The 57,671-nt window shown below is 37.4% G+C and carries 48 protein-coding genes and 1 pseudogene; 29 read left to right on the top strand and 20 right to left on the bottom strand.

Going from position 1 to position 57,671, the window contains the following annotated elements; genetic code table 11:
- Positions 1 to 472: 472 nt before the first annotated feature.
- The 4 genes from glyS to PVV68_RS04610 form a co-directional block, all read right to left on the bottom strand.
- Positions 473 to 2,698 carry a glycine--tRNA ligase subunit beta gene (gene glyS, locus PVV68_RS04625; RefSeq protein ID WP_273720775.1) on the bottom strand — a complete coding sequence of 742 codons (2,226 nt, stop codon included), beginning with the start codon at positions 2,696 to 2,698 and terminating at the stop codon, positions 473 to 475.
- A complete protein-coding gene (locus PVV68_RS04620) occupies positions 2,698 to 3,642 on the bottom strand; it encodes a glycine--tRNA ligase subunit alpha (RefSeq protein WP_273782684.1) in 945 nt (314 codons plus the stop codon). Before PVV68_RS04620 ends, glyS begins: the two co-directional genes overlap by 1 nt.
- Positions 3,643 to 3,745: 103 nt before the next feature.
- Positions 3,746 to 5,443, bottom strand: coding sequence for a tetratricopeptide repeat protein (locus PVV68_RS04615; protein WP_273720773.1), 1,698 nt, complete (start codon positions 5,441 to 5,443; stop codon positions 3,746 to 3,748).
- 94 nt (positions 5,444 to 5,537) lie between these two features.
- Positions 5,538 to 6,554: a polyprenyl synthetase family protein gene (locus PVV68_RS04610; protein ID WP_273720772.1), complete on the bottom strand. Its 1,017-nt coding sequence runs from the start codon at positions 6,552 to 6,554 to the stop codon at positions 5,538 to 5,540.
- 230 nt (positions 6,555 to 6,784) lie between these two features.
- Here PVV68_RS04610 and PVV68_RS04605 point away from each other — a divergent pair, with 230 nt between their 5' ends.
- The 7 genes from PVV68_RS04605 (at position 6,785) to PVV68_RS04575 (ending at position 13,687) form a co-directional block, all read left to right on the top strand.
- Complete coding sequence (locus tag PVV68_RS04605; RefSeq protein WP_273720771.1) at positions 6,785 to 7,576, top strand: tRNA1(Val) (adenine(37)-N6)-methyltransferase; 792 nt, start codon at positions 6,785 to 6,787, stop codon at positions 7,574 to 7,576.
- Between the two features lie 192 nt (positions 7,577 to 7,768).
- Positions 7,769 to 8,617 (top strand): S49 family peptidase, encoded by an 849-nt coding sequence (locus tag PVV68_RS04600; RefSeq protein ID WP_273720794.1) that lies wholly within the window; start codon positions 7,769 to 7,771, stop codon positions 8,615 to 8,617.
- A 255-nt stretch (positions 8,618 to 8,872) separates the two neighbouring features.
- Positions 8,873 to 9,781 carry a 4-(cytidine 5'-diphospho)-2-C-methyl-D-erythritol kinase gene (locus PVV68_RS04595; protein WP_273720770.1) on the top strand — a complete coding sequence of 303 codons (909 nt, stop codon included), beginning with the start codon at positions 8,873 to 8,875 and terminating at the stop codon, positions 9,779 to 9,781.
- A gap of 215 nt (positions 9,782 to 9,996) precedes the next feature.
- On the top strand, positions 9,997 to 10,638 hold the full coding sequence (locus PVV68_RS04590) for a ribonuclease HII (protein ID WP_273720769.1): 642 nt from the start codon (positions 9,997 to 9,999) through the stop codon (positions 10,636 to 10,638).
- Positions 10,635 to 11,597, top strand: a complete 963-nt coding sequence (locus tag PVV68_RS04585) for an L-threonylcarbamoyladenylate synthase (protein WP_273720768.1) — start codon at positions 10,635 to 10,637, stop codon at positions 11,595 to 11,597. The genes PVV68_RS04590 and PVV68_RS04585 overlap by 4 nt, the downstream gene beginning before the upstream one ends.
- 2 nt (positions 11,598 to 11,599) lie before the next feature.
- Positions 11,600 to 13,009, top strand: coding sequence for an FAD-binding oxidoreductase (locus tag PVV68_RS04580; protein ID WP_273720767.1), 1,410 nt, complete (start codon positions 11,600 to 11,602; stop codon positions 13,007 to 13,009).
- Between the two features lie 150 nt (positions 13,010 to 13,159).
- Entirely contained in the window at positions 13,160 to 13,687 is a 528-nt protein-coding gene (locus PVV68_RS04575) for a DUF6101 family protein (protein ID WP_273720766.1), read from the top strand.
- Between the two features lie 137 nt (positions 13,688 to 13,824).
- On the opposite strand, the pseudogene PVV68_RS04570 reads toward PVV68_RS04575, so the two are convergent.
- Positions 13,825 to 14,481, bottom strand: a pseudogene (locus tag PVV68_RS04570) (tyrosine-type recombinase/integrase); the annotation flags it as partial.
- Positions 14,482 to 14,715: 234 nt separating this feature from the next.
- Here PVV68_RS04570 and PVV68_RS04565 point away from each other — a divergent pair.
- Both PVV68_RS04565 and PVV68_RS04560 read left to right on the top strand, forming a co-directional pair.
- A complete protein-coding gene (locus PVV68_RS04565) occupies positions 14,716 to 14,928 on the top strand; it encodes a hypothetical protein (RefSeq protein ID WP_273720765.1) in 213 nt (70 codons plus the stop codon).
- Positions 14,929 to 14,962: 34 nt separating this feature from the next.
- Positions 14,963 to 15,160 carry a hypothetical protein gene (locus PVV68_RS04560; RefSeq protein ID WP_273720764.1) on the top strand — a complete coding sequence of 66 codons (198 nt, stop codon included), beginning with the start codon at positions 14,963 to 14,965 and terminating at the stop codon, positions 15,158 to 15,160.
- A 122-nt stretch (positions 15,161 to 15,282) separates the two neighbouring features.
- Here PVV68_RS04560 and purD read toward each other — a convergent pair whose 3' ends face one another.
- A complete protein-coding gene (gene purD / locus PVV68_RS04555) occupies positions 15,283 to 16,557 on the bottom strand; it encodes a phosphoribosylamine--glycine ligase (RefSeq protein ID WP_273720793.1) in 1,275 nt (424 codons plus the stop codon).
- A gap of 89 nt (positions 16,558 to 16,646) precedes the next feature.
- Here purD and ubiA point away from each other — a divergent pair, with 89 nt between their 5' ends.
- Positions 16,647 to 17,651, top strand: coding sequence for a 4-hydroxybenzoate octaprenyltransferase (gene ubiA / locus PVV68_RS04550; protein WP_273720763.1), 1,005 nt, complete (start codon positions 16,647 to 16,649; stop codon positions 17,649 to 17,651).
- A gap of 1,008 nt (positions 17,652 to 18,659) precedes the next feature.
- Here ubiA and pdxH read toward each other — a convergent pair.
- Positions 18,660 to 19,283 (bottom strand): pyridoxamine 5'-phosphate oxidase, encoded by a 624-nt coding sequence (gene pdxH, locus PVV68_RS04545; RefSeq protein ID WP_273720762.1) that lies wholly within the window; start codon positions 19,281 to 19,283, stop codon positions 18,660 to 18,662.
- Positions 19,284 to 19,604: 321 nt separating this feature from the next.
- On the opposite strand from pdxH, the gene PVV68_RS04540 reads away from it, so the two are divergent.
- From PVV68_RS04540 to PVV68_RS04505, 8 genes are all read left to right on the top strand, one after another.
- Positions 19,605 to 20,507: a J domain-containing protein gene (locus tag PVV68_RS04540; protein WP_273720761.1), complete on the top strand. Its 903-nt coding sequence runs from the start codon at positions 19,605 to 19,607 to the stop codon at positions 20,505 to 20,507.
- Positions 20,508 to 20,629: 122 nt separating this feature from the next.
- Positions 20,630 to 21,448, top strand: coding sequence for an enoyl-ACP reductase FabI (gene fabI / locus PVV68_RS04535; protein WP_273720760.1), 819 nt, complete (start codon positions 20,630 to 20,632; stop codon positions 21,446 to 21,448).
- Positions 21,449 to 21,595: 147 nt separating this feature from the next.
- Positions 21,596 to 22,696, top strand: a complete 1,101-nt coding sequence (aroC, locus tag PVV68_RS04530; protein WP_273720759.1) for a chorismate synthase — start codon at positions 21,596 to 21,598, stop codon at positions 22,694 to 22,696.
- Between the two features lie 3 nt (positions 22,697 to 22,699).
- The gene (gene ribB / locus PVV68_RS04525; protein WP_273720792.1) at positions 22,700 to 23,806 is read left to right on the top strand and encodes a 3,4-dihydroxy-2-butanone-4-phosphate synthase; all 1,107 of its coding nucleotides are present in this window, start codon (positions 22,700 to 22,702) and stop codon (positions 23,804 to 23,806) included.
- 7 nt (positions 23,807 to 23,813) lie between these two features.
- Positions 23,814 to 24,068: an exodeoxyribonuclease VII small subunit gene (locus PVV68_RS04520; protein ID WP_273720758.1), complete on the top strand. Its 255-nt coding sequence runs from the start codon at positions 23,814 to 23,816 to the stop codon at positions 24,066 to 24,068.
- 243 nt (positions 24,069 to 24,311) lie between these two features.
- Positions 24,312 to 26,234: a 1-deoxy-D-xylulose-5-phosphate synthase gene (gene dxs / locus PVV68_RS04515; RefSeq protein ID WP_273720757.1), complete on the top strand. Its 1,923-nt coding sequence runs from the start codon at positions 24,312 to 24,314 to the stop codon at positions 26,232 to 26,234.
- A 1-nt stretch (position 26,235) separates the two neighbouring features.
- Positions 26,236 to 26,982 carry a TlyA family RNA methyltransferase gene (locus tag PVV68_RS04510; RefSeq protein ID WP_273720756.1) on the top strand — a complete coding sequence of 249 codons (747 nt, stop codon included), beginning with the start codon at positions 26,236 to 26,238 and terminating at the stop codon, positions 26,980 to 26,982.
- Positions 26,979 to 28,232: an RNA methyltransferase gene (locus tag PVV68_RS04505; RefSeq protein WP_273720755.1), complete on the top strand. Its 1,254-nt coding sequence runs from the start codon at positions 26,979 to 26,981 to the stop codon at positions 28,230 to 28,232. Before PVV68_RS04510 ends, PVV68_RS04505 begins: the two co-directional genes overlap by 4 nt.
- A 329-nt stretch (positions 28,233 to 28,561) precedes the next feature.
- On the opposite strand, the gene tldD is transcribed toward PVV68_RS04505, so the two are convergent.
- Both tldD and PVV68_RS04495 read right to left on the bottom strand, forming a co-directional pair.
- Complete coding sequence (tldD, locus tag PVV68_RS04500; protein ID WP_273720754.1) at positions 28,562 to 29,983, bottom strand: metalloprotease TldD; 1,422 nt, start codon at positions 29,981 to 29,983, stop codon at positions 28,562 to 28,564.
- Positions 29,984 to 30,090: 107 nt separating this feature from the next.
- Complete coding sequence (locus tag PVV68_RS04495) at positions 30,091 to 30,630, bottom strand: invasion associated locus B family protein (protein ID WP_273720753.1); 540 nt, start codon at positions 30,628 to 30,630, stop codon at positions 30,091 to 30,093.
- A 415-nt stretch (positions 30,631 to 31,045) separates the two neighbouring features.
- Between PVV68_RS04495 and cyoE the strand changes: the two genes are divergently transcribed.
- From cyoE to rnhA, 4 genes are all read left to right on the top strand, one after another.
- Positions 31,046 to 31,981: a heme o synthase gene (gene cyoE / locus PVV68_RS04490; RefSeq protein WP_273720752.1), complete on the top strand. Its 936-nt coding sequence runs from the start codon at positions 31,046 to 31,048 to the stop codon at positions 31,979 to 31,981.
- 190 nt (positions 31,982 to 32,171) lie between these two features.
- Entirely contained in the window at positions 32,172 to 33,227 is a 1,056-nt protein-coding gene (gene ispH / locus PVV68_RS04485) for a 4-hydroxy-3-methylbut-2-enyl diphosphate reductase (RefSeq protein ID WP_273720751.1), read from the top strand.
- Complete coding sequence (locus tag PVV68_RS04480) at positions 33,227 to 34,186, top strand: homoserine kinase (protein WP_273782683.1); 960 nt, start codon at positions 33,227 to 33,229, stop codon at positions 34,184 to 34,186. Before ispH ends, PVV68_RS04480 begins: the two co-directional genes overlap by 1 nt.
- Before the next feature lie 5 nt (positions 34,187 to 34,191).
- Positions 34,192 to 34,659, top strand: coding sequence for a ribonuclease HI (gene rnhA / locus PVV68_RS04475; protein WP_273720749.1), 468 nt, complete (start codon positions 34,192 to 34,194; stop codon positions 34,657 to 34,659).
- Between the two features lie 396 nt (positions 34,660 to 35,055).
- Here the strand turns inward: rnhA and PVV68_RS04470 are convergent, their stop codons facing one another.
- Entirely contained in the window at positions 35,056 to 35,907 is an 852-nt protein-coding gene (locus PVV68_RS04470) for a protein-disulfide reductase DsbD domain-containing protein (RefSeq protein WP_273720748.1), read from the bottom strand.
- Between the two features lie 71 nt (positions 35,908 to 35,978).
- On the opposite strand from PVV68_RS04470, the gene PVV68_RS04465 reads away from it, so the two are divergent.
- Positions 35,979 to 36,563, top strand: coding sequence for a YqgE/AlgH family protein (locus PVV68_RS04465; RefSeq protein WP_273720747.1), 585 nt, complete (start codon positions 35,979 to 35,981; stop codon positions 36,561 to 36,563).
- A gap of 39 nt (positions 36,564 to 36,602) precedes the next feature.
- On the opposite strand, the gene PVV68_RS04460 is transcribed toward PVV68_RS04465, so the two are convergent.
- From PVV68_RS04460 to PVV68_RS04430, 7 genes are all read right to left on the bottom strand, one after another.
- The gene (locus PVV68_RS04460) at positions 36,603 to 39,494 is read right to left on the bottom strand and encodes an EAL domain-containing protein (RefSeq protein WP_273720746.1); all 2,892 of its coding nucleotides are present in this window, start codon (positions 39,492 to 39,494) and stop codon (positions 36,603 to 36,605) included.
- Positions 39,495 to 39,941: 447 nt separating this feature from the next.
- A complete protein-coding gene (locus tag PVV68_RS04455; RefSeq protein ID WP_273720745.1) occupies positions 39,942 to 41,216 on the bottom strand; it encodes a pitrilysin family protein in 1,275 nt (424 codons plus the stop codon).
- Between the two features lie 83 nt (positions 41,217 to 41,299).
- Positions 41,300 to 42,697: a threonine synthase gene (gene thrC, locus PVV68_RS04450; protein ID WP_273720744.1), complete on the bottom strand. Its 1,398-nt coding sequence runs from the start codon at positions 42,695 to 42,697 to the stop codon at positions 41,300 to 41,302.
- A 631-nt stretch (positions 42,698 to 43,328) separates the two neighbouring features.
- Positions 43,329 to 43,700, bottom strand: a complete 372-nt coding sequence (locus PVV68_RS04445; protein ID WP_273782682.1) for a hypothetical protein — start codon at positions 43,698 to 43,700, stop codon at positions 43,329 to 43,331.
- Between the two features lie 169 nt (positions 43,701 to 43,869).
- On the bottom strand, positions 43,870 to 44,229 hold the full coding sequence (locus PVV68_RS04440) for a hypothetical protein (RefSeq protein WP_273720742.1): 360 nt from the start codon (positions 44,227 to 44,229) through the stop codon (positions 43,870 to 43,872).
- A 192-nt stretch (positions 44,230 to 44,421) separates the two neighbouring features.
- On the bottom strand, positions 44,422 to 44,763 hold the full coding sequence (locus tag PVV68_RS04435; protein WP_273720741.1) for a hypothetical protein: 342 nt from the start codon (positions 44,761 to 44,763) through the stop codon (positions 44,422 to 44,424).
- A 981-nt stretch (positions 44,764 to 45,744) separates the two neighbouring features.
- Positions 45,745 to 46,440 (bottom strand): HAD family phosphatase, encoded by a 696-nt coding sequence (locus tag PVV68_RS04430; protein WP_273720740.1) that lies wholly within the window; start codon positions 46,438 to 46,440, stop codon positions 45,745 to 45,747.
- Positions 46,441 to 46,816: 376 nt separating this feature from the next.
- Here PVV68_RS04430 and PVV68_RS04425 point away from each other — a divergent pair, with 376 nt between their 5' ends.
- The gene (locus PVV68_RS04425; protein ID WP_404978434.1) at positions 46,817 to 47,905 is read left to right on the top strand and encodes a site-specific DNA-methyltransferase; all 1,089 of its coding nucleotides are present in this window, start codon (positions 46,817 to 46,819) and stop codon (positions 47,903 to 47,905) included.
- 403 nt (positions 47,906 to 48,308) lie between these two features.
- Here the strand turns inward: PVV68_RS04425 and mutY are convergent, their stop codons facing one another.
- Positions 48,309 to 49,367 (bottom strand): A/G-specific adenine glycosylase, encoded by a 1,059-nt coding sequence (gene mutY / locus PVV68_RS04420; RefSeq protein WP_273782681.1) that lies wholly within the window; start codon positions 49,365 to 49,367, stop codon positions 48,309 to 48,311.
- 211 nt (positions 49,368 to 49,578) lie between these two features.
- Between mutY and PVV68_RS04415 the strand changes: the two genes are divergently transcribed.
- The 3 genes from PVV68_RS04415 to ppdK all read left to right on the top strand — a co-directional run bounded on the left by PVV68_RS04415 (position 49,579) and on the right by ppdK (position 53,665).
- Positions 49,579 to 50,076, top strand: coding sequence for a DUF721 domain-containing protein (locus PVV68_RS04415; RefSeq protein ID WP_273720737.1), 498 nt, complete (start codon positions 49,579 to 49,581; stop codon positions 50,074 to 50,076).
- An 83-nt stretch (positions 50,077 to 50,159) separates the two neighbouring features.
- A complete protein-coding gene (locus tag PVV68_RS04410; RefSeq protein ID WP_273720736.1) occupies positions 50,160 to 50,816 on the top strand; it encodes a DsbA family protein in 657 nt (218 codons plus the stop codon).
- A gap of 182 nt (positions 50,817 to 50,998) precedes the next feature.
- Positions 50,999 to 53,665: a pyruvate, phosphate dikinase gene (ppdK, locus tag PVV68_RS04405; RefSeq protein WP_273720735.1), complete on the top strand. Its 2,667-nt coding sequence runs from the start codon at positions 50,999 to 51,001 to the stop codon at positions 53,663 to 53,665.
- 429 nt (positions 53,666 to 54,094) lie between these two features.
- Here ppdK and PVV68_RS04400 read toward each other — a convergent pair whose 3' ends face one another.
- Positions 54,095 to 54,931, bottom strand: a complete 837-nt coding sequence (locus PVV68_RS04400; protein ID WP_273782680.1) for a peptidoglycan-binding protein — start codon at positions 54,929 to 54,931, stop codon at positions 54,095 to 54,097.
- Positions 54,932 to 55,871: 940 nt separating this feature from the next.
- Between PVV68_RS04400 and PVV68_RS04395 the strand changes: the two genes are divergently transcribed.
- Positions 55,872 to 56,249: a DUF5330 domain-containing protein gene (locus tag PVV68_RS04395; RefSeq protein ID WP_273720733.1), complete on the top strand. Its 378-nt coding sequence runs from the start codon at positions 55,872 to 55,874 to the stop codon at positions 56,247 to 56,249.
- Between the two features lie 117 nt (positions 56,250 to 56,366).
- Complete coding sequence (locus tag PVV68_RS04390; RefSeq protein WP_273720732.1) at positions 56,367 to 56,777, top strand: SufE family protein; 411 nt, start codon at positions 56,367 to 56,369, stop codon at positions 56,775 to 56,777.
- Positions 56,778 to 56,865: 88 nt separating this feature from the next.
- Here PVV68_RS04390 and PVV68_RS04385 read toward each other — a convergent pair whose 3' ends face one another.
- A complete protein-coding gene (locus PVV68_RS04385) occupies positions 56,866 to 57,315 on the bottom strand; it encodes a MucR family transcriptional regulator (RefSeq protein ID WP_273720731.1) in 450 nt (149 codons plus the stop codon).
- Between the last annotated feature and the right edge of the window lie 356 nt (positions 57,316 to 57,671).

Raw genomic sequence — 57,671 nt, 5'->3', positions numbered from 1 at the left:
GATATTCTTACTTATTTTATGTTTTCTTTTAGATATCTAAAACGGTAAATTATCATTATCAATTCATGCGCTATTTTTTGAGGATGCACAAAATTTTTCACGAGCTATTATACTATCAAACACCATCATTTAAGGCTGTCATATAAGGTGTATAAAATTTTACAGATGAGATATGGAGATGAGTATTCAGTGTATAGAGTGTCTTGCAGAACTTATGAGTAAACGGCATAGAATGATCAGCTAAGTAAAGTTTGTCAAGAAAAGTTGGACTGTTTACAGAGAGGCACTGATAGAATCCTTGGTTATTTAAAGCAGGGAAAAAGTCAGAAGTATTATTTACAATTATAAATTTTACAATGAATGAAATTTCTCTCAAGTTTTATAATGATATTTTCTATATTTAGTGCTCAAAATACTCAAATAGAATTCTCTTCTTTTTTAATATTTTTTCAGTTGAGAAGATGTTTAAATTTTAAATTACAAGTTTTGAAAAATCCGCTATTGCTTCTGTACTGGTATGAATACGTCTAAGAAGAGCAAGACGATTAGTACGAATATTAGGATCTTTATCATTTACCAATACTTTTTCGAAAAATCTATCGATCAATTTTCCCAGTGGGGTTAGTATATTGAGTGCATTTGATAAGTTTGTTGCACGGATGTCGTTACAAATCTTATCTTCTATCTCAATAATTGCTTGATAGAGTTGTATTTCTTCTATCTCAATAAAGAGCTCAGGATTAATTTCATTTATTATTGTTGCTGTATCTTTTTGAAATTCGTTCTCAAGAATATTTACGGTACGTTTCACGGCGGCTAAAAAATTACTTCCATCACTTGTATTGATAAAAACGATGAGTGCTTCGACGTGACGTGCAACGAGCAAAAAATCATCAGCATTTTTATTTAAGACTGCTTCAATAGCATCATAACGTGCACCTTCCTCTTTGAGATAAATTTTTAAACGTTCATGAAAAAAAACTAATAGATCTGATAAAATATATTCTACTTTTTCCAGAAAGTAAGTTGGCGATTGTGTATTTTCTCTTTGAGATGTCTCATATTCTTTTTTTTGTTGTAAAAAAAGATTTGCTGCCAAATGAAACAATGGCATAAGATTAATTTTCCAGTCACGCAAAAGCACAAGCCTAATAATTCCCAATGCTGCTCGTCTTAATGCATAGGGATCTTTTGAGCCGGTTGGTTTTTCATTAATCAGCCAAAAACCGACAAGCATGTCAATTTTATCAGCTAGCGCAATTGTTATAGCAAGAGGCTCTTGCGGAATGCGATCTGTTGGGCCAAGAGGTTTATAGTGGTCTTCAATTGCTTCAGCTACGCGAGGATCTTCTCCCTGAAGAAGAGCATATTTTCTTCCCATGAGTCCTTGCAATTCAGGAAATTCTCCGACAACTTCTGTTTGCAAATCAGCTTTTGCAAGTACTGCTGCACGTTTTGCTAACAAAGGATCAGCTTGCACCAAAGGAGCAATTTTTTGTGCGAGTGCAGCGATGCGTTCTATTCTTGCACTTTGCGTACCTAATTTTGCATGGAAAGTTACATTTAAATGATCAAGTCGTGCCATTCTTTGATCGAGAGGCTTTTTAAAATCAAGATCAAATTTTTTTATAGAAGATTCTAAGTTTTTGATATCAGGCAGATCATGCTGGTCTGTTTGCCAAAAATAGAGTGCATCCGAAAGACGAGCACAGATAACTCTGCTATTCCCCTTAGAAATTTCCTTGCCCTCGTCACTTGCAAGGATATTAGAAACAAGAATAAAATAAGGAGAAAGCTTGACTTTTTCACCTTGTTTTCTTGTTACAAAACATTTTTGATTGGCTCGAATGGTTAAGCGAATAATTTCTGGAGGAATATCAAGGAAGGATTTATCAAAATTTCCCATAAGCACCACAGGCCACTCAACGAGTCCTGCGACTTCTTCTAAGAGGACACTATCTTGAACCAGCTCTAAGCCATTTGCAAAGCAAAGATTTTGGGCATCTGCCAAAATAATATTCTTTCGCTTTTCCGCATCAAGGATAACTTTATGGGCTTCAAGTTTGGTAATATAATCTTCAAAGCGACGAACTTGGATTGGTTTTCCGTCACTTAAAAAACGGTGACCATAGGTCAGATTATTGCTTTTAAGGGAACCAATAGTAAAGGGAACGACATGCGTTTCACCAATTTCTGGTCCAAAGATGCAGAGAATATTTTGTAAAGAGCGAATCCATTTCAGTGCTCCACTTTGTTCTGAATCTTTTCCCCAGCGCATAGATTTTGGCCATGGAAAATTGCGAATAATATCCGGTACAATATCAGCGATAATTTCTTCTGCATTCCGGCCTTTTTTTATGATTTTAGCGATATAAAATTCACCTTTTTTACTATCATGCGCAATATGTGCTTCAGAAATATCCCTTAGACCTGTTGAGCGTAGAAAGCCATCAATCACATGCTGGGGTGATTTTGTACTGGGACCTTTACGTTCTTCATGGATATCTTTTGAACGCAGTGAAAGGCCACGGATGTCTAATGTTAATCGACGAGGTGTCCAATATTCACAGGCAGCTTTATAGGTTAAACCTGCATTGACAAGTTGATCTGTTACACATTTTTTGAGATCAGCGGCAGCTTTTCGTTGCATGCGTGCTGGGATTTCCTCGCTAAAAAGTTCAAGAAGAAGATCAGACATCAGGCTTCTCCTTTAGTCTGTATTTGTCCTGCCTCTGTGTGTAAGAAGGCTTCTCCACAGCGGCGTGCGAGATCGCGAACGCGCAATATATAACTCTGTCGCTCAGTTACAGAAATAACACCTCGTGCCTGTAAAAGATTAAAGATATGGCTAGCTTTAATACATTGATCATAAGCCGGTAAAACACACAAGTGCATGCCATTTTCATGATTTGGTTTCCCCGCCTCAAGAAGTGCAATGCACTCGCGTTCTGCGTCAATAAAATGTTGATGGAGAAGACTAGTATCAGCAAATTCAAAATTATAGTATGAATATTCTTGTTCTGCTTGTAAAAAAATATCTCTATAAGTTATTTTGTCTTTTCCCTCTAAACCATTAAAGTTGAGATCATAGACGTTATTAACACCTTGGATATACATTGCTAGACGTTCAAGCCCATAGGTGAGTTCTCCTGAAACTGGAGCACATTCAATGCCACAAACCTGTTGAAAATAAGTAAATTGAGAAATTTCCATTCCATCACACCAACACTCCCATCCCAGTCCCCAAGCTCCAAGCGTTGGACTTTCCCAATCGTCTTCAACAAAACGGATATCATGAAGTTTTGTATCAAGACCAATCGCTTGTAGCGATTTAATATAAAGCTCTTGTAAATTGAAGGGCGAGGGTTTGAGAAGGACTTGAAATTGATAATAGTGCTGTAAGCGATTTGGATTTTTACCATATCGCCCATCTGTTGGGCGTCGAGAAGGTTGGACGTAAGCCACTTTCCAAGGGCGTGGTCCCAGAGAGCGCAGTGTGGTGGAGGGATGAAAAGTTCCAGCTCCAACCTCCATATCATAAGGTTGCAAAATTGCACACCCATAATGAGCCCAATAATTTTGCAAAGTTAAGATAAGTCCCTGAAAAGAACGTTTGGGATTAAGATGTTCAGGCAGTTTCACACTTTATACTCTTTTTAATATTTAACCAACAGACAGCAACCAAAGGAGTTTCAGCCTCTATCATTGTCTATTATTTCATGTGCTTGTGGTCAAGCATCGTTGTTTATTGCAAGCCAAATTTCAATTTTTTTTCGATTTTTTTGGAGTCTTTTGCTTCATTATCAATGGCATGATTCCATTGAAAGATTGCTTCATGTTTGCGTCCGACTTGCCAATAGGCATCGCCTAAATGATCATTTAATGTTGGATCTTCAGGTTGCAATTTAACAGCATTTTCTAATATCTGCACAGCTTTGTTATATTGTTTAAGCTTGTAATAGGCCCATCCTAGAGAGTCGAGGATATAACTGTTTTGCGGCTGTAATGCAGAAGCTTTCTGGAGCATGTTGAGCGATTCCTCAAGTTTTTGATCACGATCAACAAGTGAATAGCCTAGATAATTAAGAACTTGCGGTTGATTGGGAACAAATTCAAGAGCTTTTCGCAGGTCGCTTTCAGCTTTTGACCATTGATCTAGACGTTCGAAAGCAATACCACGTTGATAAAAGAGTTTCCAATCATCTCGTTGAAAATTTTTTATCTGCGCAATAGCACGATCTAGGACTTTTGTAGCTTCTACAAATTTATGATCTTGCATATAAAAGGCAGCCAGCGTTATCAACATAGCGCGGTCATTGGGAAATTTTTTATTTAATGCGTTAAGTAATTTGATAGCTTCATTGTAATTATTGTGATTGGCAAGAAGAAATGCCAGCTGAAGCTGTCCATCTTTATAATAAGGCGACTTAGGTGGTAAAGCGCGATAAAGTTTAATGGCTTGATCAGGATTATCTAATTTAGCAGAAATAAGCGCGAGTTGGAACAGCGTTGCATCACTTTGAGGATAAAGGGCAAAAGATAATTGTTTGAAAATACGTGCAATTTGTCCTGAGTTTTTATAATTGAGTGCTGTTCCAAAGTTGTATAACACCTCACCAGCTCCCTGTTGAGGTGTCTTAACTAATCTTTCTAAGGAAGCACCTTTTTCAATTTTTTTCAGGATATTTTTAAGAACCTCTCGGCCTGACAACATTTGTTCGCCATGCTTCATAGTTTGAAGAGCCTGATTGCGCATGTTATGGCGCAATTGGAATGAGGCGTAGGCTATAATAATACGCTCATAGGTATTAGGAGCTATAAGATTCCCTTGTTTGTTATTAAGCGCCTGTATGAAATGTTTTTTTGCGTCTTGTGTTTGCTCTGCAAGGTCGTTCATAAGTGCAAGATGATAATGTATAAAAAGGCTATACCAAGCAGGTCCTTTGATCTTTTCAAGATCAGCAATTGCTTGAGCTTTTTGTCCAGAACCGAATGTGATCCATGCACCGATGAGTTCAGGTATTGGATTATTATGACGTGTAGGAGGTCCTTTTAATTGCAAAAGAAGTTGAGCATTCTTGTAATCTCTTTTGATGAGGCTTTCTATCGACAATGTCAAGGACACAAAAGGAGTTATAACATTTTGTTCTTTAAGTTTTTTTGCTTGCTGAACAGCTTCTTTAAAGTTTCCCACAGAAAGCATAGCTTCAAGGAGCTCTTTTTGTGTTTCAATGTTATCAGGTTTGTAAGAGAGTGCTTGTTTAAAATAATGAATGGCAAGATCTATTTTATTTTCATGATTTGCCACTCTTCCAGCTAAATAGGCACCCGTAAATGATGTTGGATTTATAGTGGTGTTTATTTTGCTAGAGGTTGCTGATGGCATCAGCATGATACCCACGATAAAGAATGTCAAAAAGCGGGATACCGTTGCATTGCACATAGGGCTAATCCTTTTCAAGATAATCAATCGATTGTATAGTTTATAGATCATGTCCGATTACTTTGTTGAAAAATATTGTGTTTCCTGCCAAGTATCAGTTTATGCGTGCAATACAAAAATCAACAGTCTCAATAAGAGCATTGTAGGCAAGATTTTTGTTGAGGTGGGCAAGAGCGTCAATTGCACGCTTTCCATAAAGGCGAGCTTGTTCTATGGTATCTATGAGGCTATCATATTTTTCTATTAAGTGCCGTGCATATGCAAAGGCTTCATTATTGTTATGACCGTCTTCAAGAGCTTGTTTCCAGAATGCTTTTTCTACCGTATCACTACGTGCATATGCGAGAATAACAGGCATTGTGATTTTTCCTTCTCTAAAATCATCCCCTATATTTTTTCCCAAATTTTGAGCAGAACCACCATAATCAAGTGCGTCATCAATCAATTGAAAAGCTAGTCCTAGCAATGTTCCATATTCACGCAATGCAGAACGCTCTTTATCTCCATAGTCCGCAATAATTGGTCCGACTTCAGCGGCAGCTGAAAAAAGTGCTGCCGTTTTTGCATTGATAACTTTGAGATAGTCTGAAGCGCTGGTTTCAATGTTTTTTGCAACAGAAAGCTGCATCACCTCTCCCTCAGCAATAATTGCCGCAGCATTTGCAAGAACAGAGAGCGCTTCTATAGAACCAACATCAACCATCATTTTAAAAGCTTGTCCCAACAGAAAATCACCAACAAGTACGCTTGCTTGATTTCCCCAAATCATTCGTGCAGTAGATTTTCCTCGTCGTAACTCACTCTCATCAATCACATCATCGTGTAATAAGGTTGCTGTATGCATAAATTCAACAGCTGTTGCAAGCCTTATATGCCCTTCATTTTGATAACCAAACAGATGAGCGGAAGCTAGTGTGATCATTGGACGTAAGCGTTTTCCACCTGATGAAATAAGATGGTTAGAAATTTCAGGGATCATTTCAACCTCTGATTTTGCCATAGAGAGGATCAATTGGTTGACGCGCTCCATATCATTTTTGGTAAGATTAATGAGGGATTGAAGGGATATTTGATTGTTTTTTGTTTGATCTAGTTTTGTAGCTACGCGCAATATGTTTACTCCCAGAGTATTGCAATGGACTTATGTAATTTCTATTTTGTCCCTAACATAAAGGGGGTTTTGTTTTGACACAAGCTTTGGATGATATTTGCAAGAAATGTTTTTAAATTTGTGGAATGTTGCTGTGATAAAATTTCAAGAGTAAAAGTTTGAAATAGCTTTTTTTGAGCAGCACTGAATAAGAAAAAAGACAGTTTATAATAAACATTAGGTTTTCATAAATGGATAAAACAACGAATCAGACTGATGAAACAATAGACAGTTTTCATCGCGGGAAGTTTTATTTGGTTCAACCACGCACCTATGGTCATCGCTCTGGAATGGATGCTATGTTGTTAGCCAGTTTGGTTCCCAGTAATTTAAAGGGCAAGGTTGTTGATTTAGGAGCGGGTACTGGTGCAGCAGGTTTGGCGGTTGCTGCGCGTTGCCCACAAGTTTATGTTACATTGGTTGAACGCTCAGTTTTTATGGTATCTTACGCACAAAAAACGCTTATGCTCAAACAGAATGAAAAATTAGCTGAGCGAATTTGTTTGTTAGAAGCAGATGTTACTTTGAAAGGGAAGAAGCGTTTAGAAGTAGGATTGGTGGATAATTCTTTTGATTTTGCGATTATGAATCCACCTTTTAATAATCCTGCCGATCGCAAAACACCTGATAAACAAAAATCTGAGGCACATGTTATGCCTGAAGCCATGTTTGATCATTGGTTACGAAGTGCAGCAGCAATTGTTAAGCCAGGTGGATATTTAGGATTAATTGCACGTCCGCAATCATTAAATGATATTCTCTACGCTTTTAAAGGGCGTTTTGGTGGTATCTGTATCATTCCCGTTCATGCACGTGCAACAACGGCGGCAATTCGTATTTTATTTTATGCAAAACGAGGAAGTAGAGCGGCCTTGTCTATATTACCGGCATTGATTATGCATGAGGGCAGTAGCCATGCTTTTTCACCGCGGATTGACGCAATCAATAATGGATGTATAAGTTTGTGGGAACTTTTAAAATGATATCTTGTATTTTTCAAGTTATTATTTAAATTCAAACTTAGATCTTTAACCCTCTAAAGGAGATTTAGATTTTGAGTGAAGTGGGATGTGATACTATATTTTGGCTTTGTTTAGGCAATTTTGTGTTTAGTTATGTTGTTCCCTTTTTATTAGTTTATCTTTTCTCCTAGCTTATAAGGAAGTTTTATTTTGATGGAAGTTATCAAAAATCTTATTCCGCATCGTTTTTATTCGAGTAAACTTGAAATCCCTGTGGTGCGTCTTCATGGGGCGATTATGGATTCAACGACACTAATGTCACGTACGCTTTCCTTGGGGAGGTGTGCGAGTCTTTTAGACAAAGCTTTTGCATACAAAAAGGCACCGGCTGTTGCACTTATTCTTAATTCTCCTGGTGGTTCGCCGGTGCAATCGCGTCTTATTTTTAAACGCATCCGTGATTTGGCAGAGGAAAAAAAGAAACAGGTTCTTGTCTTTATTGAAGATGTAGCTGCATCGGGTGGTTATATGATTGCTTGTGCGGGAGATGAGATTTTTGCTGATCCTTCTTCGATTGTTGGCTCTATAGGAGTTGTGTCAGCTTCCTTTGGTTTTCCTGAGCTTTTGAAGAAAATTGGTGTTGAGCGGCGTGTTTACACGGCAGGAAAAAACAAGGTTACCTTAGATCCATTTCAGCCTGAAAAGAAGGCAGATATTGAGCATTTGAAATCTCTACAACTCGAAGTTCATCAGACTTTTATTGATTTGGTTAAAGAACGGCGTGCAGCGAAGCTATCAAATGATCCGGATATTTTTACAGGAATGTTTTGGAGTGGGAAGAAAGGCATTGAACTTGGCCTTGTTGATGGATTGAATGATGTACGTTCTGTTATTAAAGAACGTTTTGGGGATGATACAAAACTTCGATTAATTACGCCTCCAAAAAGTCTTTTAGGACCTAAAACGCCTGCAGGAGTTACGGCTCATGTGGTTTCTACAGCAGTTGACAGTGTATTTATAACCGCACAAGAGCGTGCACTGTGGCAACGTTATGGTTTGTGATGAGGGCGACAATTTAAGAGCTACGCGGGAGAGCTAGTAATTTTACCTAAAAATACTTGTAAGAAAGAACGAACTTGAAATGGTGCGAATGATTGCATTCAGTTTATTGTGTATAGCAGCTTTTCATATTTATTATTTAATAAGGAAACGGTTGCAGAAGATGTTCTGGGGAGGAGGGGTAGAAGAAGCTAAACCGAGTACAAAAAAACGGGGTAGGTTGGTAAAGGATCCCTATACAGGTGAATATTACGTCAGATGATCTCGGATGTACGAACTTCATTCAAAGGTTATTCTTATAGATTCACCCCCATTAAGCTGAATTTGGCTTTGCATGTTGTTGGACAGCGCGCTGATGGTTATCATTTAATAGAAAGTTTGGTCTATTTTAGTCTCAGTGGTGATTGTTTAAGCTATGCTCCGTGTAAAAATGATCACTTTGTTCTAACAGGTCCATTTGCACAAGGGCTTATTGCTGATTCAGATAATTTGGTTATCCGCGCACGTGATTTTATGCGCAAGACCTTTCCTGAAAGTGCTAAACCAGCTTTTTTAAAACTTGTTAAAACATTGCCTATTGCTTCAGGTATTGGTGGTGGCTCTGGTGATGCAGCGGCTGTTGTGAGTATATTGCATCAACAGTGGAATCTTAATGATTCTTGTGAAAAATTAGCAGAAATGAGCGTCATTCTTGGTGCCGATGTACCAATGTGTCTTTTGGCATTGGAATATCAGCAGCCGCTTTTTGTCAAAGGAATTGGCCAAGATATTACACGAATAAAGGAAGCTTGTTCTCTTGCAATGGTGTTAGTAAATCATGGACAACAGATTGCAACGGAAGCTGTTTTTAAAGCTGTAGAAAAGCACAACCATTCGCCTCTAAAGATTGATCCAGAAGCTCTGAAGACAGTTGATGCATTGGTTGAGGCGTTACAAGAAACGCGCAATGATCTTTTTGCTCCTGCTTTGAAAGTTGCGCCTCAATTAAAGGAAGTGTTATCCATATTAGATGGGTGTGGCTCTCTTTTTTCTCGCATGTCTGGAACGGGAGCAACTTGTTTTGGTATTTTTAAGAATCAACAAGCAGCACAAAAGGCAGCTCTTTTTATTAAATCAATGCATCCAAGTTGGTTTGTGCAACCGATTATGACTTTAGGAAAGATTTAAGAGAGAAAGATTTTTGTTATGTGCAATGGAGAGATTAGATACTAGAATAAGTATTTTTGGTTTCTAGATCAGATGGGCACATGCTAAGATAATGTTTAGTGGAAGAATCAGAGAGTGGTGCGAAGACTCTATATTTAAGCTCTTTTATTTCTATGCTTGCAGAAAAAAGCAGGCTGTGAAATGGTGTATTTCTTTGTATGTGTGATTTATAAAAGATGTCTAATCTACCACTACAGCCGAATTTTTCATATGAATTAGATTTGCAAAGCCAAGGTTTTTTTCATATAGCAGGTATTGATGAAGTAGGACGTGGGCCTCTTGCTGGGCCTGTAGTAACCGCGGCAGTCATTTTGGATAAAGATCATATTCCTGATGGGTTAAATGATTCAAAGAAGCTGTCTTTTCTACAACGCGAGAAATTCTATAATGAAATTTTACAAAATGCATTAGCAATTTCAATTACGAGTCTTTGCGCCCATACGATTGATCAGTCTAATATTAGAAAAGCAACTTTAGAAGCAATGCGTCGCTGTCTTACAGGATTAGCAGTTCCAGTTCACTATGCACTCATTGATGGACGTGATATTCCTTCTGAATTACCATGCCCAGCAACTGCTTTGATTAAAGGCGATCAACGTTCGGTTTCAATCGCAGCAGCATCTATTATTGCTAAAGTAACGCGGGATCGGATGATGGAATATGCAGGGCAAATTTATAAAGGCTATGGTTTAGAGAAGCATGTAGGATATGCAACGCGAGCACATCGTGTTGCTCTTGATAAATATGGGCCAATTGTGGGATTACATCGTTATAGTTTTGCTCCTCTCAAATGGCGCTATAGGAATGATGTTTTATGACAATTCTCCCTCTCAATAGCGCTTCGATAAAGCAAGCCGTTGCACTTCTTGAACAGGGGAAGTTAGTCGCTCTACCAACAGAAACGGTCTACGGATTGGCTGGTGATGCAACCAATGGGAGGGCAGTAGCTTCTATTTTTTCGACAAAGAGGCGTCCACAATTTAATCCTCTTATTGCTCATGTCAGTAGCATTGATATGGCGCAGCGCTACGTTGAAATTGATTTTCTTTCGCGTCGATTAATGGAGGTATTTTGGCCAGGACCTTTAACATTTGTTCTTCCTTTAAAGGTACAGCATAATATCCACCCTTTAACCACTTCTGGTCTGAATACACTGGCTGTTCGTTTTCCCAATAGTCGTTTTGCAGAAATTGTGGAATATTTTGGTCGACCTCTTGCTGCTCCTAGTGCCAATCAGTCAGGGCGTCTTAGTCCTACTTCGGCTGAAGCTGTTTTTGCATCTTTAGGGAGATCTGTTCCTTTGATACTTGATGGAGGAGTTTGCACAATAGGGATTGAATCAACAATTATTAAGGTTTGTAATGAAGATATTTACCTTTTGCGTTCTGGAGGGCTTGTGGTGCAAAAGATTGAAGAAGTTGCGGGAAGATCGTTAAAACGGATAGATCAGCGGGTTACGATTGAAGCACCAGGTATGTTAAAATCGCATTACGCACCAAATGCTGCGATTCGTTTGAATGTGGATAAGGTTGAAAATGATGAGGCCCTTTTAGCATTTGGTAGACAACGCATTATGGGGGCTGAAAATGCTATTTCTGTTTTAAATCTGAGCGAGAGTGGACAGCTGGAAGAGGCCGCCTCTCATTTATTTCAATATTTGAGAGAATTGGATTCATTAAAGGTGAGATCTATTGCCGTAGGACCTATTCCAACATATGGATTAGGTGAGGCTATTAATGATCGTCTTATACGTGCAGCGGCTCCAAGAGAGGATTGAAGATGGAGCAGGAGTTAATTGAAAAATTTACAAAACTTGTTGGAGTTGGGAATGCTATAACAGATCAGGCATTGATTGCACCCTATTTGCTTGAAGAACGCGGACGATTTCATGGGAAAACATCATTGCTTTTACGACCATCGTCTTCTGCAGAAGTGTCGTCAATTATGCAACTCGCTAGCCAATCGCGCACACCGGTTGTACCGCAGGGGGGAAATACGGGGCTGGTAGGAGGTCAACAACCAGATGAAAGTGGGAACAGCGTTCTTTTATCTATGGAACGACTTAATAAGATAAGATGTATAAATCTTGAAGGTAATTTTGCTGTGGTGGAGGCTGGAGTTATTTTACAAGACTTACAGAAAAAAGCAGATGAAGCAGGTCGTTTTTTTCCTCTTTCTTTGGCTTCAGAAGGTTCCTGCCAGATAGGGGGAAATCTTTCATCTAACGCTGGAGGAACAGCTGTCTTAGCTTATGGAAATATGCGTGAACTTTGTCTTGGTTTGGAAGTTGTTTTGCCTGATGGTCGTATTTTAAATGATTTACGTTTTGTTAAGAAAGACAATAGCGGTTATGATTTGAAAAACCTTTTTATTGGAGCAGAAGGCACTTTAGGAGTTATAACAGCAGCGGTCTTAAAATTGTTTCCAAAACCTAAAGGAAAAGCAGTTGCTTTAGTTGGTTTATGTAGTCCAGCTAAGGCTCTAGAGCTTTTATCTCTTGCACAATGTCATGGAGGGGAGATGTTAACAGGTTTTGAGCTCATGGGAAAACTGAGCTTACAAATGGCTTTAGACTATAAGATGTGTGATAGGTCTCCTCTTGAACAGGAGCATGAATGGTATGTATTGATTAATATTTCATCATTACAGGGGGAAAATGAAGCCTTTTCAGTGCTTAGTGTTATTTTGGAAGAGTCTTTAAAGGATGCTGTGATAGAAGATGCTGTTGTTGCACAATCATTAAAGCAGCAAGATTTTTTTTGGCAATTGCGTGAAAGTATATCACCTGCACAGAAATTAGTAGGAGCATCCATTAAGCACGATATTGCAGTACCTATTGCGTCCATTCCTGATTTTATCTCCGATGTAGAAAATATTGTTGAAGAAATTGTTCCAGGTGCGCGGATAGTTTGTTTTGGTCACATGGGCGATGGAAATTTGCACTATAATATTACCCAACCCGTTGGAGCTGATCCTGCAGTATTTTTGCAGTTATGGTCACAAATGAACCATAGTATTCATAGTTTAGTGATGCACTATCAAGGTGCGTTTTCTGCTGAGCATGGAATTGGTCAACTTAAGCGTGAGGAACTTCGTGCCTTCAAATCGCCTGTCGCATTGGATATTATGCAAGCGATTAAGAAAGAGCTCGATCCTTTAGGGATTATGAATCCTGGAAAAGTCTTATAATGCAAGAGAGATAAATTGTATCATGTGTTTTTGTTTAGATTTCAATAACCAAAAAAGAAACCAGTTGTTTTTTATTCAATCTTTTAATAATCCAATGAGAAAAAGCTGTTAAAGGGTGTAGTATTATTAAAATAAATTGGGACACTATATATGGCTAATCAATGCTTTAATCAGGCAAAAGCGGTGCTTGAATTTCGGTTGGATCCGTGCCATTTGCCACAAACAACGACATATTTTTCATCAAAAACGGGCAACAAAATACTTTGTTCGTTAAGTGAACGTGGTGTTTTCTTTAAAACAGATACCCCTTCAAGCTTATCGCATTTAATGCCCTCTTATCATTTCAAAGGAATTGTAGCACGTACTGTAAAAACGCATTCAGGAGAAAGAGCCGTTGCATTAGAATTGCTGCATAGAGATGAGGAAGTTTGCATCCCCCTTTTAGTTTCTAGAGATTTGAATAATGTTCTTTTAGACTGGCGCTTATGGGCAGATACTTATGATCTTCCTATGCTTATGATCAATGAAGATAATCGTGTTATTGTTGTCAAAGATCGTTTCGATTTACGCCGGTTCTTTTATACAACTCTGCATTCTAAGCAAAAGCGTTTCTCACTTCGTTATAGCAATCCGTTAGGTTTGCGTTTGGTTATCGCGAATCGAGTTACCCTACAGTAGATCTTATATGTTTTCATGTTTTAGGATTATGCTGCCATAGCTGTTTATTCTGCTGTGTTTTGCTTTTGATTATCAATAAGAGCTTTGCTGGACAACATATGTTGACAGAAGGTTTTCGCGTTAGATATTTTTACTATTTTAAAGGCAAAAATAATATCTTTCCAATCCATGGCTGGTATATTTTGTGTTTTATGGAGTTGTTGACCTAAAAGAGCACGTGCTTTTTCTACTGCCTGTAAATCAACATCCAAACCTAATGCAGCCGCATGTTTGAGACACATATTGAGACGAATAAGAGCTCTGTTAGCTGTTGCAGCTTTTGTATGCCAAATGGGAGCAAGGGCATTACGTATCTCTGTTTGCGTAATCTCTGAAACGGGCAAACAGCCTAATTTAGGTAAAACATGAAGTTTTAAGGGTGAAAACCAGTTTCCATTTTTACCATCCCCTTTTAATTCAGCTTTACGACTTTCAAAAGCATCTAGTGCAATATCTTTTAAATAATGAAGATTGCTTATTGCCTCACGCTTTTGTTTCTCACGTTCTTTAATGGGATCACGACCCTCACGTAAAATAGAACGTCACCCAGTTGCAAATTCACGGGCTTGTTTTAAAGAGACATCTCTTAAGGCACCCAATCCCATTTCGCGACGACGTCCGTGAATGGTATAGCGATAAATCCATTGAGCACCACCATCTTTACGCTTATGGAGTAACAAGCCGGCACCATCATTATATTTACCAGCTCCCAATGTTGCTACAGCCCTTGCATTAAGACGGTTCATAAGAGCCATTTTTAGTTCTTTCTTATACAATTTTTACTAACACACCAGCCCCGCTTTTGACGTGCAAGCAAGTGATATTAATTGATTCAATCTGAGAGGGTTTAGAATGAGAAAACCTTACTATATTCGGGTCTTTAATTCAACATGCAAAACAGTGAATTATCTATATAAATCAATGTCTTGCTAGAGCCCGGCGCTCTTATAGAGTATTAATAGAAACTTTATAACGATTAGGATTTAATTATGACAAATATATCAAAAAACACCCCCGTTATTTCTTCTATTTCAAATAAAACCGCATCTGTTAATAAACAAGAGCCTGCAAAAAAATACGAATTTACAGGTGAAACAATAGAGGGCGGTGATTATACTCTTTATCGCATTCGGGCTTTAAGGGATTTTGCCAATGTTAAGGCAGGGAACCTCGGCGGCTTTATACATAAGGTTGCAATTTAGCTCATAATGGCAATTGCTGGGGCGGGGGGATGCCATGGTTTATGGTGATGCGCGGGTTTTCGATAATGCTTATGTTTCTGATAATGCAAAGATTACTGGATCTGCTAAAATTTATGAAAATGCAAGGGTCTATGGCAATGCTAGCGTGCATATTAGAGCTGAGATTTATGGAAATGCACAAGTCTATGAGAACGCATTGATTTATGACACTATTTATGGCAAGTTATCTTGATAAAACCAGAATTTATGGCAATGCGGAGGTTTATGATAAAGCACGTGTGCTAGGAGGCTCTCAAGTTTATGGATAATGCCCATGTTTATGAAAACGCTATAGTTAAGGAAAGTTCAAGGAATTCAGCTTTTTTGCGCAATGGCTCTCCAACCAATATCGCGGCGGACAAAACCTTCGGGCCAATCAATACAATCGACAGCTTCATAGGCGCGCTTTTGCGCATGTATGACGGTTTTGCCCATTGCTGTTATATTTAAAACGCGTCCACCATTGGCAATGAGTTCTCCATTGCTCAATAGAGTGCCAGCTTGAAAAACTTTCACATCAGAAAGAGCCTTTACCTTATCAAGATTACGGATAACAGTACCTTTTTGGGGAGATTCTGGATAACCTTTTGCAGCCATAACGACAGTCAAGGCAGTTTTTTGAGACCATTGCAGGGGCTTTTGTTCAAGATTTCCCTGAGCAGCAGCAAAAAGAATTGGCAGAATGTCATCTTCAAGACGCATCATTAAAACCTGACATTCAGGATCGCCAAATCGCACATTAAATTCAATAAGTTCAGGTCCTTTTTGTGTTATCATCAATCCGACAAAAAGAATACCTCTAAAGGGAGATCCCATTGCATTCATACTATGTAGAGCCGGTTCAACAATCTCTTTGAGAGTACGATCAATTATTTTTTCGGTCATGATAGGAGCTGGTGAATAAGCCCCCATGCCACCGGTATTTGCTCCAGTATCACCATCCCCCACACGTTTATGATCCTGAGCTGATCCAAAGGGAAGGGCAATTTTACCATCACAAAGACAAAAGAAGCTTGCTTCTTCACCTTCAAGAAAAGACTCTACAACAACTTTTTTTGCCGCATTGCAGGAGGTACTTTTAAAGCAGGCATCAACAGCATTAAATGCTTCTTCCATAGTTGTTGCAACGACAACACCTTTACCGGCCGCTAAACCATCATCTTTAACAACAATGGGAATACCTTGTTGCTGAATATAGGCTTTGGCTTTTGCAGAATCATCAAAGCATTGATAGGAGGCTGTAGGAATGTTATTTTTACGGCATAGATCTTTCGTAAAAGCTTTTGAACCTTCCAACTGGGCAGCTTTTTGAGTAGGTCCAAATACACAGATACCAGCCTTATTAAGGGCATCTGTTATACCTGCAACGAGTGGTGCTTCTGGTCCAACAACGACAAGATCAATAGAATGCGTTTTACAAAAGTCAATGACGAGAGAATGGTCATCAATGTTTAAGTCAATATTTTCACCATGTTCCATTGTTGCAGGATTTCCAGGAGCACAATATAATTTCGTTAGCAGTGGCGATGCTGCTATTTTCCACGCCAAAGCATGTTCGCGTCCGCCCGAGCCGATAAGAAGGATGTTCATCATTTGCTCCTATCATAGAAGATAATTAAATTGATTCTTGTCATAAGAATGAAATGCCTCTATCGCAAGACTAAAGGTAAGATTATTTAATGAAAAAAAGTAAAAATATTGCACATATTCAATCCTGCGAGAATCAGGGACGAGTGATGGATGCATCTTCCAAACAGTGGGTCTATCGTTTTCTGCCTGCCTCGATATGGTTTTATGCTCAATTAGCACGTTGGGACCGTCCTATCGGGTGGCAGCTACTGATGTGGCCTTGTTTTTGGTCAACAACGATGGCTTTTCTCTCTTATAAAATGCACCAATTACCTTTTATATCAATGTTCTTTCATTGGTGTTGGTATCTCTTTCTGTTCTTTTTAGGTTCTGTAGCGATGCGCGGGGCAGGGTGTACTTGGAATGATCTTATCGATCATCAAATTGATTCTCAGGTAGAGAGAACACGTTCTCGTCCATTACCAACAGGTCATGTGAGTCGTTTTCAAGCAAAGCTTTTTATATTGGTGCAATGTTTGGTTGGTTTAGGCATTCTATCACAATTTAATAGATACAGTTTTTTTCTAGGGATTTCGTCATTGGTAGCAGTTGCACTTTACCCTTTTATGAAACGCGTAACATATTGGCCCCAGTTTTTTTTAGGCATTGCATTTAATTGGGGGGCATTAATGGGGTGGGCAGTTGTGTATGGGAGTCTGAGTTGGTCACCAATTTTACTTTATATGGGATCCATCTTATGGACAATAGGATACGATACAATTTACGCACATCAAGATAAAGAGGATGATGCTACAGTTGGGGTACGTTCTACGGCACTGCTCTTTGGTGAAGGCACCAAGCGTGCTTTGGTCTTTTTATATAGTGGTTTTGTGGTGCTTACCAGCTTGGCATTTTATTTGGCAGAAGTCCCTCTTATTAGCTTTTTGGGGATTTTTATGGCAAGTGTCCACATGTTTGTTCAAATTAAAGTCATTGATATAAATGACAGTTCACAATGTCTAAAGCTGTTCAAATCGAATTCGTTTATTGGGTTTGCGGTTTTCGCTGGTTTAATATGCGGTGGTATATGGATGATGTTTTATCCTGCGATTTAAGAATACGAAGCTAAAAATAAAACCATCTGTTATGTAATGCTACCATGAATATGTGTTATAAGATATTGCTTTATCATGCTGACAGATTGTCATTCATATTGAATAACAACTTCAAAAACAATCAGTTTCTCTTATCTTAAATCTTTTTATATTAAATCAATGAAAATGATTTTCTTGCATGTTTATAAACATGGTTCCTGTGTAGGTAAAAACAATTAAAGAGAGAAGTAAAAGTGCTTTCTCTGAACACTCTCCAATATAAGAGTTGTCGTAACATTGGGGCTGGTAAATGGTATGATATTGCCAGCATGTACTTGTGCAAGCGTAAAGATAGTGTGGTACAATGCTTTTTACGTTACATTCATGGGCACTGTCGTAAAAGAGGCTTGAGTGCGTTGAGAAATGTTTTTTGCAAAAAGCACGTAAATGCGCAACAAAATGGTGTTCTGTTTTACATAAGGAACGTATCCCCATTCAAAAACGAGAGGACCCAAAATATGAAGCAATGCTTTCATTGATTTTTAAATTTCTTGTACTTTACAATTTGCATCGTCTGTCTACATTCTATTTAAGTTTTGTCCTTCTAGCCTTGAGAAATCGTTCTCAATGTAAAACGACAATCTTAATAAATTTTACTTCTTATCTAGGATAAACTGAAAACCAATTTAATTAAGGATATTCGCTTTCCCCTTTGTCTTAATATAAATTATGATTTCCACTTAGGTCGTTGGGATTGAAATAGGCAAGATTATTTTATCTTTCTACGCTCCATTTGAATATGACAGATGAGCTCATTTAAGGTTCGCTGAATATAGCCTTTTCTTTTAAATCAATCTTGATCACTGAAACTTTATTGAAGTTATACAGTAAGAAAATGATTATTATCAAAAAAATTCTCATAGAAAATACGATCGTCCAATTTAAATCAATGATTTGATCTTCAATGTTACAAAGGTCTTTTTCATGGTTATGAGGATTTTATCCTCATAACCATGAAAGTTTGAAAAATTAGGGATAAAGTTTTTGCCTTTGCCAATTATCCTGTTCAACAGAATCGCGTGTAAAGAGCAAGCGGTCATGTAAACGAAACGGGCGATCACGCCAGAATTCGATAGAAAGGGGTTTAACACGAAATCCAGACCAATAAGGTGGGCGCGGGATATTTCCGAGTGCATAACGTGTTGTATATTGGGCAATTGCTTTTTCGAGGACAAAACGGTCTTCTAATGGCCGAGATTGTTTGGACGCCCATGCACCAATTCGGCTACTACGCGGCCGGGATTGAAAGTATGCATCTGCTTCTTGAACACTGACTTTTTCAACAATGCCGCGAACTCTGACTTGACGGCGCAGTGACTTCCAGTGAAAACTTAAAGATGCTTTCATTGATTTTAAAATTTCTTTTCCCTTTTGGCTTTCATAGTTTGTATAGAAAACAAATCCTTGGGAACTATAATCTTTGAGAAGTACCATACGAACATTAGGTAATCCGGTTTCATCAACCGTTGCTAATGCCATCGCATTAGGATCATTTACTTCGTTTACGGTTGCCTCTTCAAGCCACTTTGCAAAAAGTGCAAAAGGTTGTTGCATTTGTATAAAATCGTCGTTTGTTTGTACTTTATTGCTCATAATATTCTCCGAATATCCGTGAGTATGAGTGAGAACTCCTTAATTTACTTTATCATTAAAAAATAAAGTGCTGTTTTTTCTTATTTCGAAAAGCCAATGCCGTCATGTACTATTATGATATTTTAATCGTTTTTTTCTTTAGTATAGAATACAGTGAGCTATATTAAATAAAATATCTCTTTTATATGGTATTTTGGTTTCTTTATAGACATATAAAGGCAGAGAGAAATCTTCTTGAGAAAAGATTGATGAAGCTATGAGGAATATTGAACAACCTATCAGGTGATATTTTGAACACGGAAAAATTGAAAAGAGGGCAATATGCGTGATCCCTACACAATTCTGGGTGTGGCACGTACCGCAAAACCGCAAGAAATTAAATCAGCATTTAGAAAATTAGCCAAGAAATATCATCCAGACCACAATATGAATGATGCAAAGGCTAAAGAAAAGTTTTCTGAAATTAATCAAGCTTATGAAATTATAGGTGATAAAGACAAAAGGGCACAATTTGACCGCGGTGAAATTGATATGGAGGGAAAACCACTTTATCAAACTTATGGTGCTGGTGAAAATTTTAGCAATAGTCATAATCCTTTTTCAAGAGGTGCAAAAGGTTTTGATTTTACTTCCTCAGGAGGGGCAGGTTTTGATGCGAGTGATATTTTTCGTGATCTGTTTGGCAGAAGAGAAGGCTTTTCAAATTCTGCACGATATAATCAACCGCAACAAGGGGCGCATGTTCGTGCCAATCTTTCTGTCACATTGGAGCAAATGGTTGGTGCGGAAAAGGTTGAAGCCGTTTTTCCTAATGGAAAAAGATTAAAAATTAAACTTCCAGACTATGTTGAAGATGGTCAAACCATTCGTTTAAAGGGTCAAGGAGAAGAGGTGACTTATGGGCAAGCAGGAGATGCGCTGATAACCATTCACATTCAAAAACATCCTCGTTTTCGCGTTGAAGGAAGGGCTCTCCATCTTGATTTACCAGTTTCCCTAAAACATGCTGTTCTGGGAGTAAAAGAAGAAGTTGAGACTTTAGAAGGGCGTGTGGTTTTAACGATTCCTGCGTGGTCGAGCTCTGATCGTATTTTACGGTTGAAAGGAAAAGGGCTTCGTTTAAAAAACGGTACAAGAGATGATCTTTATATACATGTTCGTATTATGTTGCCGGAAGGTGGAGATGCTGGATTAAAACAATTTTTGCAAATGCAAAAAAGTTAACATTTGAGCGATATAAAAGCGTAGTTTTTGTTTGCTTTTAAAGCAATTGCTTGAAGAAAAAGTTGACCTATGCCATAGGCAGATAAATAATATTGATTTTAAGTAACAATGGGGCAGTGCTAATGGCTAAGGGTAATGGTTTATTATGCGGCAAGCGTGGTTTAATTTTGGGATTGGCCAATAATCGCTCTATCGCTTGGGGGATAGCTAAAGCAGCAAGTAATGCAGGGGCAGAGCTTGCTTTTACCTATCAGGGAGAAGCGATGAAAAAGCGTGTTGAGCCTTTGTCTGAGGAAGTAAAAGGGTTCGTTTGCGGTCATTGTGATGTTTCTGATAGTGCGTCTATTGATGCGGTTTTTAGAGAAATAGAGAAGAAATGGGGCAAGCTCGATTTTTTAGTTCATGCGATTGGTTTTTCTGATAAGGATGAATTAAGCGGTCGTTATATTGATATCAGCGAATCGAATTTTATGATGACTATGAATATTTCTGTTTACTCTTTAACGGCTCTGGCAAAGCGTGCAGAGAAATTAATGTCAGATGGTGGTTCAATTTTAACACTGAGCTATTATGGTGCAGAAAAGGTTGTTCCCAATTATAATGTGATGGGAATTGCAAAAGCAGCTCTTGAAACGAGCGTAAAATATCTGGCAGTAGATTTAGGCCCCCAAAATATTCGTGTTAATGCTATATCTGCTGGACCGATCAAAACCTTAGCGGCTTCTGGCATTGGTGATTTCCGTTATATTTTAAAATGGAATGAATATAATGCTCCTTTACGTCGTACGGTAACGATTGAAGAAGTAGGTGATTCTGCTCTTTACTTTCTTTCAGATTTGTCTCGTTCTGTTACGGGAGAAGTGCATCATGTGGATTCAGGTTATAATGTTATAGGTATGAAAGCTGTTGATGCACCAGATATTTCCGTCGTTAAAGAGTAAAGTTTGGTTTACAAAGTTATTCTTCGATAATGGTAGTGTGAAAAAAATTAAAATGGCTCATGGTCTTTTGCAATAAAAGCTGTTTGTGTACACCTCAACGTAGACTGTAGTTGCCTATATTTTGACAGAGAAACGGGTCATTTTTGCATGTCGCATAATACGTTTGGTCATTTGTTTCGTGTAACAACATGGGGTGAAAGCCATGGAGCTGCTCTTGGTTGTGTCATTGATGGTTGTCCTCCGGGAATTGTTTTTACCCTTTCAGATATTCAATCCTATCTTGATAAACGCAGACCAGGACAATCTCGATATACAACACAGCGTAAAGAATTGGATCAAGTAGAGATACTTTCAGGGGTTATGACTCAAGACGATGGAACCACATTGATCTCAACGGGAACACCGATTTCTCTATTGATTCGAAATACAGACCAACGTTCTCAAGACTATGGTTCCATTGCTCATCAGTATCGTCCTAGTCATGCAGATTATACCTATGATATTAAATATGGCGTTCGTGATTTTCGTGGTGGTGGACGCGCGTCAGCGCGTGAAACAGCAGCACGTGTTGCAGCAGGTGCTATTGCTCGTAAAATTGTTCCTGATTTGCTTATACGGGGCGCTGTGATAGCAATTGGTCCCCACATGATTAATCGCGATCATTGGAATTGGTCAGAGGTTGATAACAATCCTTTCTTTACGCCTGACGCAGAGATGGTACAGGTTTTTAGCGATTATATTCATAAAGTACGCAAAAGTGGTTCATCTGTTGGTGCTGTTATTGAGATTGTTGCAGAAAATGTTCCGGCAGGTTTGGGAGCACCTATTTACGCAAAACTTGATCAGGATATCGCATCATTACTCATGTCGATTAATGCCGTGAAGGGTGTGGAAATCGGTGATGGTTTTGCAGCAGCTTGCCTAAGGGGAGAAGAAAATGCAGATGAAATGCGGATGGGAAGTGATGGGAAACCATTTTTTTTATCCAATCACGCAGGTGGTATTTTAGGTGGAATATCGAGTGGACAGCCAATTGTCGCCCGTTTTGCTGTGAAACCTACTCCTTCAATTTTAACTCCTCGTCGTTCGATTGATGTTGATGGTAATGAAATAAACGTTGTAACGAAGGGACGCCATGATCCCTGTGTTGGAATTCGTGCTGTTCCTGTTGGTGAAGCGATGGTCGCTTGTGCTATTGCTGATCATTATCTAAGACATCGCGGTCAGGTTGGGTTATTGGGAAGGTGAATGATGGCGTATGACGAAAAAAATATTGTTTCAGCACTTCAAGCTTTTGAGCGTGGTGAAATTGTCGTGGTTACCGATGATGATGACCGTGAAAATGAAGGTGATTTAACGCTTGCTGCTGCTCATTGTACAGAAGAAAAGATGGCGTTTATCATTCGCCATACAACAGGTATTGTTTGTGCACCTATGCCAAAAGAGGAAGCACAAAGGTTTAATCTTGTTCCTATGGTATCGGATAATGATTCGGCGCATCGTACCCAATTTACCGTTACTGTTGATTTTAAACATGGCATAACAACAGGAATTTCAGCACACGATCGTACATTAGCAGTGTGTAATCTTGCGAATGCAAATGCTAGCGCAGACGATTTTGTTCGTCCTGGGCATATTTTTCCTTTGATTGCGCATCAAGGGGGCGTTCTCATGCGTTCAGGCCACACAGAAGCAGCTGTTGATTTATGTAAATTAGTTGGTTTACCGCCCGTTGGTGTTATTGGTGAATTAGTCAATGATGATGGTAGCGTGAAACATGGAGATGAAATTACAAGATTTGCACAAGCCAATCAATTACATATCATAACAGTTGCAGATTTGATTGCTTATCGCCAACGTAAGGAAATGTTGATTCAGCATGTTGGAGAAATGTCTATTGAAACATCAGCAGGCCCGGCTGTCGTTCAAAGCTATAAACTTCCTTGGGAATCTGTTCAACATATTGCAATTATTTTTGGGGATATCCGTAACGGTGAGGATATTCCTGTTTATTTGCATCGTGAAAATATTTTGAAAGATGTTTTTGGTCAATCTTCAGATATTACAGTTATCATGCAGCGAATGATGCAAAAAGAAAAGTGTGGTGTATTTGTTTATTTGCGTGAAGGATCTGTTGGTGTACAATCAGCTGTTAGCAGTCAGGAACGAGCAATGAAGGGGTTGGAAAAGCATGCGCAAGCGATTGAACGCGAAGAAGAATGGCGCCGGATTGGTTTAGGATCACAAATTTTAAAACATTTAGGGATGAGTTCTGTTATTCTTTATGCTTCTAAAGAGCATCATTATGTAGGTTTGGAAGGTTTTGGAATTTGTATATCCAGAACAGATAGCTTGTGAGGATTACATGAAACAAGAGATAAAAAAGGGGGATATTACAGCGTTAAGTTTTGAAGAAGCACTTAAGCAACTTGAAGTGATTGTCGAGAATTTAGAGCGTGGTGATGTTCCTTTAGAACAATCGATTGACATTTATGAGCGTGGTGAAGCTCTTAAAAAACATTGCGAGAAGCTCTTAAAAGTCGCTGAAGCTAAAGTTGAGAAAATTCAGCTTTCAGAGGGAGGTGTTCCAGAAGGTGTAGAACCCCTTGATCCTGAATAATATTGGGTAATTTAAAGATATTTATTGCAGGATAAGAGATACAGTAATGAAATTTAAAAGAGTGTATTTTATCGTTTTTTTTATGAAAGAAGTGAATAAATAAGAAAAATCTCAATCATCACCAATAGAGCATGTTTTCTCGTAAAAATATGTAAAATTACGAATAGAAAAAGAGAAACGGTATACTCTTACCATTACGCTCTTTTTATGAGATAATATTAAGGGAATATTAAGGAGTTTTTTTTGTCTCGAGTATTGACGCCATTACTTGACCGTATTTGTTTACCACATGATTTGCGGGCGTTGGCTGAGTCTGATTTGGTAAGGTTAGCTGATGAGTTACGGAAGGAAACAATTGATGCGGTTTCTGTGACTGGTGGACATCTTGGTGCGGGACTTGGTGTTGTTGAGCTTACTGTTGCATTACATTATATTTTTAATACACCTGAGGACAGAATTATTTGGGATGTTGGTCATCAAGCCTATCCGCATAAAATTTTAACAGGGCGTAGAGAAAAAATTCGCACATTGCGTCAAGAAGGTGGATTATCAGGTTTTACCAAGCGTTCAGAAAGTGTGTATGATCCATTTGGAGCAGGGCATTCTTCTACTTCTATTTCGGCTGGCCTTGGCATGGCAGTAGCAAGTGCTTTGAAAGCAGAAGAAAGGCGGAACGTCATTGCTGTCATTGGTGATGGTGCTATGTCTGCTGGTATGGCTTATGAGGCGATGAATAATGCAGGTGCTTTAGATGCACGTTTGATTGTTATTTTGAATGATAATGATATGTCTATTGCACCGCCTACGGGCGCTATGAGTGCGCATCTTGCTAAGTTGGTTTCTCGTCCCTCTTACCGTAGTTTGCGCGAACGGATAAAAATACTAGGCGAAAAATTGCCTAAGTTCTTTTTAGATAAAGCACGTCTTTCAGAGGAGTTTGCACGTGGCTTTTTGGTTGGGGGAACCTTATTTGAAGAGCTTGGTTTTTACTATGTTGGACCAATAGATGGCCATAATTTAAAGCATTTATTGCCTGTTTTAAAAAATGTTCGCCAATATCCGCATGGACCTGTTTTGGTACATGTTGTGACACATAAGGGTAAGGGATATCCTCCTGCTGAAGCATCATCTGATAAATATCATGGTGTTAACCGTTTTGATATTATAACAGGCAAGCAGGTTAAACCGCCAAGCAATGCTCTTTCCTATACGAAGGTATTTTCTGAGGCTTTAATAGAAGAGGCTACACATGATGATAAGATTGTGGGTATAACCGCAGCAATGCCAACGGGGACAGGTCTTGATACTTTTGCTGAAAAATTTCCTGAAAGAATGTTTGATGTTGGTATTGCTGAGCAGCATGCCGTAACTTTTGCTGCGGGCATTGCTTGTGAAGGATATAAACCTTTTGTTGCAATTTATTCTACTTTTTTACAGCGTGCTTATGATCAGATTATCCATGATGTATCGATTCAAAAATTACCGGTGCGTTTTGCCATTGATCGAGCAGGTTTTGTAGGGGCAGATGGTGCAACACACGCTGGCAGTTTTGATATTGTTTTTTTGGCCACTCTTCCTGAATTTGTTGTTATGGCGCCTTCTGATGAAGTGGAATTGATGCATATGGTACGTACTGCTGCCGCTTATGATCAGGGTCCTATTTCTTTTCGTTATCCGCGTGGTGAAGGTGTTGGTATGGATTTGCCACAGCGCGGTGCAATATTAGAGATCGGAAAAGGGCGTGTTCTGCGTGAAGGAAACAGGATAGCCTTGATTTGTTTTGGAACGCGGATGTCAGAAGTTTTGGTGGCTGCTGATATGTTGTCTGCGGAGGGATTATCTACAACGGTAGCAGATGCGCGGTTTGCAAAACCTTTGGATAAGGATTTGATACGCCGTTTAGCTCGTGAGCATGAAGTCTTAGTGACAATTGAAGAGGGAGCGATGGGCGGATTTGGAGCGCATTTATTACAATTTTTGGCGCAAGAAGGGCTCTTAGAACATGGTTTGAAAGTTCGTACATTAAAACTTCCTGATGAATATTTAAATCACGGTTCACCTGAGAAAGTTCTTTCGCGTATAGGGCTTGATGCGGTTGGTATTGTCAACACGGTTTTTGCTGCTTTGGGACGCAAAATTCGGACAGTACAGAAAATTCGAGTATGAGATGACTGCCGGAAAAAGGCTTGATATTCTTTTAGTTGAAAAAAACTTTTTTAAAACGCGTTCAAGGGCACGTGATGCCATTATACGTCAAACTGTTAAGGTTAATGGTGAGATTATTTTCAAAGCTGGGCAAATCATTTCTGATGATGCAGAAATTATTGTTTGCGATCCAGCACAAAATTATGTTTCACGTGCAGCATTAAAATTGATCAGTGCACTTGATGCTTTTCCAATTGTCACAAATAAGATAACTGCTCTTGATATTGGTGCATCGACTGGTGGTTTTACACAAGTTCTTTTAGAACGTGGAGCCGCGCATGTAATTGCTGTTGATGTTGGTCATTATCAATTGGATGCACGTTTATCGAACAACAGTGCGATAACCTTATTAGAAGGCTTAAATGTGAGAGATTTAAAACAGGAGCACTTGAACGGACGAAAAATTGATCTCATTGTTTCAGATGTTAGCTTTATTTCTCTCACACTTGCATTACCTCCTGTTTTGTCTTTAGCCTCAAAAGGCGCGCAAGCTGTTTTATTGGTAAAACCTCAATTTGAAGTGGGACGTGATTATCTTGGTAAGGGCGGGGTATTAAAAGATCCTTCAATGGCTCAAAAAACTGCGGAAAGAATTTTTGATTGGCTTAATACTCAAAAAGGCTGGAATGCAAAAGGTTTACTTCTCTCCCCTATTGCGGGCGGTGATGGCAATTTGGAATATTTGTTATTCGGAGAAAAACAACAGTGAATAACAATGTCATAATTGATCATATGGCAGCGAATGGTCATGGTGTCACAAAAACATTGAATGGCTTTGTTTATGTTCCTTTTACTTTACCAAGAGAGTCTGCTGAAATTGCTATTCATGGCAAATACGCGACACTCATAGCATTAAAAGAAAAATCACCAGAGCGTATTGACGCTCTTTGCCAGCATTTTGGAGAATGTGGAGGCTGTGCACTTCAACATTGGCACGCTGATGCTTATCATATATGGAAGCGACAACTGGTTGTGGATGCATTAAAAGAATATGGACTTGATGTTGTTGTTTCGCCTTTAGTCGAATGTAAGCCTTATAGCCGGCGGCGTATTACTCTAACAGCTTCTATAACATCACAAGGTTATAAGTTAGGTTTCAATCGTTATCTTTCTCATGAGATTGTAGCTGTTGAGGAATGTCCAGTAAGCTGTTTAGAGCTTATAACTAAACTAGGCGATATCAGGAAGCTTTGTGCTATTCTAAGCAGTGATGCTAAACGATTTCATATTACCATAACACACATTGCAAATGGTTTAGATGTTGCTTTGAGCGGTTGTATTATACGCCATGAGTCAGTTCGTCAGAAAATGGTTTATACAGCTCTATCATGTGGAATTACACGTTTATCCGTTGAAGGAGAAGTTTTGGTTGAACAAGAAAAACCATTGGTTTACTTTGGAAATGTCTGTGTTGAATTTCCTGCTGGTGGTTTTCTTCAAGCAACCTCTGAAGCAGAAAATATCATGGGCAATATTATTTTAAATCATTTTAAAAAAGCAAAGAATGCTCTTGATTTATTTTCAGGGATAGGAACATTTACCTTACCTATGGCCAAAAAGATGAATGTTCATGCGGTAGAAAATAATGAGACAGCATTAGCAAATTTAGCTTCGGCAGCACGTTTGGCGTCCGGCTTAAAAACAGTAACTTGTGAAAGGCGCGATCTTTTCCGCCGTCCACTTTCTGTAAAAGAACTTGAGTGTTTTGACGCTGTTGTTTTCGATCCTCCACGTGCTGGTGCATGGGAACAAGTAGGTGAATTAGCGAAGACAACAATCCCTCATGTTGTGGCTATTTCATGCAATCCTGTGACCTTTGCTCGTGATTTATCTCTCCTTGTTGCAGGGGGGTATACGGTAGAACAAGTCATACCAATTGATCAATTTTTATGGTCACCACATGTTGAAATTGTTGCTCTTTTAAGCAAGCGCAAAGCAAAGACTGGCTGGAAACTTTAACCTCAATGAAAAAGCTCTCTTAAATTTCGTTTAAGATTTAAAAAAACCAAATTGCTTTTGTTTTTTATAAAATAACTTATAAATTAGTTTACAATAATAGTGCGTTTCTTTTCAGATTGAATGAGAACACCGAATACAATAGAATTTTTGTTTGTTTCATTTTGTGATGAAACATAAAAAAGCATTTTTTGCTTTTCATAAGAGGAAGTAACGTATAAATAAAAACTGTTTAAGAAAAGATGAATATATCTCTTCTCTAAATCTCCCTAATCTAAAAGGAAGGGACAACACTTTGAAATGATAAAGATAATGCTGCTGCAAGCTCATTATTACGTTATAAGTGCTGTTCCACCAATTGTCATATTATTCATTCGCAAATGAGGTTGTCCGACACCAACAGGAACATTTTGTCCAGCTTTCCCACACATACCGATACCATTATCAAGTTTGCTATCATTACCAATCATTGTGATACGTTTCATAGCATCTGGCCCGTTTCCGATAAGGGTTGCACCTTTAATGGGGGCGACAATTTTGCCATTTTCTACTCTATAAGCTTCGGTACATTCAAAAACAAATTTTCCAGAAGTAATATCAACTTGTCCTCCGCCAAACGAAACAGCATAAATACCACTTTTGAGCGAGGAGAGAATCTCTTCAGGTGTTTTATCACCTCCTAGCATGATCGTATTGGTCATTCTAGGCATTGGTGCATGTGCATAGGACTCACGTCTCCCATTTCCCGTTGGTCTCACCCCCATAAGTCGGGCATTCAGCCTGTCTTGCATAAAACCAATGAGTCTTCCATCTTCAATAAGAACGTTATATCCTGATGGGGTTCCTTCATCATCAATGGTAAGTGAACCACGACATTGGGGAATTGTACCATCATCAACAACTGTAACACCTTTTGCTGCAACTTGTTGACCCAAAAGTTCAGAAAAAGCAGAGGTTTTTTTACGGTTAAAATCACCTTCCAAACCATGGCCTACGGCTTCATGAAGCATAACGCCGGGCCATCCATTAGCTAACACAACATCAAATGTCCCTGCTGGTGCTGCTTCTGCTTCTAAGTTGATGAGGGCCATACGTAAGGCTTCATCTGCAGCTTTTTTCCAATTTTCTTCACGAATAAATTGGCTAAATGCTTGTCGTCCACCACATCCATAGAAGCCATTTTCTCGCCGACTACCTTCAGCCGCAACCACAGATATAGAAAGACGTACAAGAGGACGCACATCACGAACCAGATATCCATCCGCCCGTAAAATTTCAACATGCTGTAGTGAACCAGAAAGAGAAACGGTCACTTGATGCAATTTATCATTTTTAGCTCGTAAATAGGCATCAATTTTTTGCAAAAGCGCACTTTTTTCTTCAAATGATGGGGCATCAAGGGGATTATGTGGTTGATAAAGTCTTTTATTGGTTTTTTGCGGTGCGACACTATAAGATCCTGCATGATTATGATAGGTGACAGCTTTTGCTGCTTCACGAGCACGTTTAAGTGCAGCAGCGGATAATTCACTAGAATGCGCATATCCAGTTGATTCTCCAGCAACCACACGCAGACCAAATCCCATATCTTGATGAAAGGAGCCATTTTTAAGCTGTCCATTATCAAATAAAAGAGTTTCGCTTTCTGTATATTCTAAGTAAAGCTCACCATCATCGGCATGATGAAGCGTTTCTTTTACAAGTGATTGCACTTGAGATGCAGCAATATCAAAATGATCGATAAGCGATTTCATAAGAATTATCCTATTTTCATGGGCACTGAGAAGGTTTCCATTTATTTTATTTAAAAAGCAGTGAAGTGTACTATAAAGTTTTATTCATTGGATGTGCGCCGATTCTCTTATGTTGGTAGAGTTGCATAGGCATCACTCAGACCATTGAGATCAACGAGCCCACCAATTGCTTGTTCAGGAGTTGTGAAAATAAAATAGGTTGCTGTTTTACCTTTAAAAAAGCGCTGTAGGATATCTTCTTTGAGAACAGCTTCAGCAACACAATTATCACCAAGACACCGACGATATTCTAATCTTCCCATATTTTTATCATCAATTTTAAGTCCAACACCAGGGCGCAACTCAACGCGACTTGGAACAAAAACACGCATCAGAGTTCCTTGATTTTTAGGGAGCTTGTAAAAGGTAACACGAAGTGTAATGTCTTGACGATTTTGTGTGTGTATATTTTGTACAACTTCACATTGCATATTAGGTGTGCCAGGTGGCAAAGAACAAACTTTTGTCCATGCACCATAGGTTTGTGGGGCAGGGACATTTTGTACATGAAATGTTTGTGCAGTAGCATGATTGAGAGACACATTATAAAGTGTGCAAATAACAGCACTAACAAAGAAATTTTTTTTTAGTAATTTTAAAAGTACCACAGAAAACCCTAACTCCCTCACCACTATAGCCTTATTGTACAGCTTTGTATAAAAATAAATTCTCAAACCGCAATCATAGCATTATAACACAAAACCATTATATACGAAAACATATTAATCTATATATACGAAATAAAGGCAAAAATAAAAAAAGCAGCATATCACAGAAGGGTGGGTGTTTAGCCTTGCTTTATGATATTTGGTATGGTGTACTTTTTATGATACACTTGTAGTGTAAAAATAATATATGTTGAAAAATGTATTTTTTGCAAATATTTCCATCTATTTTTAGAGGATGCAGGTAGGAGAAACATCCTAATATGTTCTCTAAAACGCTGTGGTATTAATGAGTCATTCCCATATGCCAGACGTATTTGTTTGTGGATGACAGAAATGAAAAAGGTCGTTGAGCGGAATGTCTGTTTCAAGAGAATTATCGGCTGTAGCTGGTAAATCAATGCTGCCAAAATCCAGTATTGGTGATTATATCACGTTATTAAAACCTCGGGTTATGTCGCTTGTTGTCTTTACAGCTTTGGTTGGACTGGTAGTGTCACCTGTTTCGATACATCCATTTTATAGTTTTTTAGCAATTTTTTGTATTGCTGTAGGTGGTGGTAGTGCAGGGGCACTGAATATGTGGTATGATGCTGACATTGATGCAGTGATGGAACGTACCAAAAATCGTCCCATTCCTATGGGTAAAATCACCCCCAAGAGAGCGTTTATTTTTGGCATGATTCTTTCTATGCTTTCTGTATTGATGATGGGAATCTTTATTAATTGGTTTGCAGCATTTTTTCTTGCTTTTACAATTTTCTTTTATGTTGTTATCTATACGATTTGGCTAAAGCGTATAACGCCACAAAATATTGTTATTGGTGGTGCCTCTGGAGCTTTTCCGCCAATGATTGGATGGGCTGCGACAACAGGGACTGTGAGTCTTAACAGTTTCTTGTTATTTTTAATCATTTTTATGTGGACACCGCCACACTTCTGGTCTCTTTCTCTCTTTTCATCTCTTGATTATGAGGCAGCCGGCATTCCTATGATGCCTAATGTACGAGGTGTGTATTCAACAAAAAAACAGATCTTATTTTATACTATTCTTATGGCAATATCTGCAGTGGGACCTTATATCACTGGTCTTGCGGGAATTTTTTATGGTATTTTTTCGACAATTTTAAGTATTATCTTTATTTATTTTGCTTATCGTTTATGGAAATCTGATACGTATGACGCAACCATTGTAATGGCAAAAAAAGTGTTTTTCTTTTCGTTATTTTATTTGGCTGCTCTCTTTGGAATTCTTTTAATTGAATCTCTTGTATGGCGCTTTATTGCCTTTTAGTACAGCGGAATGAAAGGGCAAACTTAAAAGCGATTTGTCTTAAAACAAATTCTATGAGAATAGGCTATAGGGTACACGTCATGATAGAGGAAGACAGTATTATCAATTTTCCTCTTTATATGGTTTGTATAGTATATAAAGGTGGTTTATTCGAACATAGAGTAAAAGTTAGAGATATTAAGGATAGTTTATGTCTATACTTCCTCCTTTAACAATGCGTCTTTGTACTCCCCGTGGTTTTTGTGCGGGAGTTGATCGTGCCATTCAGATTGTTCTGCTTGCATTAAAAAAATATGGTGCGCCAGTGTATGTTCGTCATGAAATTGTGCACAACCGCTATGTGGTTGAAGGATTGCAGCAACGTGGGGCGGTTTTTGTTGAAGAACTTGATGAGATTCCAGAACAATACCACAATCAACCTGTTGTATTTTCTGCTCATGGTGTGCCAAAATCTGTACTAGAAGAGGCACGTCGCTATAATTTGTTTTATCTTGATGCAACATGTCCATTGGTTTCTAAAGTTCACAAACAAGCCATACGGCATCAACGTCATGGTCGGCATGTTATATTGATTGGCCATTCTGGTCATCCTGAGGTGATTGGAACAATGGGACAGTTGGAAAAAGGAGCTGTGACATTAATTGAAACGGTTGAAGATGCTTTACATTATCAGCCAGACGAGCCCAATAAATTAGGATTTGTCACGCAAACAACGCTTTCTGTTGAAGATACAGCAGAGATTCTTGATGTACTACAGCGACGTTTTCCTACATTAGAAGCTCCAGCGGCGGAATCAATTTGCTATGCAACGACGAATCGACAAGAAGCTGTGAAAGCAGCAGCAATGGGAAGCGATTTATTTTTGATTGTTGGAGCACCAAATTCTTCTAATTCACGACGTTTAGTGGAGGTCGCTGAGAGATTTGGTGCGCGGCAATCTGTTTTAGTCCAGCGTGCGGATGAAATTGATTTTGATCGCCTTAGAGCTCTTTCTGTTGTGAGTCTCTCAGCTGGAGCTTCTGCTCCTGAAATTATTATTGATGAAATCATTTCTGCTTTTCGAGAGCGTTATAATGTTACAATAGAATTGGCAGAAACAGTAGTAGAAACAGAAACATTTTTGGTGAGTCGCAATTTACGTGATATCACTTTAACACCTCAAGATATGGCATTTGTTAATGGTCGAGTTGAAACACTAAAAAATGAAAATCAGGATACACCTATGCCTGTAACGAAAGTAAAATAATGGCGGTTCATACAGACGTTCAACAAGATGATTTGAAGTTTTTTTTGACACATTATTCGATAGGTTCGCTTGTATCCTATCAAGGTATAGAGGAGGGAATCGAAAATTCTAATTTTATGCTCTATACAACAGAAGGCAGGTTCATCCTAACACTATATGAAAAACGTATTTCAAAGAATGATTTGCCTTTTTTTTGCAGTCTTATGCAGCATTTAAATCAGCATGGTATTCCTTGTCCTCAACCAGTTATGCAAAATGACGGGACAACAATTGGTAAATTAGCAGGACGCCCTGCCGCTATTATTACTTTTCTCGAAGGAATATGGATTCGCCAACCTAATGTATTTCACTGCGGTGAAGTGGGAACTGGTTTAGCGCAATTGCATTTAGCAGGGCAGGATTTTACACTCACTCGTAAAAATACTCTTTCTATTATGAATTGGAGATTATTATGGGAATATTGCCAAACAAGCCAAGATGCGTTGTTAAGAGAGTTTGGACAAAAAATTAATACGGAATTGTTTTTTTTACAAGAAAATTGGCCATCAAATTTACCAACTGGCATTATTCATGCTGATTTATTTAATGATAACGTATTTTTTTTGAACCATCGTCTTTCTGGTATTATAGATTTCTATTTTGCTTGTAATGATTTTTTTGCTTATGATCTAGCTATATGCTTAAACGCTTGGTGTTTTGAACAAAATTATTCCTATAATCTTACCAAAGCACGTAGGCTATTAGAAAATTATCAAAAAATAAGGCCATTACTCTCTTTAGAATTGAATGCAATGATTTTGTTGGCACGTGGTGCATCTTTACGTTTTTTACTCACGCGCCTTTATGATTGGTTTAATACACCGCCAGAGAGCCTTGTTATTAAGAAAGATCCACGGGAATATTGGCACAAGCTTTGTTTTTTTAGTAGTGTAGGTTCATTGAATGAATTAGGTTTTTGAATTCTATGTTAAATCAACAAAAAATCGTTGAAATTTATACAGATGGTGCTTGTTCCGGTAATCCTGGAGTTGGAGGATGGGGAGCAGTTTTGCGCTGGAATGGTCATGAACGTGAACTTTATGGTGGAGAAGCACACACCACCAACAATCAAATGGAACTGATGGCAGCGATTTATGCATTAAAAGCGCTTAAAGAGCCTTGTTCAGTCGATCTTTATACAGACTCGGTTTATTTACGCAATGGTATCTCTACATGGCTTGAAGGTTGGAAAAAAAATAATTGGCGTACGGCATCGAAAAGTCCTGTAAAAAATATGGAGTTATGGCAAGCTCTAGAAGATATCTGTTCTCATCATACTGTGAGATGGCATTGGGTAAAAGGGCATGCTGGTCATCCAGACAATGAGCGTGCAGACGCACTTGCTCGCAAAGCAATCACTGAATATCGTGAAAACGGATATTTTCCAAAATAGTTTTTTGCAAGCTGTTCTTTTTTATCATGAAGTAGAAAAAGTAAGTTCCTATAAGAAATATATCTCGATGTTTTCAGACGCATTTCACAATGCTACCCATGAAGACTATAACGTAAAAACCATGAGGTATCACTGTCTTTATGTTATGGGCACCATCATACTCTTTTTGTTAGTTCAAAATGTTATGCCAGTCCTTGCATGAAGGCGATTCATAAAAGATATTTTTACTCTTTTCTTGAATGGTTTTTAGCTACATGTTGTTTCTTTCTGTAACATGCAATGGAATAATTTTATGGATTCATCATGAGCAGGCTTAAAATGAGAAAAACGTACAATATGCGAGCTTTTCATGAAAGCTGTAGAAATGTTGATTATCATTGTAAATCAATATGTTGACTATAAGAGTATAAATGTTCCACTGAAAGCATGATCTTTAAAAGAAATTGTATAAAAAATGGTGTGATTTTCGCTATCTGGTATGAAAGAGAGAGGGGCACTAAAGAGTGTGTATTCTGCGTTCTCACGAATTTTTTTTGCTGGTCCAATTTGCATTTCGCCTCCATCTAAAAAGAGAGAAGAAGGTGAGATTTTATTGTTATTTTGTATTTTGATGAGGAGAGTATTTGTTTTTTTTTCAGCACTTATTTTAAATTCATGATGGGTAGTCAGAGGTAAGGCATTTTGAGCCTGTTTTAGGAGGGATAAAGGGAGGAGGATGTTTTTTTGAACAGATGGAGAAAAATCAAAGTCGACCGTAACCGGAAGACAGATTTTATGACATAATCCAAGAGTTAAAATGCCACTTAAGTCTTTTTTTACACCAGAAATACTGAAAGGCAAGACCACTTTATCTTTATAGCCTAATGACCAGTTATTTTCTGTTTCATAAAGCTGTGGTGTGGGGTAGAAAATTTCATAAGACACCTGTTGGTTAAAATAAAAAGAAGGTGCTATGCCTGAATTACCTGGATTACGCCAGTACGTTTTCCATCCTGGTTTCAGAACGATTTCGATAAAGCCCTCTCTTATTCCAGAATGAGAGGGTTTAGTCATAGCTAATCTGATACGACCACCTTCCGATTCATACCAAGATGTTGTAAAAAGATATGTATTTTGTTCTATTTGAGCACTGATGGGTATGTTAAATAGTTCTAAAATTATGAATGTTAAGCTTAAAGTAACGGAAAGTTTTTTATAAAGGCGAATGATAATATTTTTTAAATTCGTAAATATTTGAATTTTTTTCATTGGAGCTTTATTTTCCTATTGTACTAACTAAAGTGAACCTTATCATGTGAACTATGGAGAATAACAGATTGATGAAGCAGTGTAATGGCTTTTTAGGTGGACAGTTGCTCATAGCAATGCCTGGGATGAATGACAAACGCTTTATTCGTTCTGTTATTTATGTTTGTGCACATTCTGATGCCGGTGCTATGGGAATTATTCTCAATCAATTGCACCATATTGATTTTCCAGAGCTTTTGCTTCACCTTGGAGTTATAAACAGCGGTCAAAAAAAATGTCTTTCTGATCCAATAAAAAAGTTTCCAGTACGTTATGGTGGACCAGTTGATCCTTCACGTGGTTTTGTCCTGCATTCTGATGATTATGCTTGTGAAGAAACTGTTTCTATTGCAGATAAAATTTGCTTCACTGCAACCATTGATATATTAAAAGCGATCAGTTGTGAAAAAGGCCCTCAACATGCACTCATAGCCTTAGGATATGCAGGATGGAAAGCCGGACAGCTTGAGGCAGAAATATCTACAAATGGTTGGCTGATAAGCCCCACATCACCTAGTTTTCTTTTTGAAAGCGATTTAAGCCGTAAATATGATGAAAGCTTGGTTCGCATGGGGATCAACCCTGCCTATCTCGCTTCTGAAATGGGGCATGCATAAAATTCCACTATTTCCTGACTTTTTGATTTGTACAATGTTCTATACATCATGTTTCATTGTATAAGGGAAATGATTTTGCACCAGAGTAATTAATTCTTCGATGGCAATTGGCTTAGTAATCAGTGTGCTTTGAACGTATTTACAACCTTCTTGGCGTAGGAAGAGTGCTTCTTTTTCATTTTCAACACCTTCTGCGATGATCTGCAAATTAAGATCAGTTGCCATATTAATAATAGATTTGAGAACAAGCTTCTTCTTAACAGAATCGATTGAGATCAGTGAACGATCTAATTTCACCATGTCGAATGGATAACGCACAAGATAAGCAAGTGATGAATAACCTGTTCCAAAATTGTCGAGTGCAAGATTCATTCCAAGAGCTTTAATTTGTTCAAGAAAATGAGCTGATTGTTCAGGATTTTTTCTTAAAACGAATTCGGATATTTCTATCATCAAAGCGCCTTTGTTCAGGGGGTGACGAAGCAGAGCAGAGCGCAATTGACTGATGACGCGAGGATGAACCATTTCCGTGCTTGGTAAATTGATGGAAATAAAGAAAGATTGTTGAGAAAATTTTTCTTGTACATTGGTAAGATCAATAACAACATTATCAATGATAAATTGTGCCAAATCCATAACGATTTGTTCATTTTCTACAATCTTGATAAAATCAGAGACATTGAGAGTTCCATAATTGGGATGATGCCATTCTACAATTGTTTCAAAACCAATAATGTGTCCATCTGATAAATTAAGGATAGGATGATAGAGGATTTTTATTTCATCACGTTTTATGGCATAATGAATACCTTTCGCCATTGTGTTATATTCAATGCCTAGTGTGCGAAAATTGGGACGAAAAGGTTCAATATGATTACCACCCATTTGTTTTGCATGAATCATTGCCAGTTCGCTATCATTTAAAATATCTTTAGCGGTTGATCGACTTTCACTCCATGTGACCAAACCAATTGATGTTGAAAGCGTTATTTGTTTTTCCGTAAGTGAAATAGGTGCTGAGATTGTTTTATGCAGATGATCCGCAAAGGCTGCAATTTTCTGTGGCTCAGTTTCACTGAGTAAAATGATTGCAAAACGGTCTGCAGAAAGACGTGATAAAGTATCTTGAAAATGAATAAGGCGGCTTAAACGACGTGCTATGATAAGCAGTACAGTGTCACCAACCGCTATGCCTAATTTGCGATTAATTTGGCGGAAATTATCAAAGTCAATCATAAAGACGGTTGGTCTAATTTTGATATTTGCTTTAGCCAAAGAGGTATAGTTTTGTAGTCTGTCGAAAAAAATTTGTTGGTTAGGCAGTCCCGTTAAGCTGTCATGAATAGCATCATGCAATAAGCGTTCTTCGGCTTTTTTGTGGTTGGTAATATTGACAATAGTCCCAATGACACGTGTAATTTTTCCATCTTTTTGCATAGCAGGGCGTGCGCGAAGGGAAAACCAATGGTAATAGCCACCACCAGAAGACAGTCGAAAAATTTGATCAATACGTCCTTTTTTATTTTTAAGAATAATATCCAAGACAGCTTGAAAGCGTTCACGATCATCGTGGTGCAAGGCTGATATCCAATTACGCATAGGACCATTGAGTTTATGGGTTTCAATTCCAAAAAGGGTTGTCATATTTGGGTGTACGACAATACGATCACGCTCAACATTCCAATCCCAAATAATATTTCCAGCTCCTTTTGCGGCAAGCACTTGTTGCTCAAGGTCGGAAAATATTCCTTCATGGAAAGCATCATTGGAAAAAGTTTGTTGCAAGACAGTAAAGCTGATAAGAAGTACAATGAGCACTAATCCTCCAGCAAGTGCTGGCTGAATAATATCGTTGTTTAAATATCCTGCAATGCAGGCATAAGCTCCTACACACCAAAAGCTAATGAGCAGCCATGTTGGGATAAGCATGATGGCGCGGTCATAGTTTCGGAGTGAAAAATAGCTGATTAAAATGATACCAAGCACAGCGGTGAGGCCACATGACAGGCGGGCGATACCCGCTGCTCTGGTTGGATCATAAATGGCAAATGCTCCAAGACCACAAAAAGCGATAGTCCATACAATCGCACCATAACTAAAGTGATAGTGCCAACGGTTAAGACATAGATAGGTAAAAAGAAAAATAAAGAGTGTAGCAGCAAGTGCTACTTCTGTAGCAGCACGCCAGATTGGTTGCGTTGTGAGCGTCACGGCAAAGAATTTATTTAAAAAGTTAAAGTCGATGCCAATATAAAAAAGTACTGCCCAAGCAACAGCCGCTGTTGCGGGAAAAAGTCCTGTTCCACGAACAACGAAAAGAACAGTTAACAAAAGAGCTAAAAGACCGGATATGCCAAGAAGAATACCATGATAAAGCGTATAAGAATTAATGGCATCCTTATAGGTTTCAGGTTGCCATAAATAGATTTGCGGTAGATTTACAGAGTTAAGTTCTGCAACAAATGTAACGACAGCACCCGGGTTAAGGGTAATACGAAAGATATCAGAGTTTGCACTAGACTGGCGGTCGAGAGAAAATCCTTCACTTGGAGTGATGGATTGAATTCGTGCTGATCCAAGGTCTGGCCAAAGAAAGCCTGAATGAGCCATGCGATAATGGGGAGCGACGATAAGACGGTCGATTTGTTCATCCGTTGGGTTTGCAAGAGAAAATACCGCCCAGTTTCCAGAAAATTTTTCACTTTTTGCCTGCACTTCAATACGCCATACGATACCATCTGGTCCTGGTGCTGTACTGGTTTGAAAGATAGAACTATTTGTATGGTAGATTTCGATTGCTTTTGAAAGGTCAAGAGCAGCATCTTGAGGAGAAATTTTAACGGGCTCAATTGCTTGTGCTGACGTAAGGTGGACAAAAGAACTGATGACGATAATGAAAATGATGTCAATGATTTTACGCAAACTCTTCACAATGTCCCACTCTCAAATATTTTAGGATATTTCATTTTAAATTAGATTTTCGAGAAAAAACATCCACCTTTTATCATTTGTGTTACATAATAAGCGGTTATTATTTCTTTTGAAAGTTGTACTATTTGATACAAAAACAAATTCCCACCTGTTTGCTTCAATGAAGTTTGAAGTCGATAGCAATTTACATTTTTGTAGGGCAAAATTAAGCTATGAGTTGTCAAATTTCATAGATATACTTCTGCTTATCAAATACTTTATCACATGAAGTGGGGATTGGGTAGTTTGGTACAGCTTTTTGATAAATATTTCCCAAACTTATTTAGCAAAAAGAGTTTTTGTGAAAATTTTTTAACATAAAATCTGTGTATGTTATTATACTGCTGCTTTTAAAAGTAATTTTCTATATATCTCATATGTGCGAACACATTGAGAATATTTTTAATCTTACTTTATTTTGCAGGAAAGAATTGATGTTAAATCATCAAAATTCATGATGGGTCCAACGGGACCTACAGCGGCTAATGTTGGAGTGGAATTGATAAAAAGGCGATGTGCTAGATCAGTTAATCTTGCAAGAGTAATGAGATCTAAACGTTCAATTGTTTCGGATATAGGAATTGGTCGACCGTAAAGAAGCATTTGACGGGCAATAAGATGTGCTTGACTGGATGGATTTTCCTGCGACATGGTAAGGTTTGCACGATATTGCGCTTGTGCACGTTGGAGTTCATTGGCATGAATATTTTTTCCTGCCTGAGAGAGCTCATCAAGAATTACGGGAAGCAGTTCTTTAAGCCCTTTTTGTCCCGTGGCAGCATGAATGCCAAACAGTCCAGTATCTGAAAATCCCCAATGAAAAGCATAAATAGAATAGCACAATCCACGTTTTTCTCTTACTTCTTGGAAAAGACGTGAGGACATGCCACCGCCAAGAATAATGGAAAGAATTTGGGTAGCATAAAAGTCGCGTGCATGATAAGCACGCCCTTCAAACCCTAGAACAATTTGTGTATCCATTAAATCGCGATATTCGCGAAAGTCACCGCCAACGTAATTGGCAAGGTTTGTAAGAGGGGCTGTTGAATGAGGGCGAAAAGTACTAAGGCGGCTTTCAACTTCTCGCAAGAAATTTTCGTGCTGCACAGCTCCTGCTGCCACAATGATCATACGGTCTGCACTGTATTGTTTATTCATAAAATTATGAAGGTCAGCAGAGGTAAATGATTGAATTGTTCCTGGTGTTCCTAAAATCGAGCGCCCAACCGATTGGTGACGAAAGGCTGTTTCAGTAAAGTAGTCAAAAACAATATCATCAGGAACATCATGAGCGGCACCAATTTCTTGAAGGATAACTTGTTTTTCTCGTTCTAATTCCTCTTCGTCAAATTTTGAATGCATCAAAATATCAGCGAGAATATCAATAGCAAGTGGGATATCGCCTTTGAGAACGCGGACAAAATAGGCTGTTGTTTCGGTGCTGGTTGTGGCATTAATTTCGCCACCAACATCTTCAATATCGCTTGCAATTTGGAAAGCTGTACGATTTTCCGTTCCTTTGAAAGCCATATGTTCAAGAAGATGGGCGATACCGTGTTGTGTGAAGGACTCATTGCGTGAGCCAACTTTCACCCATATCCCGAGTGCTACACTCTCAATTTGTTGCATTGTATGTGTGGCGATAGTCAAACCATTACTAAGGCGACTGATATCTACACCCATGTGTTCACTACTCCATTAAACAGGACCAATACCGCATTTTAAGAGTATTGGAATATTGTTGATTTGAATTAATGCAGCTAAATTTAATAAGATGCACGCGATTTAAGAGAAATGTAATCTTTTATTATTTTTTCATCATTAGCAAGACCTATAAAATGTTCTTCGCGTTCCATTAAATCATTGAGACAAGGAGGTTGAGGGACATTGAGTCCACAGGAATTTTTGATAGCATCAGGAAATTTAGCAGGATGTGCGGTAGCAAGAACGATCATTGGAATATGGGGTTGTTTATTTTCGCGTGCCACTTTAAGCGCAACAGCTGTATGTGGATCAATGAGATAACCACTTTGCTTATAAACACTATCAATTGTTTGTGCTGTTTCCGTTATACTACTTTTCCCAGCAGAAAAAAGAGAACGAATATTTTTAAGCTGCTTTTCGTTAAGATTAAAATATCCTGTTTTTTTCAAGTTTTCCATTGCATTGCGAATCCACAATGGATCACGTTCACCACTCTCAAACAGTAAACGTTCAAAATTAGAAGAGACTTGAATATCCATAGAAGGTGATGTTGTGTGGGTTATTGGTTGTATTTCATAAGTACCACTGGTTAATGTGCGCACAAGAATATCATTATCATTTGTTGCAATGATGAGTTTGGCAATGGGTAATCCCATACGAGCAGCAACATAACCTGCAAAAATATCACCGAAGTTTCCAGTAGGAACAGTAAAGGAGACAGCTCTATCTGGAGCACCTAAGGAAAGTGCAGATGAAAAATAATAAACAATTTGCGCTATAATACGCGCCCAATTTATGGAATTAACTCCTGAAAGTGCTTTTTTTTGTCGGAAATTATGGTCATTAAACATTGCTTTGACGAGCGCTTGGCAATCATCAAAATTTCCTTCAATGGCGATGGCATGAATATTGGTACTTTGATTGGTTGTCATTTGCCTTTGTTGAACGGGTGATACGCATCCTTTGGGAAATAAAATAAAAACATCTGAGTTTTCGCTTCCTGCAAATGCTTGTATCGCAGCACCTCCTGTATCACCTGATGTGGCAGCGATAATTGTTGCGTGTTTCTTTTTTTTAGTCAGAATGTTATCTATTAGTCGAGAAAGAAACTGCATTGCAACATCTTTAAATGCTAAAGTAGGGCCGTGAAAAAGCTCAAGGATGAATTCATCTGTTCCAGTTTGTCGTAACGGACAGATGGCTGGATGACGAAAGACAGCATAAGATTCAGCAATCATCTTTTCAAAAGAATTATATTCAATTTCGTTATTCACAAAAGGCCAAAGAATGGTTTTAGCAATTGTCGCATAGGATTGACCACGAAGCGCTCGTAATGCATCAAATGATAATTGAGGAAATTTTTCTGGAAGATAAAGCCCTCCATCACTAGCCAGTCCAGTCATGATAGTTTCAGTAAAGCCTAAAGCAGGAGCCTCACCTCTCGTGCTGATATATTTCATAGGTTTTTTTCCTTCGTTTAGTCCCAAAAATTTGGTAGATTTATTTATTTCATGTTTTTAATAATATTTAAATTATGAAATGAATAGAAGTGTGTTTTCTTATTTTTATAAACAACTCAGTAGAACTCGCTTTTTCGAATATTGAGACATAATACATTGAATATTCATAAAATTTTTTCATGGACGAGAAATATTTTTCTATTTTCCTTCGCTTGTTTTGTAGTTCATACTTACCATCACACTTACCAGCATAAGATCAATATTTAGGTAACCGTTCATCGAGAACGTGTCTTGCCAAAACGCAATTGTTCTTAAGTATTGTTTATTCTTACTTTAATTAACAATTTATATGAAATTAATTTTTTAAAAGAGTATCTTATGATTTATCTTGGAAAATTTATGAGGTAATTTCATGGCGTTCTATACATAAATTATACATCTAGAGCAATTTTTGTTCCATCTCAAGATCAGTTTTCAGTTTAGAAGGGATTATTTACTCCACCATATTATTCGTAAGAGGTTAGATTATACATAGAAAGCACAAAAACAGTCTGCCTACTATTTATAATAAGACAGACTGCAATTTAATTGCTACTTTGAAAGTAGAGAAAAGTAAGCAAATAACTTTTTCTTATTTAGCTTTAGTTATACCTACTGCCCATCCGATTATCGCACTCAATACGGACATAAGAAGTCCGGTTACAAAACCCACACCAAGAGCTCCTGTTGTCGTTAAAAATCCCAACGTAATAGGCTCAAAAACCTTTTCTATTTTTCCTTCAAAAGTAACTTCATTTTTTGTTTCATGAAATGCATTTGGTGCAGAGAAGAGAGAGGCAATATTGACAGCTTTTTTCTTTCCTTGTTCCATGACAGCAACAGCAATATTTTCTCTCTGACGATCACTTTTGAAATGATTTGCATGAGTATTTACAACGTGTGAAAGAAAAAAAGCAGCTGCTATAAAAACACTTAGTAAGTTATTTTTAACTATTTTGATCATAACTTTACCTCAATTTATATTTTTATTAAATACAATATAATACAATCGTAAGGGAATTAATTTAAAGAAAAATTATATAAATGATTTTTAAATATTTTAATTTTTATTATAGATAATTAATGAATAGATAGATTATCTATTTCTTACGATTTATACTAAAATTTTGATTTTAACGAGATGATTTAAAAATCATTACTATTTTTTTTATAATCCATCCTAAGAGCAATCCCACTGTACCTGATGCATAACCAAGTGCAATTCCAATCCCAAAGGTTCCTATTGTAACGGGTTCAAGGACTTTTTCAATTTTGATCTCAACATTATCTTTATTTTTTATTTTATGATTTGAATTTAGAAAATCAAATGCAATGATACGGGGCGCTTTATTTTTTCCCATTACACAATGAGCACTCTCTTCTTTTTGAGAGATATTTTTTAGATAATTTGCATGAACATTTATAATTTGTGAAAGGAAAAAAACTGTTACGATAAAAATATTTAATATGTAATTTTTAAACATTTTTGTCATAATTTTACCTCAAATACATTCTATCCTCACAACTGATAGGGCAATCTATCAGTATCATAGTGAATACAGAGGATAGAATGTCTTTCTTAGTGTTTTGCTATTTAGAGTGAGAAAAATTACTCTATTATGTATTTTATGAATCTCTATAAAAACATAATAAATCTTTTTTCTGAGGCTTAATCATAGGAATTTTTATTTAAAGATAGAGACTATATCCTTTATCCATCCTATTACTGAAGTGATGCTGCTTAATACAAATCCACCTAGCATGACTGCTGCTGCGATAGTCATGGGCTCCACTACCTTTTCAAATTTTCCTTCGCTGGCGGTTTCAGTCGTCGTGCTGTAGCTTACTGCCGGAACATGGAGAGCAGCCATGCGAATTGCTGTAGATGTTGTATCGTTCACTTGTTCCATTGCATAATTTGCTACTTCCTCTTCATGAGGAGCATTTCTTAAATGACTTGCGTTTACATTTACAGCTTGTGAAAGAAAAAAAGTAGCCGCAATAAGAATATTGAATACTTTTACCATATTTTTTTACCTCAAATACTTTTTACTATCATAGATACGAATAGAGAAATGCATCTGAAGATGTCTGCTATGTATAGCACAATGAATACAAAGCGTAATCACAGATTGCACCATCTGTAGTTCTATAATTCATTATGAATTTATAGTCAATAAAAAAATAATCATTTTGTGCTTTTTACTATAAGAGCATAAGCAATTTGTAAGTTGAATTTTATTTAAGATAATTATGTATAAACTTTACTAAATACATATTATTATTTAAAGTGATATAAATTATAAAAAAACTTCATTTTGAACCATTTAGATAGAATATCTATTATGTTTTTTTATCAGTTAAAATTTTAGAAATATTTTTTCACTTACACTAATTACATATAAGTTGATATAATCAAACTATACTATTATAATATAAATTATATCGTATAATAAATGAATTTTGATGATCATTTATAAAATTGATTTTGTAAGACATATTGCAAAATAGCTAATAGTAAACTTATTTATTATCATTTATTATTCAATATGTATTAAATGTAGATATAAAAAATTTTTATATGATTTTAAAAAAAATATATTATTTTAAATAAAATGCTATTTTTTGATGAAATTTTCTTCACTATGATGTTTTTTAATGAAATGTATTATAAAATCTGTGTTTATATTATCTAAATTTATGTTTAGTTATACTATTATAAGGGAAGAGTTCATTTTTAATTCTATCAATGATATTTTATTGTAGATATGTAGCAAAGTGTGTAGTTTTTATACACAATAAACAGAATGCATATTGAGTAGAGATAAGTTTTCATAAATTATGACAATGTTACACACGAGTTATTTAGAGACACACGAGTCATTTATCAGATTTAACCAATGGGGTTATATCTTAGCTTTTGTAGATATGCCTTAACAGAGGTAAAAACATATTGATAAAAAGGTTATGGAGAGAGTTTATTCACTGAGGTATGTTTACGCGATGTTTTATGATAGATCTTGCCATACTGCCATTGCCTCTAAAACTTCTCCTAAATGAATATGTTGGGTGATAACTGTTTCAGCACCAGCTTCTGCAAGTGCATTAGAGTGGCCAAGATAACTGTGTGATCCTCCTGAAAAACCAATGATACGCATGCCTGCTGCTGATGCAGCATGGACGCCATGCAGTGAATCTTCTATAACAATAGTGTTTTCTGGCTTTGCATGTAATTGTTGTGCGGCAAAAAGAAAAACATCAGGGGCGGGTTTTGTTCTTTTTGTTCCAACTTCAGGGGCAGAAAATATTTTATCATGAAAAAGATCGTAGAGATCAACGGCAGTGAGCATCTCTTTTATATCTTTACTTTTTGCATTAGAGCAGATGCAGTAGGGATAGCGAGTTTTAATGATTTCTACTGCTTCTCTTACGCCATCGATAGCACGTAGTTCAGTTTTTATTTGTGCTCGAAAAAGATTTGACATTTGATCTATGAGTTGAGCAGAAATTGGTTTTTCTGTTTCCTGTTCAATTTGTTGAAGAATATCGCGAAAGATAAGTCCAGCATAACGCTTACTCAATTCTTCAGGCGATATTTCATATCCTGTTTGTTTCAGTAACTGAGATCCAATTTTTGCTGCGAGATATTCAGAGTCTACGAGAACTCCATCACAATCAAAAATAATGAGATCTATCTGAGGCATGAGAGCTTCCTTTACATCCAATTGATAGCTTGAAAATTTTTATGAAAATACCATTGAGAAGACTTTATTTCATAAAAATATACTTTGAAAGTGATTCTTATTCCTTTCATGTAGAAAAAATATGGGAGTCGTGCATTGAAGGGAAGAAAAGAGGGACTTGTCAATGAGAAATCTCTTTACTTTTCTTAAAAAAACAAAAATGCGTATCAATTTTTTAGAAGTTTAACGATACGTTTACTCTATTTTGTAAATATACACTGATAATGCGGGCCTATAAACCATTTTGATTGATTATAGGGTAAATTCAGTTCATTTTGTTGGGTTTTTCATGACAGTTATTCATCTTCAAAAAGATTTCATTCGTACACCCTCACAGATGCCATGGCGCAATAAAATTTTCAAAGGAGATTGTGTTGCAGTACTAGAAAAACTTCCAAAACATTCAGTTGATATGATTTTTGCGGATCCTCCTTATAATTTGCAATTGGATGGTGCGCTCTATCGTCCGGATCATTCACTTGTTGATGCAGTTGATGACGCATGGGACCAGTTTGAAAGTTTTGCTGCTTATGATGCTTTTACGCGTGCATGGTTGCTTGCTTGTCGTCGTGTATTAAAACCCAATGGGACGCTTTGGGTTATAGGATCTTACCATAATATTTTTCGGGTTGGTACGGCATTACAGGATTTAGGTTTTTGGGTGCTTAATGATATCATTTGGCGCAAAAATAATCCCATGCCTAATTTTCGGGGACGTCGCTTTCAAAATGCTCATGAGACGCTGATTTGGGCTGTTCGAGATCAAAAGGATAAAAAATACACATTTAATTATGATGCTTTAAAAGCTGCCAATGAAGATCTACAAATGCGTTCAGATTGGCTTTTCCCTCTCTGCACGGGAGCTGAACGTTTAAAAGATCAGGCAGGGCGGAAATTGCATCCAACACAAAAACCACAAGCATTATTAGCTCGTATTATTATGGCTTCTAGTAAGCCTGGTGATGTTATTCTTGATCCGTTTTTCGGTTCGGGAACAACAGGCGCTGTGGCCAAACTTTTGGGACGTGATTTTGTGGGTATTGAACGTGAGCAGGATTATATTGATGCGGCGTGTGAAAGGATTGCAGCGATCACACCTTTAGACAAACCAGAATTGGCAATTTTGGATAGAAAAAAAGCCGAACCGCGTGTAGCATTTAACAGTTTGCTTGAAGCAGGTTTACTCTATCCTGGAGAAGTGCTTTATGATCGCAAGAAGCAAGTATCTGCTATTGTAAGAGCTGATGGCACGATCATGCACGGTGGTGAAGCTGGTTCTATTCATGCAATGGGCAGAAAGGCTCAAGATTCGCAAAGCTGTAACGGTTGGACCTTTTGGTATTATGAGGAAAACGGACGGTTGAAACCTATCGATAATTTAAGAATGATCATACGTTCACAGATGTTGAAAACAGGTGTTTTATAAACCGAGCAGGCAATTTTTATTATATTGATTAAGCTCTAAAATGTTACGCTTTTATATTGAGATGATTTGTAAAGAGACGTATCGTTTTTGTTATGCATATATTCATCCTGCTTGTGATGTACAAGCAAGTGTTTTTTTAATTTTTCTAGTAGGCGGATGATATTATTCTTGACCCCGTTTGCAGTTCGAAAATAACAGGTGTTATTGCTAAACTTCTGAAACGTGACTCTGTAGATACTGAACGCGAGCAAGGCTACATGATAATTTGAAATGAGAAATGTTCACTATATTTGAGGTTCTCATTCAAGGAACAAAATGACAGAGTATCATTATAAATCAATGATTTTTATAAAACAAAACACGACGTATTGAATTGAAAAATTCGTTTTTACGCGTGATGGAATTATTTTAATCTAAAGGAATGGGGAATCGCTACGGAAATGGCTTTTTTCATAACAGTAGGAAGTGCTTCTTCGGCAAGATTTTGGATATCGCACCACCAGCCATTTTCACGGTTCATTTTGTGGACACTATGAGTATAATAAACATCGAGTTTCAGAGAAAAGTGGGTAAAGACATGTGTAATTTGTCCTTTAAATTGCCAGTTGGCGGTGAAGGGGGCATTTTGCAGACCGTTTTCGTTGTTCTTTCCAATATTATTAGGAATTTGTGTCATTCCACCAAGGAGTTTTTTGCCTTGTCGTTTTTCCAGATATATTTGTCTATTTTCATTAAGAACAACAAAAGCAGCGCCAGTTTTTGAAGGGCGCTCTTTTTTAGGCTCTTTAACTGGAAAAGCTTCAGTTCTTTGCATTTTTGCTGCTTGGCAAAAAGTGTAAAGAGGGCAGAGGCAACAAGACGGTTTACGTGGTGTACAAATGGTTGCTCCCAGATCCATCATTGCTTGAGCAAAGTCACCAGGGCGCTTTAAAGCAGTAATTTCTTGTGTTTTTTCTTTGATTTCAGCTTTTGCTTTTGGCAATAGTGAAGCAATAGCAAAAAGGCGGGTTACCACGCGCTCGACATTACTATCAACCACTGCTACGGGATGATTAAAAGCAATTGCAGCAATGGCTGCGGCAGTATAGTCTCCAATACCTGATAGAGTACGCAATGCTTTTATAGATTGTGGAAACTGTCCTCCATAGTTTTCCACAAGCTGCTTAGCGCAATTGCTAAGATTTCGTGCGCGTGAATAATATCCAAGTCCAGCCCATGCTTTCATGATATCATCTTGTGGGGCTTTCGCTAAAGAAGAAAGGTTAGGCCAAAGTTTCACAAATTTTTGAAAATAAGGTTTTACAGCTTCAACAGTTGTTTGTTGAAGCATAATTTCAGAAAGCCAAACGCGATAAGGATCAGGGCGAATACCTTGAGTTTGTTGCGTAGGGGTAATACGCCATGGCAAATGCCGGTGCTTTTTATCGTACCAAGAGAGAAGGTGCAAAGAAATCTCATGCATGATTTTTTTTCAACCACAGGGAGATATAAAATGCAAAAGAAAAAAGCATGTGCTTTGCAATTCATATTCCATTTTGCCTCTTTAGTTATAGAAATTTTGGTTAGGTGAGAATTGGAATTTTTAAATATTGGATGAAATGTTTTGGGAAATAGTTTTGAGATAAAAGAATTTTTTGTAATTGAGTACATTGCTGAATATGTAATCTAGGGAAATGAGCAAACAATTTAAAAAACGCCATTTTTATTCTCTTTCTGAGACGGTATCCAAAATGCTTGATCCGGTTTTACGTAAACGGACAGGGTTGAATGTTGCGCTTATAGAGCATTGGCCACAGATTGTAGGTTATGATATGAGTGAACATACAATGCCGCTTAAAATTATTTGGAAATGTCATGCGGTTCAAGATGAAGTTTTTCAACCAGCAACACTTGTTATAGCATGTGAAGGATTCGCAGCATTAAAATTAATGCACGAAACAAAAGAGTTGCTTCATAGAATTAATGTTTTTTTTGGCTATATTGCTATTGATCGTATCAAGATTGAGCAAAGATCTGTATCTGTTCTAGCAAATCACTTAACGTTGAAATCAAATCTGAATGAAAAGGACAAAAAACATATAGCCAAAATGCTTGAGAAAGTTGAAAATGAGAGTTTACGTCAATCGCTTTATAAACTTGGCTGTTGCATTTTCGCAGAAAAAAATAAATAATAAGACATTTTATATATTTTCTTTTAATATACGAGAGAGTATTGGATTCTTATTCGTTTAATAACAACAGAAAAGTATTATTTATGATAGCCTATCGTTCTTTTTTGTCTTTCTGGATAATTTTTTTCTTAACGATAACTGTACAAACCAGTGCAACGATCACGTTAGCGAGTGGTGCTAAACTCGTTTCAACTGTTGATATGGCTGAAGTCCTTCAATCGAGAAAAGTGAAGGATCGGTTTGAGGGAGAGGGAGATGCCCCAGTAACAATTGTTGAATATGCCTCGTTGACTTGTGTTCATTGTGCACATTTTTATAATGATGTACTTCCAGAAATTCGTAAAAAATATATAAAAACAGGAAAAGTAAAACTTATTTTTCGAGAATATGCTTTTGATCCCCGAGCAACAGCAGGCTTTATGTTGGCGCGATGTGTACCAGAAGATCGCTATTTTCCTTTGATAGAAGTTTTATTTCAAAAACAAGAGGAGTGGGTTTGGGTAAAAGATGCTCTAACACCATTAAAGGCCATTAGCCTCATGGCAGGTTTTATAGATGAGAGTTTTACTTCTTGTCTAAAAAATCAGACTATTTTAGATGAAGTGAATGCATCTTATGAGCGTGGTAAAGAGCTTGGTGTTACAGCAACCCCTACTTTTTTTATCAATGGGAATAAGTATGAAGGTATCATGTCGGTAGAAGAGTTTTCTTCGATAATTGATAGTTTTCTTAAAAACTAAATTTTCTCCACGTGAAGAAGGGTATGAGTAGTTATTGTCATTGCCCTTTTGAAAGAATTAGTTTTGTGCATTGATAAAGCGATATTTGCTTTGGTTAGGCTCATGATGAATCGAATCATTGCTTTTAATGGTGAATCTGGAACACATGGTGTTTTTATGCTGATATAAGAGGGACTTGTGGGATGGCAAAATGGGTTTATAGTTTTGGGGATGGCAGTGCAGAAGGAAATGCGAGCGAACGCAATCTTCTTGGTGGCAAAGGGGCTAATTTGGCGGAAATGAGTAATCTTGGTTTGCCTGTACCTCCTGGATTTACTCTTACAACGGAAGTTTGTAATTTTTATTATGCAAATAACAAATCATATCCGGAAGAATTGCAGCAAGTGGTGCAGCAAGCATTAAGACGTGTTGGTGAACTAACAGAGCGTGAATTTGGTAATGAAAAAAAGCCTCTTTTACTCTCTGTGCGCTCAGGGGCTAGGGCTTCAATGCCAGGAATGATGGATACAGTGCTAAACCTTGGCATGAATGATGCGACTGTAAAAGCAATTGCTTTACAAACGAAGAACGAACGTTTTGCTTATGATAGTTATCGTCGTTTTATTCAAATGTATTCTAATGTTGTTTTAGGGTTAGAGCATTCGTATTTTGAAGAGATACTTGATGAGTCAAAAGCGCGTAATGGTTATACTGTTGATACAGAAATGACAGCGGATGATTGGAAGGATGTTATTCTTTCTTATAAGGCATATGTGGAAGAACAGTTAGGGAAGCCTTTTCCGCAAGATCCTGAACAACAGTTGTGGGGGGCGATTGGAGCAGTTTTTTCAAGTTGGATGACAGCACGTGCAGTGACTTACCGCCGTTTACATAATATTCCTGAAAGTTGGGGCACGGCAGTTAATGTGCAAGCGATGGTTTTTGGTAATATGGGGGAAGATTCCGCAACAGGTGTTGCTTTTACACGCAATCCATCAACAGGGCAAAAAGAACTTTATGGTGAATTTCTTGTAGATGCACAGGGTGAAGATGTGGTAGCGGGTATTCGGACTCCCCAAAATATCACAGAAAATGCGCGTATTGTTGCTGGTTCAAATAAGCTATCTTTGGAAAAGATTATGCCAGAGGCTTTTTTGAAGCTATGTCAGATTGCACAAAAGCTGGAGCAGCATTATCAGGACATGCAAGACCTCGAATTTACCATTGAAAAAGGTAAATTATGGATGTTGCAGACGCGTTCAGGAAAACGAACAGCTCGTGCGGCTTTAAAGATGGCGATTGAAATGGTTGAAGAGGGGCTGATAAGCCGTGAAGAGGCGGTGAGGCGCATTGAAGCAAAATCGCTTGATCAACTTCTCCATCCAACACTTGATCCTAAGGCAGAACGTTTTATCATCGCACGTGGTTTACCTGCTTCTCCAGGAGCGGCAACGGGTGAAATTGTTTTTACTTCAGAAGAGGCAGAAAATCTGTCTGCAGAAGGCCGCAAAGTTATTTTGGTACGTGTAGAAACAAGTCCAGAAGATATTCATGGTATGCATGCAGCAGAAGGGATTTTAACGACGCGCGGCGGTATGACAAGTCATGCTGCTGTTGTTGCGCGTGGTATGGGAAAGCCGTGTATTGCTGGTGCTGGTAGTGTGCGAATTGATTATAATACAAACACAATGTTTGCTTCAGGACAAAGTTTTAAAAAGGGTGATATCATTACCATTGATGGTGGAAGTGGAGAAATTTTTAAAGGCAAGGTTGCGATGCTGCAACCTGAGCTTTGTGGAGATTTTGCAAAATTGATGGAGTGGGCTGATGGAATGCGACGTATAAGGGTTCGTGCCAATGCTGAAACACCGTCTGATGCGCGTATGGCGCGTTCTTTTGGAGCTGAAGGTATTGGACTTTGCCGTACGGAACATATGTTTTTTTCTGGTGAACGTATTGTTGCCATGCGTGAAATGATTTTAAGTAATGATGAAAGCGGACGTCGTAAAGCATTAGATAAACTTTTACCTATGCAGCGTTCAGACTTTAGTGAATTGTTTGAAATTATGTCTGGGTTGCCTGTTACTATTCGCTTGCTAGATCCACCATTGCATGAATTCTTACCAAAAACCGATGCAGAAATTCTTGAAGTTGCCACGGCTATGGGTGTTTCTGCTGACGTACTTTCTGAACGTGCACAGCAGTTGCATGAATTTAATCCTATGCTTGGATTACGAGGATGCCGTTTAGCTATTACTTACCCAGAAATTGCACAAATGCAGGCACGAGCTATTTTTGAAGCAGCAGCAGAAGCTGCTCAAAAGTCTGGATCTCCTGTTATACTTGAAATTATGGTGCCGCTTGTTGCGCTTAAAGCTGAGCTTGATTTTGTAAAAGCGCGTATTGATCAGGTAGCTGATGAAGTGATGAAGGAAAAGGGAAGCAATATTCAATATATGGTTGGAACGATGATTGAGCTTCCAAGGGCTGCTCTTCGAGCAGGTGAAATTGCAGAAACTGCGGAGTTTTTTTCATTTGGAACAAATGATTTGACACAAACTACTTTTGGAATTTCACGTGATGATGCTGCTCCTTTTTTGGCAACGTATTTTCAAAAAGGACTTTTAGAACAAGATCCTTTTGTATCCATTGATCGTGATGGAGTAGGAGAGCTTATTGCTACTGCTGTACAGCGTGGTCGTTTACAGCGTGCAAAAATAAAATTGGGAATTTGCGGTGAACACGGAGGTGATCCTGCTTCCATTGCTTTATGCGAAGAGAATGCCCTGGATTATGTATCATGTTCTCCTTTCCGAGTACCAATTGCGCGTTTAGCAGCGGCGCAGGCGGCGATTGCAAAAAAGATGTAAAAGTTTTGAGTTATTTCATTGTGTGATAGTTGTTCTTGCATTTACATGATTCATAAGAGGATATTTACTGCTTTCCTCAATATTTTTATGGATAGGTTCATCCCTCTTGTAACCTGTAAGCAGATGCTTTTTGCTATTTATAATAAAGAGGGATGCTCAGAGAATTCTACTGTATGAGGTGTACTCGTACAGATTTAAAACGATTATTTATCTTTATAAATCAATACGTTAATTTATACATGGAGAATAAATTGTACCTACTCTGCATTTTCTTCTCTAAAAAAGTGGAAGTTTTAGGAATCTATTACGAGTTGTATGTTTGGGAAAGAGGAAAGCATGCCTTTGATAGAATTATGAGAGCAAGCATAGGGTAAAATAATACAGTATCCCATATTTTTAGTATTTGCTTTACAAGATAAGTGTTTACCTTCAATGCAACAAACCAACTTCGCGCATTTTTATCAAAACAACTTGATCAATTTTCCCTGTTATAGGAAGATCAAACATTTTTTGAAATTGTTTTAAGGCTTCTCTCGTTTTTTGATCTTCTATACCTGTGGCAACAACTTCCCTGTTACCGAAAATACGTAAAGCTTTTTGCACTTGTATAATATCTTCCACAAGAGGCTCTAAAACAGTTTTTTTTGAGTGCAGCATATTTTTTGTTTCATTGGCCATTTCCATTTCGCTTTGTTGAATTAATATCGCAATTTCATCTGTTGTAGAGTTGGATAAAAGATTACTTGGCAGTTTCTGAGCCGATTGTTGTTGCCATAATGCTATGGCACGACGTGTTTTAGGACCTTCTAGTCCATCTAAAGGACCATCATAAAGTCCTAGTTTTACTAACTTCTTTTGTATTTTTAATATGTTTTCTGACGTAGAATGCGAAGATGAATTTTTGCGGAGATAGTTTGGAGACACTACAGAAGTAACACGAGAACCTGCATGAAGTTTTGTTTCTTGTTCAGACAAAGTAGAGTTTTTCTCTATCTGTTGAGCATAGGTGAATTTCATTTTAGTGAAGATATCCTGATGCATTGCCATTTGCAAAAATAAAGCGTTAAGTGAAACAAAGCCAAAACTAATGGTAAAAAGACAAGCTCCAATGAAAAACAAAGTATTTTTTCGTGTATAAAAATAAAATGTTTTTGCTATCCAAAAAAGAAAACGACCGCTCATAAGAAAAAGAGTTATAACAATACTACTATAGTGTTTACGCTTTTTCACATTTTTTGTTCTGTGCGTCTTTCGTTTTTTTGTCATTATTTTTATTTTTTATTCCAATTGTGATTGTTTCCTACAGAGAAACAAATATAAATTATTCTCGTGTTATGAGAGGAGATTATATCTCTATCGTTGTTTCTTCCTTACAAATTATTAAAATGAGTAAAATTATCCTGTAAATGTACAAGCTGATAAATTAACTGTAGCTCTCATCCAATTTTCTTAAAGTTTATATTCTATAGCATTTTTAGTACGCATAAAAAAACTCTACTTAAGCGATGCCACTTTTTATACTCATAAATCATATCATTACATAATGTATCAAACTAAAATCTGCTCCGTCATTTCCTCATTTTTCTTGTGCAATATATTGGGCAATATTTGAAATCGAATAAAAACACATTTCCTTATTACTCTGCAGAGCTCATAGCAGTGTGTATCCTCTCTAAATATCTCATATGTACAGGAAGGGTATATTTTAGCGGTGTTATGCACACAATTTCCCAACTTTATATATGTTTGAGTCTAAATTCTCTCTATAAATATTTAATAAATTTTATAGATTTTAACGAAAGTGATTTTTAAAATATCTGTAAGAGAATAGGTTCGCATCTTAATCTTTATAATTTGATAACTGCACTTTTTTATAAAACAAAAAATGGCAACATATTTTGTACAGTATTGTATCTCTCACCTATTATTTGGTTATCACAACATAGTTTTCCTGTTGCATTTGTCTTCATTATATATCATGGAAGTGTAAAATCCCTATTTTCAACGCTTTTTTTGATTGTGCAATTTTGACGTTAATTTTTACATAAAAAGAGAATGCTTCTTATTTTTGTATATCCGCATCATGAATAATGTAAATTTTCTCAACAAATGGTCGGTTTCATAAAATGCTTATTTTATAAATTTTTTATAAAGAAGAAGAATATAGACTGCTATTTCATTTACAGTTACGGTACATTGGTTGCCTATGATACGTTTTTTGATAAAATTGTTATTATTTTTGTTTGTTGTTTTTGTCATCATTTCATTTTTTGTAGCAAAGCCGAGCAATAATCATTCCTCTACGCAAAGAAATAGTGAGACAACAACAAGTGATGTGGTTATTGCTTTTAAGGAAGCTTTGAAGGATTTAGGAAAATTCTGTGATCGTAATATAGAAGCTTGCAAAGTTGGAAAGTCGTTTTTAAGTTCACTTGGTGAACGCGCTTATTATGGTGCGAGAGCAACTTACGAATATTTAGGGGGAATACTGAATAACAAGAATAAAATAGCTCCCTCAGATGTTACTCCTAAGACAGAAAGATGGGAGCCCACGCTAAAACAAAACCTCCAAGCACTCCCTTGAAATACAAATTTTCAATCTTTACCCTTGCTGTTATGCTAAGAAGAATAAGTACTTATGAGCATATCTATCAAGCAATTACATTCAATATGATCATCAAGAGAAGATAGGACTGAAATTATGACAGATACGATCGATGATATTATAGAAAATTTTTCTCTCTTGGATAATTGGGAAGATCGTTATCGTTATGTGATTGAACTTGGCCACGGATTACCGCCTTTTCCTGAAAGTGCCCGAAACGATGCGCATAAAGTGCCTGGTTGTGTGAGCCAAGTATGGCTTTTATCTTCACGTAATAATTCAGAAAATCCAATAATAACGTTTCAAGGTGATTCTGATGCTCATATTGTACGCGGACTTATCTATATTCTTCTTACCTTCTATTCAGGGAAAAAAGCCTCGGAAATTCGCGAGGCTGATGCTGAAGGACTCTTTGCAACACTTGGTTTAAATGAAAATCTTACACCACAACGGTCAAATGGACTTAAATCGATGATTGAACGAATTCGTAATGAAAGTTATGTATAAAAAAGCATCTCGTAGCAAAACCACGCAAAAATTTTCACAAGAAAACATCTGATAAAAACACTTTTCTATACCAGAGGCATCTACTTCTTTATAAAGTGCCCTTACTTGTTTTTTTCCGTTTACTTTTGCGCCCAAGTCCCATTTCTTTTGCTAAAGCTGAGCGTGCTTTTGCATAATTAGGTGCCACCATAGGATAAGAACTGTCCAACTGCCACTTTTCACGATATTCTTCTGGTAACATCCCATAATGTGTCATGAGGTGACGCTTTAAAGATTTAAACTTTTTCCCATCCTCAAGACAGATGAGATAGTCTGGAAAAATCGAACGTTTTGGGTTAACCGCAGGTCTTTGCTTTTCAACTTCAGCTTCTATGAGATCTGCATTCCCCGCTTTACGAAAAGCGGCATGAACATCAGCAATCAAACTTGGCACTTCAGTCGGTCGAATAGAATTATTACTTACGTAGGCAGCAACAATATCAGCAACTAATGTAATAACTAAATTGCTTTCAGTCTCTAAGACTGGATGATGTTCCATTCTTGTTTCCTTTAATTTAAAATCGAGTAATTAAAAACCGAGATACAGCACATATACTCATGATATAGAGATCTCATGCACACAGGCTTCATATTGTACAAAAATCTTTTTTGTCAATTCAATTATTCTATAAAATTGCTAAAACACAAAAAAATCAAATAAATACCCCTTTTTGGTCATAATGTATAATAAGAAGAGCGAATAACGCACCTGTTAGAATATAGATTTATTCTATAAAATTTTACGTATCAAATAAAATATATCATAAAAATATAAATAATATAGCGTAAATTTATGTATTTTATAGAGAGAAAATAAATAAAAATACTAAAATATAACTTTATTTTAGTATTTTT

It is taken from the genome of Bartonella sp. ML69XJBT, assembly GCF_028618515.1.
Taxonomy (GTDB): Bacteria; Pseudomonadota; Alphaproteobacteria; order Rhizobiales; family Rhizobiaceae; genus Bartonella.
Note: the sequence above shows the minus strand (reverse complement) of the source record. Positions and strands in the feature narration are given on the sequence as shown.

What these genes read in the sequence shown, in the direction of transcription:
- ppdK (WP_273720735.1), top strand. Translation starts at nt 50,999, where the DNA reads ATGGCAAAATGGGTTTATAGTTTTGGGGATGGCAGTGCAGAAGGAAAT.
- aroC (WP_273720759.1), top strand. Translation starts at nt 21,596, where the DNA reads ATGTCGCATAATACGTTTGGTCATTTGTTTCGTGTAACAACATGGGGT.
- PVV68_RS04560 (WP_273720764.1), top strand. Translation starts at nt 14,963, where the DNA reads ATGGTTTATGGTGATGCGCGGGTTTTCGATAATGCTTATGTTTCTGAT.
- PVV68_RS04565 (WP_273720765.1), top strand. Translation starts at nt 14,716, where the DNA reads ATGACAAATATATCAAAAAACACCCCCGTTATTTCTTCTATTTCAAAT.
- PVV68_RS04400 (WP_273782680.1), bottom strand. Translation starts at nt 54,931, where the DNA reads ATGACAAAAAAACGAAAGACGCACAGAACAAAAAATGTGAAAAAGCGT.
- fabI (WP_273720760.1), top strand. Translation starts at nt 20,630, where the DNA reads ATGGCTAAGGGTAATGGTTTATTATGCGGCAAGCGTGGTTTAATTTTG.
- PVV68_RS04585 (WP_273720768.1), top strand. Translation starts at nt 10,635, where the DNA reads ATGACAATTCTCCCTCTCAATAGCGCTTCGATAAAGCAAGCCGTTGCA.
- PVV68_RS04510 (WP_273720756.1), top strand. Translation starts at nt 26,236, where the DNA reads ATGACTGCCGGAAAAAGGCTTGATATTCTTTTAGTTGAAAAAAACTTT.
- PVV68_RS04615 (WP_273720773.1), bottom strand. Translation starts at nt 5,443, where the DNA reads ATGTGCAATGCAACGGTATCCCGCTTTTTGACATTCTTTATCGTGGGT.
- PVV68_RS04390 (WP_273720732.1), top strand. Translation starts at nt 56,367, where the DNA reads ATGACAGATACGATCGATGATATTATAGAAAATTTTTCTCTCTTGGAT.
- purD (WP_273720793.1), bottom strand. Translation starts at nt 16,557, where the DNA reads ATGAACATCCTTCTTATCGGCTCGGGCGGACGCGAACATGCTTTGGCG.
- PVV68_RS04520 (WP_273720758.1), top strand. Translation starts at nt 23,814, where the DNA reads ATGAAACAAGAGATAAAAAAGGGGGATATTACAGCGTTAAGTTTTGAA.
- PVV68_RS04435 (WP_273720741.1), bottom strand. Translation starts at nt 44,763, where the DNA reads ATGGTAAAAGTATTCAATATTCTTATTGCGGCTACTTTTTTTCTTTCA.
- thrC (WP_273720744.1), bottom strand. Translation starts at nt 42,697, where the DNA reads ATGAAATATATCAGCACGAGAGGTGAGGCTCCTGCTTTAGGCTTTACT.
- PVV68_RS04445 (WP_273782682.1), bottom strand. Translation starts at nt 43,700, where the DNA reads ATGATCAAAATAGTTAAAAATAACTTACTAAGTGTTTTTATAGCAGCT.
- PVV68_RS04385 (WP_273720731.1), bottom strand. Translation starts at nt 57,315, where the DNA reads ATGGAACATCATCCAGTCTTAGAGACTGAAAGCAATTTAGTTATTACA.
- PVV68_RS04410 (WP_273720736.1), top strand. Translation starts at nt 50,160, where the DNA reads ATGATAGCCTATCGTTCTTTTTTGTCTTTCTGGATAATTTTTTTCTTA.
- PVV68_RS04470 (WP_273720748.1), bottom strand. Translation starts at nt 35,907, where the DNA reads ATGAAAAAAATTCAAATATTTACGAATTTAAAAAATATTATCATTCGC.
- PVV68_RS04580 (WP_273720767.1), top strand. Translation starts at nt 11,600, where the DNA reads ATGGAGCAGGAGTTAATTGAAAAATTTACAAAACTTGTTGGAGTTGGG.
- PVV68_RS04455 (WP_273720745.1), bottom strand. Translation starts at nt 41,216, where the DNA reads ATGGGTGTAGATATCAGTCGCCTTAGTAATGGTTTGACTATCGCCACA.
- pdxH (WP_273720762.1), bottom strand. Translation starts at nt 19,283, where the DNA reads ATGAGCAATAAAGTACAAACAAACGACGATTTTATACAAATGCAACAA.
- rnhA (WP_273720749.1), top strand. Translation starts at nt 34,192, where the DNA reads ATGTTAAATCAACAAAAAATCGTTGAAATTTATACAGATGGTGCTTGT.
- PVV68_RS04430 (WP_273720740.1), bottom strand. Translation starts at nt 46,440, where the DNA reads ATGCCTCAGATAGATCTCATTATTTTTGATTGTGATGGAGTTCTCGTA.
- PVV68_RS04395 (WP_273720733.1), top strand. Translation starts at nt 55,872, where the DNA reads ATGATACGTTTTTTGATAAAATTGTTATTATTTTTGTTTGTTGTTTTT.
- PVV68_RS04605 (WP_273720771.1), top strand. Translation starts at nt 6,785, where the DNA reads ATGGATAAAACAACGAATCAGACTGATGAAACAATAGACAGTTTTCAT.
- PVV68_RS04600 (WP_273720794.1), top strand. Translation starts at nt 7,769, where the DNA reads ATGGAAGTTATCAAAAATCTTATTCCGCATCGTTTTTATTCGAGTAAA.
- PVV68_RS04540 (WP_273720761.1), top strand. Translation starts at nt 19,605, where the DNA reads ATGCGTGATCCCTACACAATTCTGGGTGTGGCACGTACCGCAAAACCG.
- mutY (WP_273782681.1), bottom strand. Translation starts at nt 49,367, where the DNA reads ATGCATGAGATTTCTTTGCACCTTCTCTCTTGGTACGATAAAAAGCAC.
- ispH (WP_273720751.1), top strand. Translation starts at nt 32,172, where the DNA reads ATGTCTATACTTCCTCCTTTAACAATGCGTCTTTGTACTCCCCGTGGT.
- PVV68_RS04425 (WP_404978434.1), top strand. Translation starts at nt 46,817, where the DNA reads ATGCCATGGCGCAATAAAATTTTCAAAGGAGATTGTGTTGCAGTACTA.
- ribB (WP_273720792.1), top strand. Translation starts at nt 22,700, where the DNA reads ATGGCGTATGACGAAAAAAATATTGTTTCAGCACTTCAAGCTTTTGAG.
- PVV68_RS04465 (WP_273720747.1), top strand. Translation starts at nt 35,979, where the DNA reads ATGAAGCAGTGTAATGGCTTTTTAGGTGGACAGTTGCTCATAGCAATG.
- PVV68_RS04415 (WP_273720737.1), top strand. Translation starts at nt 49,579, where the DNA reads ATGAGCAAACAATTTAAAAAACGCCATTTTTATTCTCTTTCTGAGACG.
- PVV68_RS04590 (WP_273720769.1), top strand. Translation starts at nt 9,997, where the DNA reads ATGTCTAATCTACCACTACAGCCGAATTTTTCATATGAATTAGATTTG.
- PVV68_RS04440 (WP_273720742.1), bottom strand. Translation starts at nt 44,229, where the DNA reads ATGACAAAAATGTTTAAAAATTACATATTAAATATTTTTATCGTAACA.
- PVV68_RS04480 (WP_273782683.1), top strand. Translation starts at nt 33,227, where the DNA reads ATGGCGGTTCATACAGACGTTCAACAAGATGATTTGAAGTTTTTTTTG.
- cyoE (WP_273720752.1), top strand. Translation starts at nt 31,046, where the DNA reads ATGTCTGTTTCAAGAGAATTATCGGCTGTAGCTGGTAAATCAATGCTG.
- PVV68_RS04595 (WP_273720770.1), top strand. Translation starts at nt 8,873, where the DNA reads ATGATCTCGGATGTACGAACTTCATTCAAAGGTTATTCTTATAGATTC.
- glyS (WP_273720775.1), bottom strand. Translation starts at nt 2,698, where the DNA reads ATGTCTGATCTTCTTCTTGAACTTTTTAGCGAGGAAATCCCAGCACGC.
- tldD (WP_273720754.1), bottom strand. Translation starts at nt 29,983, where the DNA reads ATGAAATCGCTTATCGATCATTTTGATATTGCTGCATCTCAAGTGCAA.
- ubiA (WP_273720763.1), top strand. Translation starts at nt 16,647, where the DNA reads ATGAAAAAAAGTAAAAATATTGCACATATTCAATCCTGCGAGAATCAG.
- PVV68_RS04575 (WP_273720766.1), top strand. Translation starts at nt 13,160, where the DNA reads ATGGCTAATCAATGCTTTAATCAGGCAAAAGCGGTGCTTGAATTTCGG.